The organism is Streptomyces sp. Ag109_O5-10, from assembly GCF_900105755.1.
Taxonomy (GTDB): domain Bacteria; phylum Actinomycetota; class Actinomycetes; order Streptomycetales; family Streptomycetaceae; genus Streptomyces.
Genome location: NZ_FNTQ01000001.1, coordinates 1,413,155 through 1,470,825, shown reverse-complemented (window position 1 = coordinate 1,470,825; position 57,671 = coordinate 1,413,155). Strand labels below are relative to the sequence as shown.

The following is a 57,671-nucleotide window of genomic DNA, read 5'->3' as shown; positions in this document are numbered from 1 at the left end:
CAGCATCCGAGCCGCGGCCGTAGGCGCCGTCACCATGTCTCTCGCCCTCGCGGCCACGGCCTGCGGTGGCGGTTCGTCCACCGGCGGCGGGTCCAACGACTCCCCGAAGACGCTCACCTACTGGGCCTCCAACCAGGGTGCCAGCATCGAGATCGACAAGAAGGTGCTCCAGCCGGAGCTCGACAAGTTCCAGAAGCAGACCGGCATCAAGGTCAAGCTGGAGGTCGTGCCCTGGTCGGACCTGCTCAACCGGATCCTGACCGCGACCACCTCGGGCCAGGGCCCCGACGTGCTGAACATCGGCAACACCTGGAGCGCCTCGCTGCAGGCGACCGGCGCGCTGCTGCCCTGGGACGCCAAGAACTTCGACAAGATCGGCGGCAAGGACCGCTTCGTCGACTCCGCGCTCGGCTCCACGGGCGCCGAGGGCAAGGACCCGGCCGCCGTGCCGCTGTACTCCATGGCGTACGCGCTCTACTACAACAAGAAGATCTTCGCCGACGCCGGCATCGCCAAGCCCCCGGCCACCTGGGACGAACTGATCGCCGACGGCAAGAAGATATCGGCGAAGGGCAAGTCGGTCCTCGGCGCCGAGGGCGGCAACGTCTCGGAGAACATCCACCACGTCTTCGTCTTCGCCAAGCAGCACGGCGCCGACTTCTTCACCGCCGACGGCAAGCCCAACTTCACCGACGACAACGTCGTGGCCGCGGTCAAGCAGTACGTCGACCTGATGGCCAAGGACAAGGTCATCCCGACCGGTGACGCCGAGTACGCGCAGAACCAGTCCGTCAGCGACTTCGCCAAGGGCAAGCAGGCCATGCTGCTGTGGCAGTCGGCCTCCTCCAACCTCAAGTCGCAGGGCATGAGCGACAGCGACTACGGTATCGCCCCGGTGCCCGTGCAGTCCGGCACCCCCGGCACCGGCACCCAGGTCAACTCGGCGGTCATGGGCATCAACATGGCCGTCTTCAAGAACACCAAGAACCTCGACGGCGCCACCAAGTTCGTGAAGTTCATGACCAGCGACGCCGAACAGAAGATCCTCAACACCGCCTACACCTCCATCCCGCCGGTCAAGTCCGTCCAGGCGGAAGCGACCTTCAGCACCCCGGCCAACGCCGTCCTGAAGGACACCCTCGCCACCAGCGCCGCGGCGCTGCCCCAGGTGGCGGCGGAGTCGCAGTTCGAGACCACCGTCGGTACGGCCGTGAAGAACCTGTTCGCCGACGCCGCCGCCGGCCGCACCATCACCACCGACACCGTCAAGGCCGAGCTGGAGAAGGCCCAGCAGCAGATGCCGGCGGCCTGAGCACCATGACGACCACCACCACCGCTGTGCAAGAACCGGCGCGGGTGAACTCCCCCGGGGCGGCGGGCGGCTCGGGCCGCCGCCCCGGGCGGATCCGCCGCATCGGACTGCCCTACCTGCTGCTCCTGCCCGCCCTGCTCCTCGAACTCCTCGTCCACCTCATCCCGATGGTCATCGGCGTCGTGATGAGCTTCAAGGAGCTCACCCAGTTCTACATCCGCGACTGGACCACCGCCCCTTGGGCCGGATTCGACAACTACAAGCTGTCGGTCGAGTTCAACGCCCCCATCGGCAAGGCCCTGCTGCACTCGTTCTTCGTCACCGTCGCCTTCACCCTGCTCTCCGTCGGCCTGTGCTGGCTGATCGGCACCGCGGCCGCGGTGTTCATGCAGGACACCTTCAAGGGCCGCGGCCTGCTGCGCGCCCTGTTCCTGGTGCCGTACGCGCTGCCCGTCTACGCGGCCGTCATCACCTGGGTGTTCATGTTCCAGCACGACAACGGCCTGGTGAACCACGTCCTGCACGACCAGCTGCACCTCACCGACCAGCCGTCCTTCTGGCTGATCGGCGACAACAGCTTCTACGCGCTGCTGATCGTGTCGGTGTGGAAGGGCTGGCCGTTCGCCTTCCTGATCGTGATGGCCGGCCTGCAGAACATCCCGCGCGAGCTGTACGAGGCGGCCGCCCTGGACGGCGCCGGCCTGTGGCAGCAGATCCGCCGCATCACCCTGCCGTCACTGCGCCCGGTCAACCAGGTGCTGGTCCTGGTCCTGTTCCTGTGGACGTTCAACGACTTCAACACGCCGTACGTGCTGTTCGGGAAGTCCGCGCCGGAGGCCGCCGACCTCATCTCGGTCCACATCTACCAGGCCTCCTTCGTCACCTGGAACTTCGGCACCGGCTCGGCGATGTCCGTGCTCCTGCTGCTATTCCTGCTGGTGGTGACCGGCGTGTACCTGGTGTTCACCTCGCGCGGACGGAGGACCTCGGATGTCTAGCTCGCCCATGGCCCCGCCGCGGTCCTTCCTCTGGTCCCGGCGGATCTTCCTCACGCTGCTCACCGGGTTCGTGCTGATCCCCGTGTACGTGATGATCTCCAGCTCGCTCAAGCCGCTCTCGGACGTCACCGGCAAGTTCCGCTGGCTGCCGAGCGGGCTGACGATCCGCCCGTACATCGACATCTGGTCGACGATCCCGCTCGCCCGGTACTTCGTGAACTCGCTGATCGTGTCGGTCGCGGCCACCGTCTGCTCGGTCGTCGTCGCGGTGTTCGCCGCCTACGCGGTGAGCCGTTACGAGTTCCGCGGCAAGCGCGTCTTCACGGTCACCGTGCTGTCCACGCAGATGTTCCCGGGCATCCTCTTCCTGCTGCCCCTGTTCCTGCTGTACGTCAACATCGGCAACGCCACCGGCATCGCCCTGTTCGGCTCCCGCGGCGGCCTGATCCTCACCTACCTGACGTTCTCGCTGCCGTTCTCGATCTGGATGCTGATCGGGTACTTCGACTCGGTCCCGCGGGACCTGGACGAGGCGGCCCTGGTGGACGGCTGCGGGCCGCTCGGCGCGCTGCTGCGGATCGTCGTACCCGCGGCGGTCCCCGGCATCGTCGCGGTCGCCGTCTACGCCTTCATGACCGCCTGGGGCGAGGTGCTGTTCGCGTCGGTGATGACCAACGACACCACCCGCACCCTGGCCGTCGGCCTCCAGGGCTACTCCACGCTCAACAACGTGTACTGGAACCAGATCATGGCCGCCTCGCTCGTGGTGAGCGTCCCCGTCGTGGCCGGCTTCCTGCTCCTCCAGCGCTACCTCGTCGCCGGGCTGACCGCGGGCGCCGTCAAGTGAACCCCCCTCATGACAAGGCCAGTTCCGAAGGGAATTTCGTGACCATCGACCTCGCCGCCCTCCCGCACGACTTCCTGTGGGGCACGGCAACCGCGGCGTACCAGATCGAGGGAGCCGTCGCCGAGGACGGCCGTGCACCCTCCATCTGGGACACCTTCTCGCACACCCCGGGGAAGATCGACAACGACGACAACGGCGACGTCGCGTGCGACCACTACCACCGCTGGCGCGAGGACATCGACCTGATGCGGCAACTGGGCGCCAACGCCTACCGGCTGTCGGTCGCCTGGCCGCGCGTGCGGCCCGGCGGCGACGGCCCGGTCAACGCCAAGGGCCTCGACTTCTACGACGAGCTGATCGACGCCCTGCTGGCGGCCGGCATCACCCCGTCGGTCACCCTCTACCACTGGGACCTGCCGCAGGCCCTCCAGGACCGGGGCGGCTGGCCCGAGCGGGCGACCGCCGAGCACTTCGCCGCGTACGCCTCCGTGGTCGCCGAACGCCTCGGTGACCGGGTCAAGCACTGGACCACCCTCAACGAGCCGTCCTGCTCCGCCTGGATCGGTCATCTGGAGGGCAAGATGGCCCCCGGCTGGACCGACCTCACGGCCGCCGTCCGGGCCTCCTACCACCTGCTCCTCGGCCACGGCCTGGCCGCCCAGGCGATCCGGGCCGCCGCGCCCGGCGCCGAGGTCGGCATCGTGAACAACCTCTCCACCGTGTTCGCCGCCTCGGACCGCCCCGAGGACGCGGCCGCCGTCCGCCGCCACGACGGGCACGTCAACCGCTGGTGGCTGGACCCGGTGCACGGCCGCGGCTTCCCGGCCGACATGGTCGAGACCTACGGCGTCGAACTCCCCGAGCGCCCCGGCGACCTGGCGACCATCGCCACCCCGCTCGACTGGCTGGGCCTGAACTACTACTTCCCGGCCTACATCGAGAACGACCCGGACGGCCCCGCGCCCTACGCCCGTTCGGTCTACCGTCCCGGCGTCCCGCGCACCGGCATGGACTGGGAGATCGACGCGAGCGGCATCGAGACGCTGCTGCTGCGCCTCACCGAGGAGTACGGCGCCCGCAAGATCTACGTGACCGAGAACGGCTCGGCCTACCCGGACGTGGTCCGCCCCGACGGCACGATCGACGACCCGGAGCGCCAGGAGTACCTGGTCGGCCACCTGGCGGCCTGCGCCTCGGCGGCCCGCAAGGGTGCCCCGCTGGCCGGCTACTTCGCCTGGTCGCTGCTGGACAACTTCGAGTGGGCGTACGGCTACGACAAGCGCTTCGGCCTGGTCCACGTCGACTACAAGACCCAGGTCCGCACCATCAAGGGCAGCGGCCACCGGTACGCGGACATCATCCGCGACCACCGGGGACAGGCCCGCCGGGCGGCCTGACACCCACCGCGGTGGGCGCGGACCAGGGGAGTGCCGCGCCCACCGCCCATACGACCCTCATGCGCACGAACAACAGGCACGGAGCTTGATCTGTCATGCCCACGACACAACCGAAGGAACCGTCAAGGCTCAGGAGACCCACATGCCGACCCGCATCCCCCGTACCGTCCTGGCCGCCCTCGCGGCAGCCGCCCTGCTGACCTCGGGCACGATCCTGGCCGCCCCGGCCTCCTCGGCCGCCACCGCCGTGACCTGGGACACCGACCGCGCGAACACCGCCTACGCCGCCAACCCGAACGCCGTCACCGCCTCCGGCTACGAGAACGCGGGCACCACCCCGGCCATGGCCTTCGACGGCAACGGCGCGACCCGCTGGTCCAGCAACTTCGCCGACACCGCGTGGATCGAGATCGACCTCGGCACCACGATCCGGATCGACAGCGTGGTCCTCGACTGGGAGGCCGCGTACGGCAAGAGGTACGTCCTGGAGGCCTCGAAGAACGGCACGGACTGGACGCCCTTCTACACCGAGACCGCGGGCACCGGCGGCTCGGTCACCGCGCACACCTACCCGCAGGAGGTCACCGGCCGCTACGTCCGGATGCGCGGCATCGAGCGCGCGACCCCCTACGGCTACTCGCTCTGGAACTTCAAGGTCTACGGCGGCGAACCGGCCCCCGCCTCCTCGACCGTCACCAACCTCGCCCTGAACCACCCCGCGTACTCCAACCTCTACCAGCACGCGGGCAACTCACCGGCGTTCGCCACCGACGGCGGCTGGCCTGCGGACCTGAAGGGCGACTCCACCCGCTGGTCCAGCGACTGGAACGCCGACCGCTGGATCTCCGTCGACCTGGGCGCCCGGTCCACGATCTCCTCCGTGGATCTCTACTGGGAGTCGGCGTACGCCGTCGACTACCTCCTCCAGGTCTCCGACGACAACACCAACTGGCGCACGGTGTACGAGCCGTCGGCCGCGGCCATCGCCTCCCGCCGCGCGAACGTCGCCGCTCCCGGGGACGCGGTGGGCCTGCACGACACCGTCACCCTCTCCTCGCCGGCCACCGGGCGCTACGTCCGCATGCTCGGCAAGGAGCGCCGCAGCTTCTACAACCCGGCTCCCTACACCGCGCAGTTCGGCTACTCCCTCTACGAGTTCCAGGTCTGGGGCACCGGCGGCAGCGCCTCGGCCGCCTATCCGGCCCTTCCCGGCGACCAGTCCGGCACCTACCAGACGACGTTCTTCGACGACTTCACCGGCTCCGCGCTCGACCGCTCCAAGTGGCGGGTCGTGCGCACCGGCACCGAGATGGGCTCGGTCAACGGCGAGGCCCAGGCGTACGTCGACTCGCCCGACAACATCCGGACCCAGAACGGCGAGCTGGTCCTCAAGGCGAAGTACTGCAAGGGCTGCACCCAGGCGGGTGGCGGCACCTACGACTTCACCTCGGGCCGCATCGACACCAACACCCACTTCGACTTCACCTACGGCAAGGTCAGCGCCCGCATGAAGCTCCCGGTGGGCGACGGCTTCTGGCCCGCCTTCTGGCTGCTCGGCAGCAACGTCGACGACCCGTCCGTCTCCTGGCCCGCCTCCGGCGAGACCGACATCATGGAGAACATCGGCTACCCGACTTGGACCAGCACCGCCCTGCACGGCCCCGGCTACTCCGCCGACGGCAACATCGGTGCCCGCCAGACCTTCCCCAACGGCGGCACCGTCGACCAGTGGCACACCTACGCGGTCGAGTGGACGCCGACGGCGATGCGCTTCTACGTCGATGACACCCTGGTCCAGGAGACGACCCGCAACGTCCTGGAGTCGACCCGCGGGCAGTGGGTCTACGACCACAACCAGTACGTCATCCTCAACCTCGCCCTCGGCGGCGCCTACCCCGCCGGCTGGAACCAGGCCACCACGCCCTACTGGGGCCTCCCGCAGTCCAGCGTGGACAAGATCGCGGCCGGCGGAGTGCAGGCGGAGGTGGACTGGGTGCGGGTGGAGCAGAAGAGGTAGCCGGCATTATGTGCGCTGCCGCCTAACGGTTGTCACCTGTAGCGCGGCGGCAGTCACCGGTTGTGGACATTGTGTGCGCGGGAGAACACCAGCAATTGGGGGACTGCATGGGCCTGTCGTCCAAGCCGCCAAGTCGACGCACCAGCCCCTCTGTCTCCTGGACGGCCGGCAGAGGCAGACGTCCCTCACATGGGTGTACGAACCGAAGTCCAAGGCCGGTGGCCGCCTCATTGATCCGCGCTTCGACGTGCGTACGGAGGAGTCCGGCAATCCGAACTTCGGTGCATGGATGCAGTGTCTGCCGCCAACCCCCGCGCGAGCAGCAGCATGCCGATGTCACGGCGCAGTTCGACGGCGTCCTCGCTCATGTCGCCGTCGGCGGACCGTATGACGTCGAGGACGCCGTGCAGCCCGGCCGGCGCCTCGGTCACCTGGCCGAGCTCACCCCGGCAACGGGCCGCTTGGGCCCGGCTGTCCCAATCGTCCTCGTCGCCGGGGCCGCCGACCCGTGCGTAGGCGGCGGCGAGCGCCTCGAACTCCGGCAGCGCGGCCCGGTGGTCCCAGGCTGGCCGCCGGCTTACGACAAGGCCGAGTCCAACCCGTACGACGCCTACCAGGACGCGGCTGCGGGTTCCGTGCGTCCGGCCGGGCCCGGGGCACCGGCCTGCAGACGCGCCAACTCGTCGCGCGGGACGCCCTGTTATTGGTGCAGACTTATTGACGCTGCTTACCGGCGATGATTCACTCCGTGGCTGAGAGCGCTCTCTCGCGGTTGGGGACCAGCCGCGTCCCGTTTGCCCACCACTTTCAGGGAGAGCCGTGTCCGTGATTCCCTCTCGCCGTGCCGTGCTCCGTGGGGCCGCGGCCGCTGCCGCAGCGGTGCCGCTGGCCGGCGCAACCGCAGGATCCGCCTTCGCGTCGTCCTCCGCCTCCGCCGGGGCGGGCGGCCACGGCGACGCCGGCCACGGTACGGCCGGTCTGGGACCCAACGTCCTGGTCTTCGACACCTCGATGGGCGACGCGGCGATCCAGGCGCAGATCGACGCCGTGTTCGCCGTCCAGCAGTCCAACCAGTTCGGCACCGAGCGGTACGCCCTGGCGTTCCAGCCGGGCACGTACAACGTCGAGATCAACGTCGGCTTCTACACCCACGTACTGGGGCTCGGCGCCAGCCCCGAGGACGTCGTCATCAACGGCCATGTCACCGTCGACGCCCAGTGGTTCGGCGGCAACGGCACCCAGGACTTCTGGCGGGCCGCCGAGAACCTGACCATCGTCCCGCCGGACGGGCTGGAGCGCTGGGCCGTCGCCCAGGCCGGCCCGATGCGCCGCGTCCACGTCAAGGGCAACATGATCCTCATGCCGAGCCCGCCCGGCAACGGCTGGTCCAGCGGCGGCTTCCTGGCCGACAGCGTGGTGGACGGCCAGATCAACTCCGGCTCGCAGCAGCAGTGGCTGTCCCGCAACGACACCATCGGCAGCTGGACCGGCGCCAACTGGAACATGGTCTTCGTCGGCGTCCAGGGCGCACCCGCCACGTCCTTCCCGACGCCGCCGTACACGACCGTCGACCGCACCCCGGTGGTCCGGGAGAAGCCGTTCCTGACCGTCGACCGACGCGGGGCCTACCACGTCTTCGTGCCCGCGCTGCGCCGCGACAGCACCGGCACCTCCTGGGCCGCCGGGCCGGCCGCCGGCCACAGCATCCCGCTGACCGAGTTCCACGTCGCCCGGCCGGGAGACTCCGCCGCGAGCATCAACGCGGCGCTCGCCCGTGGCAAGCACCTCCTGCTCACCCCGGGCATCTACCCGCTGTCCGCACCACTGCGGATCTCCCGGCCCGGCACCGTCGTGCTCGGCCTCGGCCTGCCCACCCTCCAGGCCGTCAAGGGCAACTCGCTCATCGAGGTCGCCGACATCGGTGACGTCTCCGTGGCCGGCGTGATCCTCGAGGCCGCCTCCGCCGATTCCCCCGTGCTGCTGCGCGTAGGCGACGGCCACAGCCGCAGGAACCACGCGCACCGCCCCACCGCGCTCTTCGACGTCTTCCCGCGCATCGGCGGCGCCGTCCCCGGCGGCACCCGGGTCAGCATCCAGATCGACAGCAACGACGTGATCGTCGACCACGTCTGGGCCTGGCGCGCCGACCACGGCCTCGACGGCACGGTGGGCTGGTCGGTCAACCCCGCGGGCGTCGGCTTCCTCGTCAACGGCGACCGGGTCACCACCTACGGTCTGTTCGTCGAGCACCACCAGAACTACGAGGTGCTCTGGAACGGCAACCACGGCCGCACCTACTTCTTCCAGAACGAGCACCCCTACGACGTCCCGACGCAGTCGGCCTGGAGACACGGCAACACCAACGGCTTCGCCGCCTACAAGGTCGGCGACCACGTCACCGAGCACCACGCCTGGGGCCTGGGCAGCTACGCCTACTTCGACCTCAACGCGAACATCTACACCGACCGCGCCTACGAAGTCCCCGACACCCCGGGCGTCGTCTTCACCTCGCTGATGACCGTCTGCCTCAACGGGGCGGGCGGCGGCGGCATCCTGCACTGCGTCAACAACGCCGGCGACCCCGTGGAGAACGGCTTCGGAACCTACAACATGAAGTCCTACTCGAACGGCGTCGGCCTGGTCTGACCTGCCCCGGAGGCAGTGACGCTCACAGGGCGCACTCCGCCCACACCGTCTTGCCGGGACCGCCGTCGGCACGGGGACTCCAGCCTCAGGGGTGGGCCAGGGCCTCGACGAGCAGGGGGCCGCGCCCGCGGTGACGTGTCCGTGGCGCACGGCGTTGGCACACAGCTCGGCCGCGACGAGCGTGACGACGTCGTGCGCGTCGCTGCCGTACGGGATGCCCCAGGTGTCGAGCCCCCCCGCACAGCAGGCCGAGGCCGTCGCACAGCAAAATCCGGGTCATGAGTGAACGGGGCGTCCATGTGCCCCGTACCACCCCACCGTGGGAGGATCGCTCACGATGAGTGCGTCGCCGGCGGTACGGAGCCTGCGGGCCGCGGTGTTCGCCGCGGTGTGCGTGCTGCTGGCTGCCGCCGGGCACGGCCTCGCCATGGGCGACCTGCCGCCGCTGTGGGCCGACGCGGCCGCCTTCGTGGCCGTGTTCACGCTCGGCCGGCCTCTCGCGGGGCGGGAGCGCGGACTGCCGGAGATCGGCGTCGGCATGCTGCTCACCCAGGCCGGTCTGCACTTCGGCTTCGACGCGGCCCGCGCTGTCACCCCGGCTGCTCCCACGACCGCCACGGCCATGTCCCCCATGAGCATGCACGGCCATGCCATGGCAGGTATGGCCGGCATGGCCGGCATGGCGGGCATGACCGGTACGGCCGGTGGGCGTGCGGTGGTGCAGCATCCGCACGTCCCCGTCCTGACCGCCCACGCCACCCTCGCCCACGTCGTCGCCGCGCTCGTCGCCTCCTGGTGGCTGTGGCGCGGCGAGGCCGCGCTGTGGTCGCTGCTGCGGCGGACCGCCGCGCTCGTCCCCGGTCTGACCGCATGGTGGCACGACGCCCCGCTGCCCGCCCCGGCCGGCGGCCCCCGCCTGGCCGCGGCCCGCCCGATACGGCCCCGCCCGCTGCTCGCGCTGCGGCACGCGGTGAGCCGCCGCGGGCCCCCGATCTCGATCCCGTACCCGGTCCGACACCCGTAAGACCCTCGAACAGACCTCACTCGTACGGAGATCGACTCACTCATGTCCAGCACCCGGCTCACCCTCCGCCGCGCCGCCACCGTCACCGCGCTGACCGCCGCCTCGGTCCTGGCCGCCGCCGGTATCGCCGCCGCGCACGTCACCGTCCACCCCGAGAGCTACGCCAAGGGCGCCACCGACGGCGTGCTGACCTTCCGCGTGCCCAACGAGGAGGACACCGCCTCCACCACCAAGGTCCAGGTCTACCTGCCCACCGACCACCCGGTCCTGGGCGTCCTCGTCACCCCGCACGACGGCTGGACCGCCAAGGTGACCACCACCAAGCTCAAGACGCCGGTGAAGACCGACGACGGCACCATCACCGAGGCCGCCTCGGAGATCACCTGGACCGGCGGCAAGATCGGCGCCGGCCAGTTCGAGGACTTCGACGTCGCCTTCGGGCAACTGCCCGAGGACACCGACCAGCTGGCCTTCAAGACCCTGCAGACGTACTCCGACGGCAAGGTCGTGCGCTGGATCGAGGAGGCGCAGAGCGGCGACGACGAGCCGGAGAACCCGGCGCCGACGCTCAAGCTCACCGCGGCGGGCGACGACTCCGCGGGCGACGACTCCGCCGCGTCGGCCGCACCGGCCGCCAAGACCGGCGGCACGGCGACCACCACGGCCGCTGACTCCAGCGACTCCACCGCCCGCGGCCTCGGCATCGCGGGCCTGATCGTCGGCGTCCTGGGCCTGGCGGCGGCCGCGTTCGCCGTCGTACGGACGCGGGGCGCGAAGTCGTAGGCCGACGCCCGCGGGCGGACGCGGAAGGGGCCCGGACCGGTGAACGGTCCGGGCCCCTTCCGCGTGCTGGGTTCAGCGCACCGCCAGTTCCAGGAGCTCCAGCTCCTCGGCGGAGTCCGGCACCCGCTCCGCCGCGGCCGCGGGCACCGCCATCAGGGAAGCCGGCCGCGCGTTGCGCCACAGCCACCGCACGTCCCGGCCGAAGGACCACACCAGGGAGCCGAGCGCCAGCAGCACCACGCCCAGGTCGGCCAGGTACGGCAGCAGGTCCGCGCCGGCAAGCAGCAGGCAGATGCCCTGCATCGCGGCGACCGTCTTGCGGGCCATGGAGTGCGGCAGCGGGGCGTTCAGCCAGGGCGCGAGCTTCGCCGCCGCGACGAACGCGTAGCGCATCCCGCCGATCAGCAGAACCCAGGGCCCGAGCCGCGTGGACACGTACACGCTCAGCACCAGGATCAGGAACGCGTCGACCTCCATGTCGAAGCGGGCGCCCAGCGCGGTCGACGTACCCGTCCTCCGGGCCACCTTGCCGTCCACGCCGTCGAGGATCAGGGCCACGGCCGTCAGGCCGACCAGCAGGGTGACCGGCGGGGAGCTCTCGAAGGAGTCGGCGACCAGGGCCGTCACGCCGCCGACCAGGATCGCGCGGCCGAGGGTCACCCGGTTGGCGGGGCCGAAGGAGCGCGGCCGGGTGCGGTGCAGGGCCCGGGAGAGCACCGCCCAGGTGGCTATCGCGAACGCGAGACCCGTAAGCCAGCCGGCCGGCCCCATGCCGATCGCCGTCCCGAGCAGGGCCAGCAACAGGACCTGTACGCCCGCTCCCACAGCGGTCTCCTGCTGGACCAGCCTGGCTTCGTAAGTGTTGTTCAGGGCCACCGCACGTCCTCCGGCCGAGTGACAGAGTCGATCAACGCCGCGTACTGTGCGCGGCCTGTGCACTTCTCGCTGTGCACAACTCCGTACGTGAACCACTTCCCGATCGTTCAGGAGGATGCCGATGAACTCCTCGGCCCGCGCGTTCTGGCTCCGCTCCCCGGGCCACGGAGAGCTGCGTGACGTCACCCTCGCGGAGCCCGGCGAGGGCGAGGTGCTGGTGCGCGCGCTGTACTCGGGAGTCAGCCGGGGCACGGAGACACTGGTGTTCCGTGGCGGGGTGCCGGAGAGCCAGCACGACGTGATGCGGGCGCCCTTCCAGGAGGGCGACTTCCCCGGCCCGGTGAAGTACGGCTACCTCAGCGTCGGCGTCGTGGAGCGGGGCCCCGGTGGGCTGGTCGGGCGTACGGTCTTCTGCCTGTATCCGCATCAGACGCGTTACGTCGTTCCGGTGAGCGCGGTGACGGTGGTACCGGAGCGGGTCCCCCCGGCACGCGCGGTCCTCGCGGGCACGGTCGAGACCGCCGTGAACGCCCTCTGGGACGCGGCGCCGCTGCTCGGGGACCGGATCGCGGTCATCGGCGGCGGCATGGTCGGCTGCTCGGTCGCCGCCCTGCTCGCCCGCTTCCCCGGCGTGCGGCTCCAGCTGGTCGACGCCGACCCGGCACGGGCCAAGACCGCCGAGGCCCTCGGCGTGGACTTCGCGGCCCCCGAGGACGCCCTCGGGGAGTGCGACCTGGTCGTGCACGCCAGCGCCACCGAGCAGGGCCTCACCCGCGCCCTGGAACTCCTCGCCCGGGAGGGCACGGTCCTCGACCTGAGCTGGTACGGCGACCGGCGGATCGCCCTTCCGCTCGGCGAGGCCTTCCACTCCCGCCGGCTCACCGTGCGCAGCAGCCAGGTCGGCACCGTCTCCCCGGCCGCCCGGGCCGGCCGCACCTACGCCGACCGGCTCACCCTGGCCCTGGACCTGCTGGCCGATCCGGCGCTGGACGCCCTCATCACGGGGGAAAGCGCGTTCGAGGAGTTGCCGGAGGTGCTTCCGAGGCTCGCCTCCGGGGAGCTTCCGGCCCTCTGTCACCGGGTCCGCTACGGCGACAACGGCTGACGGAGAGTCCAATAACGGCCGGTGCGGGCCGCCAAGAGGTCCTGACCTGAGAAAAGAGTGAGAGTGGACTGAACACGGGGAAGCCGAGAGCCGTACTAAGGGCATCCCCCCGGCAGGGATCAGCCGGGGGACCAGACGCGCCGCACCTGGAGGGTCGTCCGTTGTTCAGCATCACCGTCCGCGATCACATCATGATCGCCCACAGCTTCCGCGGCGAGGTGTTCGGGCCCGCGCAGCGACTGCACGGCGCCACGTTCCTGGTGGACGCCACCTTCCGCCGTGAGCAGCTGGACGACGACAACATCGTCGTCGACATCGGTCTTGCCACCCAGGAACTCGGCGCCGTGGTCAGCGAGCTGAACTACAGAAACCTGGACAACGAGCCCGACTTCGCCGGGATCAACACCTCCACGGAGTTCCTCGCGAAGGTCATCGCCGACCGGCTCGCCGAGCGCATCGAGAAGGGCGCGCTCGGCGAGGGCGCCCGGGGCCTCGCCGGACTGACCGTCACCCTCCACGAGTCGCACGTCGCCTGGGCGAGTTACGAGCGTGCCCTGTGACTGACATGGCCATCGGCCGCCCGTCGGCCCTCACCTACGTGCCCGCGCAGCGCGCAGGCACCACCGACAGCAAGGCTCCGGCGAGCATCGGGATCCTCCCCATGTCCCTGCGCAACGTGCACTTCGTCATGCCCGGCGGCGTCGACGACCAGGCCAACCCGAGCGGCGGCAACGCCTACGACCGGCGGGTCTGCCTCGACCTCCCCGGCTTCGGCTGGCAGGTCACCAGGCACGCGGTGCCCGGCTCCTGGCCGCGCCCCGGCACCGCCGACCGCGACGCGCTCGCGCGCACCCTGCGGGAACTGCCCGACGGCACGGTCGTCCTCCTGGACGGCCTGGTCGCCTGCGGGGTCCCGGAGGTCGTCGTACCCGAGACGGAACGGCTGCGGCTCGCCGTCCTCGTGCACCTCCCGCTCGGCGCCGAGACCGGGCTCGACGCGGCCGTCGCCGCCGACCTGGACGCCCGCGAGCGGACGGTGCTGCGCGCCGTACCGGCCGTGATCGCGACCAGCGACTGGGCGGTGCGGCGGCTGGTCTCGCACCACGGCCTGCCACCCGAACGGGTGCACGTGGCAGCACCGGGTGCCGACATCGCCCCGCTGGCCGGCGGCACCGACGGCGTCTCGCACCTGCTGTGCGTCGCCGCCGTCACCCCGCGCAAGGGCCAGCACCGGCTCATCGAGGCGCTCGCGGCCGTCCGGGACCTGCCGTGGACCTGCACCTGCGTCGGCGGTCTCGACACCGCTCCCGAGTACGTCGCCCACCTGCGGTCGCTGATCGCCGAGCACGGGCTGACGGACCGCCTGCACCTCGCGGGCCCGCGGGCCGGCGCCGACCTGGACGCCAGTTACGCGGCCGCCGACCTGATGGTGCTCACCTCGTACGCCGAGACCTACGGCATGGCCGTCACCGAGGCCCTCGCCCGTGGCATCCCGGTGCTCGCGACCGACGTCGGCGGCCTGCCGGAAGCGGTCGGCCGGGCCCCCGACGGCGGGGTACCCGGCATCCTCGTGCCGCCGGAGGACCCCGCCGCGCTCGCCGCCGAACTGCGCGGCTGGTTCGGCGAGGCGGACGTACGCCGCCGTCTCAAGGCCGCCGCCCGCGGCCGTCGGGCGGCGCTCGACGGCTGGGCGACCACCGCCCGCAGCCTCGCCGGAGTCCTGCTGCGGCTCCCTGACGAACCCCGGAGGGCGGCATGACCAGCGAGACCACGACCACTGCTCCGGTCGGCGCGATACCCGCGCAGCCGGGACCGACGGATGTTACGGATGCAGGTGTGGGACGAGAACGCGAACAGACGCCGTCCGAGGTGATACCCGGCGCCGGCCCCGCCGCCCGGCCGGGCGAGCGGGCCACCGTACGGCTGCGCGAGACCGGGCCCGAGGAACCGCCGCGGTACGCGCCCGAGTGGCTGGAGCTGCGGGAGAGCGCGGACGCGGCCGCCCGGGCGGACGACCTGCTGGACCCGCTGCGGATCCGGCTGGCCAACCTGCCCGGCAAGGCGGGCGGGATCGTCGTGCACGACCTGGGCTGCGGCACCGGCTCGATGGGCCGCTGGCTCGCCCCCCGCCTCGACGGCCCCCAGCACTGGATCCTGCACGACCGCGACCCCTACCTGCTGCACTTCGCCGCCGTCGCCTCGCCCCGCGCGGCCGCCGACGGCAGCCGGGTCACCGTGGAGACCCGGCGCGGCGACATCGGCCGGCTCACCCCCGACGCGCTGATCGGCGCCTCCCTGGTGACCGCCTCCGCGCTCCTCGACGTCCTCACCCGGGAGGAGGTCGACATCCTCGCCGAGGCCTGCACCGGGGCCGGCTGCCCCGCGCTGCTCACCCTCTCGGTCGCCGGGCGGGTCGAACTGGCCCCCGCCCACCCGCTGGACGCCGAGCTCGCCGACGCCTTCAACGCCCACCAGCGGCGCGGCGGCCTGCTCGGCCCGGACGCGGTCACCGCCGCCTGTGAGGCGTTCTCCGACCGGGGCGCCACCGTGAAGCTGCACCCCAGCGCGTGGCGGCTCGGTCCCGACGCGAAGGCGCTCACCGAGCAGTGGCTGCGCGGCTGGGTCGGCGCCGCGGTCGAGGAACGCCCCGAGCTGGCCGCGCGCGCCGACGCCTACCTGGCCGAGCGGCTCGCCGCCAACGCGGCCGGCGAACTGCGGGTCGTCGTGCACCACAGTGACCTGCTCGCGCTCGCCCGGCCGATCGGAGGCACCTCATGAGCACCCCGACCCTGGTCCGGGAGACCGCGCCCGTCGCCCCGCTCGCCGTGCCCCGGCGCCTCAACCTCCGCGCCGTCCGCACCCACCTGGGCACCGCCGCCGGAGCCGCCATCATCGCCGTGCTGCTGTGGCGGCTGGGCACCGGGGTCTTCCTCGAGGGACTGCGCCGGATCGACACCCCGACCCTGGTCGCCGGCCTGGTGATCGGCGCGGTCACGACCGTACTGAGCGCCTGGCGCTGGCAGTTGGTCGCCCGCAGCCTCGGCCTGCGGCTGCCGCTCGGCCCCGCCGTCGGCGACTACTACCGGGCCCTGTTCCTGAACGCGGCCCTGCCCGGCGGAGTCCTCGGCGACGTGCACCGGGCCGTCCGGCACGGGCAGAGCGAGGGCGACATCGGCCGCGGGGTGCGCGCCGTCGTCCTCGAACGCGCCGCCGGACAGATCGCGTTGACGGCGTTCGGCGCGACGGCGCTGCTGATCCTGCCCTCGCCGGTCCGCGACGAGGTGCGCAGCTTCGCCCCGCTGGCGGCGGCCGGGCTGGTCGGCGCCTGCGCGATCGTGCTCGCCGTCCGCATGAACAAGGCTCCGGGCAAGCGCGCCGGCGCCCTGCGGGCCACCCTCGGCGAGGCCCGCCGCGCGCTGCTGTCGCGGCGGAACGCGCCGGGCGTCGCGCTGTCCTCGGCGGTCATCCTCGCCGGGCACGTCGGGATGTTCGTGGTGGCCGCCCGGGTCGCCGGCTCGGCGGCCTCCGTGGCGGTCCTCGTCCCGATCTCCGTCCTCGCCCTGGTCGCGATGGGCCTGCCGCTGAACGTCGGCGGCTGGGGCCCCCGGGAGGGCGTCACCGCCTGGGCGTTCGCCGCGGCCGGCCTCGGCGCGGACAGCGGGCTCGCCACCGCCGTGGTCTACGGCGTCCTCAGCTTCGTGGCGGCCCTGCCCGGTCTGCTGGTCCTCGTCGTCCGCTGGTACGCCGGACTGCGCTACTCCCGCCCGGCGGTGAGCAGTTCGAAAAGCGTGCCGAAGGAATCCGCGAGGCTCGACAGGAGTTCCTTCCCCTTTTCCGCCGACCCCAGGGAAGGGCGGCCGATGACGCCCGACTCGGTATAGGCGGACATTCCCAGGGTGAGGAGATGACGACGGTCGTCAGCAGTGAAATCGGCAGACTCGTAACCAGGGCGGACCAATTCGGGATGAGCATGCAGCAGAATGGAGGTCTCGATTTCTCCGGCATGCATGTCGGAGAGCGCCGAGGTCTCCACCCGCGCCCGTGTGAGCGCCGTCTCCCAGTCCTCCACGGCCGGGTACAGCGCCAGCCGCTCGCCCCGCGCGGACGCCTCCTGCACGACGTTGCCCAGCACGTAGTTGCCGCCGTGGCCGTTGACCACGACCAGCGCCTCGACGCCCGAGCGGCGCAGCGAGCCGGCGATGTCGTTCACCACCGCGTGCAGGGTCACCGCGGAGATGCTGACGGTCCCCGGCCAGGCCGCGTGCTCGTGCGAGCAGGAGACCGTCACCGGTGGGAGGAGGTGCACCGGGTGCACGGCGGCGATCTCCCGGGCGACGGCACAGGCGACGAGGGTGTCCGTAGCGAGCGGAAGGTAGGGGCCGTGCTGTTCGAAGCTCCCCACCGGAAGGACGGCGACCTGTGTTGAAACGCCCGCCCCCCTGGTCCGTACCTCTTCCGTAGTGTCCGCCGGCAACAAGCCGTATGCCGCCGTACGCGCGCCCGAACCACTCATCTCTACACGGCCTTTCGTCTCTGCTTAGGAATCAGATCATGACAGAAAACATCGGCGTCCTCGGCAAGAAGTCCCCACGGCGTTCGGGCGTGGAACGCGTCGTGAATGCACCGCTGCCCACCGTCTACGGCAAATTCCAGGCGATCGGCTACCTGGACCACGACCGCGGCGACGAGCAAGTCGCCCTGGTCTACGGGGACATCGGCAGCGACCGGGTGCTGACCCGGCTGCACTCCGAGTGCCTGACCGGGGACGCGTTCGGCTCCCAGCACTGCGAGTGCGGCGACCAGCTGGCCGCCGCGCTGCGCGCGGTCGTCGCCGAAGGCAGCGGCATCGTCGTCTACTTGCGCGGCCACGAGGGCCGCGGCATCGGCCTGCTCGCCAAGCTGCGCGCGATGGCCCTCCAGGCGGAGGGCCTCGACACGGTCGAGGCGAACCTCGCGCTCGGTCTGCCCGTGGACGCACGCGACTACGGGGTCGCCGCCGGCATCCTGAGCGACCTCGGGGTGCGTTCGGTGCGTCTGATGTCCAACAACCCGCGCAAGCGCGAGTCCCTGGTGCGGCACGGCGTCGAGGTCGCCGAAACGGTCCCGCTGCTGATCGAGCCGTGCGAGAACAACATCACCTACCTGCGGACGAAGCGCGAGCGGCTCGACCACGTGCTGCCCCACCTGGACGCGGTGGCTCACTGGTCCTGAGGTACCGCGCGGCCTCCCGGGGAAGGATCGGGGGAGACCGACAGGAGGTACACGCGTGAATCTTCGGGCCCAGGTCGTGATCATCGGCGGCGGGGTGATGGGGACCAGCATCGCCTGCCACCTCGCGAGGGCGGGCGTCCGCGACGTCGTCCTCGTCGAACGTGACGAACTCGCCGCCGGATCCACCTCGAAGGCCGCGGGCGGGGTGCGCGCCCAGTTCTCCGACGAGCTCAACATCCAACTGGGTGCGCGCAGTTTGGAAGCCTTCGCCCGCTTCGGCGCGGAGACCGGGTACGACATCGGGCTGCACCGCGTCGGGTACCTCTTCCTCCTCTCCACCCCCGAGGAGGTCGCCTCCTTCGAGGCGGGCGTCCGGCTGCAGAACCACCTCGGGGTGCCCAGCCGGATGCTGACCCCGAAGGAGGCGGCCCGGCTCTCCCCGCTGATCACCACCGACGGACTGCTGGCCGCCGCCTACTCCCCGGACGACGGCCACTGCACCCCCGAGTCCGTCGTGCACGGCTACGCGGCCACCGCCCGCGCCCACGGCGCCCGCGTCCTGCGCCACACCGAGGTCACCGGCATCGAACGGGACGGCGCGCGCGTCACCGCCGTGCACACCAGCCTCGGCCGGATCGCCACCGAGACGGTGATCTGCGCGGCCGGTGCCTGGTCGCGGGCGGTCGGCGCGATGGCCGGCGTCGACTTACCGGTGCAGCCGCTGCGCCGCCAGATCGCGGTCACCGAGCCCGTCCGGGCGCTGCCGTCGACGCTCCCCATGACCATCGACTTCACCACCAGCCTGTACTTCCACGCCGAGGGCCCGGGACTGCTGCTCGGCATGTCCGACCCCGACGAGCGGCCGGGCTTCGCCACCGACACCCACGACCGCTGGATCCCGCGCCTGTACGCGGCGATGGAACGCCGCGCCCCGGCCCTGCTCGACCTGCGCCGCACCGGCGGCTGGGCGGGCCTGTACGAGAACACCCCGGACCACAACGCCCTGATCGGCGAGGCGCCCACGGTCTCCCGGTTCCTGTACGCCACCGGGTTCTCCGGTCACGGCTTCCTCCAGGCACCGGCCGTCGGCGAGGTGGTCCGCGACCTGTACCTGGGCCGCGCGCCCCTCGTGGACGTCGGCCCGCTCGGCGCGGGCCGGTTCGCGGCCGATGCCCCGCGCCCGGAGTCGAACCTCGTGTGAGCGGCACTCAGTCCTGGATCGCCTCATGGACCAGCCGGCGCAGGTCCGGGAAGATCTTCAGCGTCTTCGGCCGGACCTGCGTGTGGAACTGCACGGTCAGGTCGTGGGTGGGGTCGACCCAGAACGCGGTGGTGGCCGCGCCGGTCCAGCCGTAGGCGCCGGGGCTGCTCGGGGAGAGGGTGCGGTCCGGGGCGATCACCACGGAGACGCCGAGACCGAAGCCGAGCCCGTCGTTGCCGGGTTCCTGGTGGACCGGGGCGCCGTAGGTCCGCAGATCGGCCCCGCCGGGCAGGTGGTTGCTGGAGAGCAGCCCGACCGAGGCGGGGGAGAGCAGTCGGACGCCGTCCAGTTCGCCGCGCCGGCGCAGCATCTCCATGAACCGGTGGTAGTCGTACGCCGTCGCCGCGAGGCCGCCGCTGCCGGACAGGAAGCGGGGGCGGCCGCGCAACGGCAGTCCCGGGATCGCCTCGATGCCGCCGCCCTCGGTCTCGCCGTACAACTCCGAGAGCCGGTCGGCCTGTTCGGGCACGATGTGCAGGCCCGCGTCCGGCATGCCGAGCGGACGGAAGATCCGGTCCGCGAAAAACTCGTCGAGCCGTTGCCCGGAGGCCACCTCGACGACCCTGCTGAGCACGTTGAAGCCGACGGAGTAGTTCCACTGGGTGCCCGGCTCGAACTGGAGCGGCATCCGGGCGTACACCGCCATCGCCTCGGCGAGGTTTGCGCCCGACGGCACCGAGAACTCCAGGCCCGCCTCGCGGTAGCAGGCGTCCACGGGGTGGGTGTGGTAGAAGGCGAAGGTCAACCCGGCGGTGTGGGTGAGCAGATGGCGGATCCGGATCGGGCCGCCGGCCGGCCGGGTCACCATGTCGTCGCCCGAACCGGAGACATGGACCCGCGGGGCGGCGAACTCCGGCAGGAACCGGTCGACCGGGTCGTCCAGCGACAGCAGCCCGTCCTCCACCAGCAGCAGCACGGCGACCGCGGTGACCGGCTTGGTCATGGAGTAGATCCGCCAGATGGTGTCCGGCTCGACCGGCAGCCCGGCCGCGAGGTCGCGGTGGCCCTGGGCGGTGAGGTGGGCCACCCGGCCGCCGCGCGCCACGGCCACCAGGTAACCGGGCAGCCGCCCTTCGTCGACGTAGTGGGCGAAGTGCTGGTCGAGGCGGTCGAGCGCCTTCACGTCCAGCCCCACCTCACCGGGGTCGACTTCCTGTCGCAGCTGTGCCATCGCTCTCCTTGGGTCGTGTCGTCCGCGGTGCGGTCCGACCTCGCACCTCATCGTCGCGCAGGAACAGGGGAACGGTCCCGCTCATCCGCGTGTGGTGTGACGGACGCTATAGAAGAGGCATCGGGGAGCGGACGCGCCACCGCCACGCCGAGCGCCCCTGCCGCCCGTGCCGAAACCCGCGCCCGTCGGCCCGAACCCGTCGTACGGCGCGGCCGCGGCCGGGGCCGGAGTCGTACGGCGGGTGATGGCGGCTCATCAGTTCCAGTCTGCCCGCGAAGGCCCCCGTCGACTCCGGGCACACCCGGTCCGGCGCGGCGACTTGTCCGCCCGGCGCGGCCGCGACGGGGTCGGGCGGCCACCCTCCGCGCACGGCCGGCCGGGGGAGCCCCGGCGCGCGACCTGCCGGTGCGGGAATGCGCGACGGGCGCCGGTGGGTTCCACCTGACATGACCCAGGACGCTCTTCTGAAGCTGCTCGCCGAAGGACACGACGGGGTGCTGGTCACCCTCAAGAGCGACGGACGCCCCCAGCTGTCCAACGTCAACCACGCCTACTACCCCGACGAGCGGACCGTGCGCGTGTCGATCACCGACGACCGCGCCAAGACCCGCAACCTGCGCCGCGACCCCCGTGCCTCGTACCACGTCACCAGCCCCGACCGCTGGGCCTACACGGTCGCCGAGGGCACCGCGGAGCTGTCGCCGGTGGCCGAGGACCCGTACGACGCGACCGTCGAGGAGCTGATCCGCCTCTACCGCGACGTCCGCGGCGAACACCCCGACTGGGACGACTACCGGGCCGCGATGGTCCGGGACAGGCGGCTGGTACTGCGGCTGCGGGTGGAGCGGGCGTACGGGGTGCCGCGCGCCTGACGGGCCTAGGACCTGTGACGCGGGGCGTAGGGCCCGCGGCCCAGGGCGATCGGCCGATGTCGCGCGAGCGGCGGACACCTAGGCTGCCGAAGAGGAAACCGGCAGCTCAGGAAGAGGTCACGATGCCCGTCAACGGCCGTAGTCACATCCGGATCGCCCGGCCCTCCCGGGACCTGGCGGCGGCCGAGCGGTTCTGGGTGGGCGGGCTCGGGCTCGGTGTGGTGTGGCGGGCCGAGGGCGGTCCCGACCCCGGCGAGCACGACCTGCTGATGATGGGCCGGCCGGACGCCGGCTGGCATCTGGAGCTGGTGCACGAGCCCGCCCGGCCCGTGGCGCCCCGGCCCACCGAGGAGGACCTGCTCGTGATCTACGTCGACGGGCCGGTGCCGGAGGACCTGGTGGCCCGGCTGGAGGAGCACGGCGGCAAGCGGGTGTCTTCGCCGAACCCGTACTGGAACCGGTGGGGGGTCACCGTCGAGGACCCCGACGGATACCGGCTGGTGCTCTGCGAGCGGGGCTGGTCCAACGCGTGACGTGAGGTCCTTGCCGCCAGGCCCTCCCGGGACTAGCCTCCGCGCGTGATCAATGGCGCACATGTGGTGATCTACACGCGGGACGCCGAGGCGGACCGGGCCTTCCTCCGGGACGTGCTGGGCTGGCCGCACGTCGACGCCGGGCACGGCTGGCTGCTCTTCCGGCTGCCGCCGGCCGAGGTGGCGTGCCATCCGGCCGACGGCGAACCGTCGCACGAACTGATGCTGATGTGCGACGACCTGGACGAGACGGTCACCGAACTGACCGGCAAGGGAGTCGAGTTCAGCCGACCCGTCCAGGTCGCGGCCTGGGGCCGGGTGACGGGCTTCCGGCTGCCGGGCGGAGGCGAGGTCGCCTTGTACGAGCCGCGCCACCCGCGCGCCCAGGACCGGACTCCTCCCGGACCCAGGCCTCCAGCCACTGCGTGAACTCGGCCGCCTTGTCGGGCCAGTTGAAGTGGGTGAGGGCCGCCTCGCGGCCACGCAGGGCCGCGGTGTGACGCAGGACCGCGTCGGCGCTGAGTCTGCGGATCGCCTCCGCCGCCGCCCGCGGATCCTCGTACGGGACGACGATCCCGCAGCCGTGCCGCTCCACCATGTCCGCGGCCAGCGGGGTGGGCGTGGTGATCACGGGCACGCCGTGGGCCATGTACTCGACGACCTTGGTGGGCCGGGAATGGCGGTAGTTGGGCTGGTCGTGCAGGAGCGAGAGCCCGGCCAGGGCGCCCGGGAACAGGGCGAGGGCGCGGTCGTTGGGCAGGAAGCCGTGCCAGCGCAGGACGCCGTCCCGGTCGGCGGCCGCGAGCGCGTCGCGGACGTCGGGATCGGCCGCCCCGGCCACCTCGACGCGCAGGCCGGGGCCCAGGTGCCGGGCCGTCGCTATCAGGTCCAGCGCGCCGCGCGCCCGTGACAGGTGGCCGACGTAGACCACCCGTTCGGTGCCCGGCGGCTCCGGTGCCTCGACCGGGGCGGTGGTGAAGTTCGGCACCACCGGGTGGGTGCGGTGGAACCGCTCCTGGTAGGCGTCCTCGGCGAGCAGCAGCCGCAGATGGCGCTCCGCCAGCCGTTCGGCCGCGCGGACGCCGAACCGCAGCGGCGGCCGCAGTGGCCTCGGCACCCAGCGCTTCATGGTGAGCGCGGCCGCGGTGTCCTCGTGCACGTCCCAGACGACCACCGGACCGGTGCCGGACCGCCGCCAGCGGCGCAGGGTGCCGGGCAGGGCGAGCAGCAGTTCCGGGTCGTGGAGCAGGATCAGGTCCGCCTCGTGGCCGCGCCGGGCCAGCAGCTTCCGCGCCGAGCCGACGGCCGTGCGGCGGCTGCGGCCCACGGCCCGCGGCAGGTCGATGCCTTCGAGGTCCGGGCGGGGCCGTACCTCGCGGGCCGAGAACGGCGCCGCGTAGACGACATGGTGTCCGCGGTCCCGCAACGCGCTGATCTGCCGGTGCAGGATGCGCGCGTCCTCGGGGTGGTGGACGACGGTGACGACGAGTATCCGCATCTGAGCGCCTTTCGACTCCGCGGCCCGGAGCCCTTCGACTCCGTGCCGCGGAAGGGGAGTTGCCACACAGGCCGGCTACAGCACCTCGACGCCGGGCCGGAAGATCCGCCCCCGGGTGTCGAAGAGCAGGCGGGCCTCGTCGCCGAGGGCCGGGAGGTCGTACGCGGAGTGGTCCTGGAGCAGGATCGTCAGGTCGTGCGAGCGCACCGCGGCCATGACGTCGGTGACGCGTGGCACGGCCTCCCCGTCCACGAACCAGGCGGGTACGAACGGGTCGTGGAAGGCGATCTCGGCCTCCCGCTCCCGCAGCAGCCGGGCCACCGGCACCGCGGGCGCCTCGCGCTGGTCGGCGACGTCCGGCTTGTAGGTGACGCCGAGGAGCAGCACCCGGGAGCCGTGCAGGGCGCGGCCCTCATGGTTGAGCAGGTCCTGGGCGCGCCGGACGACGTACTCCGGCATGTGCGCGTTGATCTCCCGGGCGAGTTCCACGAACCGGAACTCGTAGCCGATCGAACGCACCTTGTAGGACAGGTAGTTCGGGTCGATCGGGATGCAGTGCCCGCCCACCCCGGCGCTCGGCCGGAAGGGCTGGAAACCGAACGGCTTGGTGCCCGCGCAGCGGATCGCGTCCCACACGTCGACGTGCAGCTCGCGGCAGAGGATGGCCAGTTCGTTGACCAGCGCGATGTTGACGTGCCGGTAGGTGTTCTCGAGCAGTTTGGCCATCTCGGCTTCCCGGGTGCCCTTGGCCTGCACGACGGTGTCGACGAGCTTGCCGTAGAAGGCGGCGGCCTTCGCCGCGCACGCCGGCGTGCAGCCGCCGACCACCTTGGGTGTCTCGCGCAGCCCGTGGGTGGTGTTGCCGGGGTCGATGCGCTCCGGTGAGAAGGCCAGCGCGAAGTCCTCGCCGGCCCGCAGCCCCGACTCCTCCAGGATGGGTCTGACGATCTCCTCGGTGGTGCCGGGATAGGTGGTCGACTCCAGGACGACGAGCCGTCCGGGGCGCAGCCGGCCCGCCACCGCCCGCGCGGCGGAGGTCACCGCGCTCAGATCGGGGCCACCGTCCTCGCTGAGCGGGGTCGGCACGCAGATCACGACGGTCTGCGCCCGGGCCAGCCACTTGTCGTCGGTGTACGCGGTGAACCCGGCCGCCCGCATCCGCGCGACGTCCTCGTCGGAGACGTCGTCGACATGGGAATGGCCGGCGTTGAGGCCCTCCACGACCCGTGGGTCGAGGTCGAGCCCGGCCACTCTCAGGCCGACCAGTGACGCCTCCCGCGCGAGCGGGAGCCCCACGTAGCCGAGCCCGATGACGGCCAGTTCGTAACTGTCGGTCTGTTCCTCATCCCCGAGCGATGCGCTCGATTCCCCGAGCGGTACGGCCTTTTCGACCTGCATAGGGATTCACTCCGCCCTCGACGGCAGCAACGGCAGATGCCGTACGGATCCGAAGGGCCCGGAAGGTGAGCGGTTCCGGGCGCGGGGTCTCAGACACATCCAAGAGCGCGGTACGCCTCTCGGGTCGTGGCAGCGACCCTTTTCCAGGTGCGTTCACGCGCCACCAGCGCGCGGGCGGATGCTCCCCATTCATGCCGCCTTTTTCGACTGTAAAGCAATACTTCGAGAGCTTCTGCCCAAGCCTGCGGAGATTCAGGCGGGATCAGCCGCCCGTTGACTTCGTCTTTCACCAGTTCCCGTAGGGCTGTGAGATCACTGGCCGCCACGGGGACACCGCTCGCCATCGCTTCGACCGGCTTGAGCGGGGTGACCAGACGGCAGACCCGTTCGTCGGTGCGCGGTACCGCGAAGACGTCCAGAACCGCGTGGTAGGCGCGCACTTGGCGGTGCGGCACGCGGCCGGTGAACAGGGCCGTGCCGTCGCCGAGACCGAGCCGCCGGGCCAGCGCCTGGAGGCTGCTGCGCTCGGGCCCGTCGCCGACGATCAGCAGCCGTAGCGGGACCCCCCGGCGGCGCAGTTCGGCACCCGCATGGAGCAATGTGCCGATTCCCTCGTGTGGAGTAAGGCTGCTCACGGTGCCCACCACGAAGTCGTCCGCGGCGATGCCGAGCCGGGTGCGCAGTTCCGCCCCGTCCGGCGGCGGGGCGAGGAAGGCGTCGTCCACCGCGTTGGGCACGATCAGGACCCGCTCCCCGGGCACCCCACGGGCCACGATCTCGGCCTTCATCGCCGCGCCCAGCGTGAGCACCAGGTCGGCCCCGCGCATGCAGTACGTCTCCAGAGCGCGCCGGGCCCGGTACGAGGGGTCGTCCGCACTGCGGCCGGGCGCCTGGGTCAGCCAGGTCTCCTCCAGGAATCCCCGCACCTCGTACACCACCGGCAGCCCGTAGGTCTCCCGCAGGGCCAGCGCCACCCGCCCGTTGCCGTGGTCGGTGGCCGCGTGCAGCACGGCGGGCCGCAGCCGCTCCACCAGCCGCCCGGCCAGCTCGGCGTTGCGGGCGAGGACCGCGCCCTGGCCGTAGGGCAGCCCGTACGGCAGCAGCCGGTGCTGCGGCACCCCGTTCACGGTCTGCGACGGACGGGCGTCCAGGACGCCCTGCGCCACCGGGAACCCGATCCGGGTCACCACGTGCGGGTCGAGCCCGGCGGCCCGCTGGGCCTCGGCGAGCGCCTGGGTGCGCACGGTGTAACCGGCGTGCTTGAACGGCAGCCCGTTGGTGACCAGATGGAGTACCCGGCCCGGCTCGGGCCGTACCGGCCGCCCGGCGGGCGCCGGCACCCGGGCGGCGGACGGGACGGCGGTGGGCCCGGCCGTACGGGCCCGGCCGGCGAGCTGCTTCTCGACGGGCCCGAGCCCGCGCCGCAGCCGCCCCGGCAGCAGCCGTACGCCGAGCAGCGCCGCCCGGGCGGGGTCGTGCCGCAACTCGCCCCAGGCGACGGATGCGGCCAAGCTGAGTGCACGGGGGAAGCGATGAACACCACGCGGCAGGTGCCGGGACGGACGTTGGGCCATGTCGCCAAGGTAGGCCGACAGAGCGGAGAACGTACGACATGAACGGCCGCGTACTCCATGTCGTAGGGACCAGGCCGAACTTCGTGAAGGCCGCGCCCGTGGTCGCCGCCCTGCGCGCGACCGGGCACGACCAGGTCCTGGTGCACACCGGTCAGCACTACGACGAACGGATGTCGCACATCTTCTTCCGGGAGCTGGGCCTGCCCGCCCCGGACACCGACCTGGGCGTCGGCTCCGGCAGCCACGCCCGGCAGACCGCCGACCTGCTGGTGGCCCTGGAGGGCGAGCTGCTCGCCCGCGCCCCGGCGCTGGTCGTCGTCTACGGGGACGTGAACTCCACCCTGGCCGCGGCCCTGGCCGCCGCCAAGCTCGGCATCCCCGTCGCCCATGTCGAGGCGGGGCTGCGCAGCTTCGACATGGCGATGCCGGAGGAGGTCAACCGGCGCCTGGTCGACCAGCTGGCCGAGCTGCTCTTCGTCACCAGCCCGGAGGCCGTCGGCCACCTCGCCCGCGAGGGCGTCGACCCGGGCCGGGTGCACCTCGTCGGCAACCCCATGATCGACACCCTGCTCACCCATCTGGAGCATTTCGACCCGGCCGCCGCCCGCACCGCCCACGCGCTGCCCGAGCGGTACGGCGTGGTCACCCTGCACCGCCCGGCCAACGTCGACGACCCCGAGGCCGCCGCGGCCGCCGCGCGCGCCCTCACCGAGGCCGCCGGCCATCTCGACCTCGCCGTGCCCCTGCACCCGCGCGGCCGGGAGGCGCTGCGCAGGGCCGGTCTCGCCGACGCGCCCGGCATCCACCTCCTCGAACCGCTCGGCTACGTCGAGTTCATGGGCCTGGTCCGCGGCGCCGCCGTGGTGATCACCGACTCGGGCGGTGTCCAGGAGGAGACCACCGTGCTCGGCGTGCCCTGCCTGACGCTGCGCACCACGACCGAACGCCCGGTCACCGTCACCCACGGCACCAACCGCCTGGTCCGGCACGGCGAACTGGTGCCCGCCCTGCGCAAGGTCCTCGACGGGCAGACGGCGGCCGACCCCGAGGGACCACCGCTGTGGGACGGCAAGGCAGGACCCCGGATCGCCCGCGTGCTCACCGGGTGGCTGGAACGCCATGACCACCGAGTGGCTGGAGCGCCATGACCGACGCCACCCGCACCTACACCGAAGCCCCTCTCACCTACTGGGACGCCCGGCACCGCGAACGCGACGACCTCGCCTCCGGCGGCCACATCGGCCTGGACCGGCCCGGCAACGAGATCTTCTACGCGATCCGGCTCGGCCAGCTCCTCACCCTGATCGGCGACCTGTCCAGTCCCGCCTCCCCGCTGTTCGTCCTCGACGCGGGCTGCGGCAAGGGGCACTTCGCCCGCTCGCTGGCCCGCTGCGGCCACCACGTCGACGCCTTCGACGCCAGCGAGGCGGCCGTCACGCACGCCCGTGCCGAGGGCAGCGGCCCCCGCTATGCCGTCGCGGGACTCGACGAGTGGCGCAGCCCGTGGCTCTACGACGTGGTGCTGTGCGTGGACGTCCTCTTCCACCTCCTGGACGACGCCCAGTGGGCGGCCGGACTGCGCAACCTCGCCTCACTCGTCCGGATCACCGGCCGGTTGATCGTCACCGACGAGAACACCGACGAACCCGTCCCGCGCGGCGACTACATCGTGCACCGGCCGCTCGCCGCCTACCGCGAGGAACTCGATCCCCTGGGCCTGAGCCACACCCTCTTCCGGCCCTACGGCTTCCGCGAGAACCGGGTCGGCTTCCACGTCTTCACGAGGACCCGCTGATGCGCCCGACCGATGCCTTCCCAAGGACCCGCTGATGCGCCTGACCGATCTGCTCCACCCGCACCTGGACGACGTGACCTCGGTCGTGGACGCGACGAGCGGCGGCCTGCGTCTGGACCCCTATCTGCACCTGCCGCCCGGCGTGGGGCTGCGGCGGCACCAGGAACCCGTCGGCGAGGGGGAGCTGATGCTCCTCTGCTACGGCCCCGACCTCGCCCTGCACGGTGCCGAGGCGGACTGCCTCGCCGCACTGGAACGGATGCGGCCCGGCGGCCGCGGCCTGATCGTCTTCGGCCACCCCGGCACCGACCTGCCCTATCACCGGCTCCTCGACTCCCTGGTGGCACACCGCTGCCAGGTGCTGCACGCGGCCTCGCTCGGCTACACCCACCTGCACTCCGGTGCGGTGTTCGCGTGCACCCAGGAACTCCTTCCGCCGCACGACTGGTTCGGGCACCCGCTGCCCGCCGACGGCTTCGCCACCGCCCTCAGGATCGCCGACGAGTACGTCCTCGCCGACTTCGTCTCCCGCTCCCAGCGGGCCCGCCTGATCGACCTGGAGCGCGCCGCCGAGGAGACCGCCCGCGCCCTGGCGGCCGCCCGCGAGGACGGCCTCGCCGAACGGTTCGCCGCCGCCGTCCGGGACAAGGACCAGCTCTCCACCGCGCTGCGCCGGGCCCGCGAGCGGACCGGCGTGCTGGAGGCGCGGGTGGCCATGCTGGAGGGCTCCACCGCGCTGCGGGTCGGCAAGGCCCTGGTGTCGGCGGCCCGGTCGCCGAAGCGCCGCGCGGCCCGGCTGCCGGGCGAGCTGTACGGGCTCTGGCGGCAGCGGAAGGCCAGGGGCGGCGGTTCCGCCGGCCCGCGGACCTCGGCCGTCGCCGCGGCGTCGGAGCAGCAGGCCGACGACCGCTTCCACCTCGCCCACCGCGCCCTGTCCGTGGCACCCCGCGACCGGCTGGTGATCACCGGCGTGCTCACCGACGGCACCGCCCGGGACTTCGCGGCGGACGCCGTGGTCAGCCGGGTGCTGCCGCACGACGGACGGCTGCTGGTCGAGCGCACCGAACCGGACGTCTTCCTCGTCCAGCTGAGCGCGTGCGCCGCCAACGAAGGTCCCTGGTCGCTCACCGGCACCGGACTCGCCCCCGACCTGGACCGGGGCCTCGCCGAACTGGTGTCCCAGGCCAGGGGGCTGGGCCGCACCGCGGTGCTGTGGCGGGACGGCCCGGCATCCTCCGCCCCCGGCCTGTCGCTGCTGCCCTGGGACACCGTCCTCGACGGCGACACCGGGACGGCACTGTGCCGACTCGACCCGGTCACCGACGGCCGGGACCGGCTCCGGGACGTCTTCCTCCAGGACAGCACCCGCGTCCGGCTGGCCCGGCTCGCCGCCCTCACCGGCGGCCCCGACCCGCTCGCCGAACGCCGGATCGCCGTCCTCGCCGCCCCTCGGGACGCCACCGACGTGGCCCGGCTGGTCGCCCAGACGCTCGGCCAGCTGCACCGGCCGGCCGAGGTGGTCGTCGCCGACCCGGCGGGCCTCGCCCTCGACGAACTCACCGCCGCCTCGGTCGCCGTGCACGCCGGGCCACCCACCGCACCCTGGGTCGCCGACTGGACGGACCTCACCGAGGACCGCCCTGACACCCTCCTCCTCGACCTGCTCTGCGCCCAGGAGTTCTCGGGCGCCGACGCGGTGGGCCACACGCCCGCCGCCGACGACTACGCCTTCGTACCGGCCCTGAAGCCGCTGCTCGTGCGCCGGTCCCTCCTCGACACCGGCACCCCGCCGGACACCTGGTCGCGGGCCGGGCACCGACTGTTCGCCGTGCGTGGAAAGGAACCGTCATGACCCGCACCCTGAGGGCGCTCGTCTACGGCGACGTGGACCTCAACCTCATCGACGGCTCCGCCGTCTGGGCCCAGTCGACGGTCCAGGCCCTGTCCCGCGCGGGCTGCCGGACCCGCCTCGTCCTCAAGTCCCCGGTCGAGACCGGCCGGCTGACCGACCCCCTCGCGGGCCTGCCCGGGGTCACCGTGGTCCGGCCGTACGAGGAACACCTGGTCCCCGGCCAGGGCGCGCACCCGCTCTCGCCCTTCCAGGCCTCGCAGCTGCTCGCCCGGCTGGACGCCGAGGAGCCCTGCGACCTGCTGGTGCTGCGGGGCCGGCGGCTGGTGAAGCAGATCGTCGGCGACGGCGCCTTCGACGGCCGGATCTGGGCCTACCTCACCGACATCCCGCAGTCCCCGGCCGACATGACCGAGGAGGCCCGCGCCGACCTCGCCCGCATCGCCGTCGCCTCCGCGCAACTCCTGTGCCAGACAGAGGAGTTGCGCTGCTTCCTGGAGGCCTGGGTACCGGAGGCCTGCGGCCGGTCCGTGCTCTGCCCGCCCGCGGTGCCCGAGTCCGGCTCCCCGGTCCCGGCCCGGGGCGGCCTGCACGATCCCGTACGCCTCGTCTACACCGGCAAGTTCGCGCCCCGCTGGAACACCCTGCCCATGACGCGGCTGCCCGCCATGCTCGCCGAACGCGGCATCAGGACCGAACTGCACGCCGTCGGCGACAAGATCCACAAGGATCCGGGCCATCCCGGCTTCGACACCGCCATGGCCGAGGCGCTGCGCACCACGCCCGAGGTCGTCCACCACGGCGGCGTACCGCGCGAGGAGGCGATGCGCCTGGCCGCCGACTGCGACCTCGGCCTCGGCTGGCGCGACGCCTCCCTCGACGCCAGCCTCGAACTCTCCACCAAGGTGCTGGAGTTCGGCTCCCTCGGCCTGCCCGTCGTACTCAACCGCACCCCCGCCCACGAGGCCCTGCTCGGCGCCGACTACCCCCTGTTCGTACCGGGCACGGCCACCCTCGCGGACGCGGCGGACGCCGTCTCCCTCGCCGTACGCGACACCGCCGCCCGGCACCTCGCCGCCGACCGGTGCGCCGCGGCCGCCCGGGAGTACACCATGGAGGCCGCGGCGGCCCGCTGGCGCGGCCACCTAGACCGTGCCTTCCCGGCCGCACCCGCCGCCGTCGCCGGCCGGGCCCGTCCGCTGCGGGTCGGCGTCGCCGGCCACGACCTGAAGTTCCTCACCCGCCTCCTCGACCACCTCGACGCGCTGCCCGGCATCGACGTGCGGATCGACGCCTGGCCCGCGCTCGCCCAGCACGACGCTGCCGCCAGCCGCGAACTCGCCGCCTGGGCCGACGTGGTGGTCGTCGAGTGGTGCGGCCCGGCGGCCGTCTGGTACAGCCGCCACAAACGGCGCGGCAGCCGGCTCGTCGTGCGCCTGCACCGTTTCGAACTCGACGCCGGATACCCGCGCCAGGTCGACATCGACGCCGTCGACCGGGTGGTGTGCGTCAGCCCCTACTACGCCCGCGCCACCCGGGAGCGCACCGGCTGGCCCGCCGCGAAGATCACCACGATCGGCAACTGGGTCGACGTCGACCAGCTCGACCGGCCCAAGGCACCCGGTGCCCGCCACCGCCTCGGCATGATCGGCATCGCGCCCAGCCGCAAACGCCTCGACCTCGGCCTCGACGTCCTCGAAGCGCTCCGGGCCCGCGACCGGCGCTGGCACCTCTCGGTCAAGTCCAAGCCGCCGTGGGAGTACTGGTGGATCTGGAACAAGCCCGAGGAACGCGCGCACTACGACGCGATCCTGCGCCGCATGCAGACCTCACCGCTCCTCGAAGGAGCCGTCGTCTTCGACCAGTTCGGCCCCGATGTCCCCAACTGGCTGCGCCGTATCGGCCATGTGCTCTCCACCAGCGACGACGAGAGCTTCCACCTCGCCCCGGCCGAGGGCATGGCCTCCGGCGCCGTACCCGCACTGCTGCCGTGGCCGGGCGCGGACGAGATCTACGACCGCCGCTGGATCCACGACACCCCGCAGACGATGGCCGACGCGATCGCCGGCCTCGCCGACCGGGACACCTGGCAGTCCGCCGGCGCGGCGGCCCGCGACCAGGTGCGGGAGGGGTTCTCGCTGGCGCGGGTGGCCGAGGAATGGACGGAGTTGCTGGTGTCCGGGTGACAGACGCGTCGGCCGAGGGCGTCAGGCCGCCGACTCCCGCGGGGACGGCGACGGTCCGCCCGGGCGAGGTCGGCCCGGACGGACGCGTGCCGGCTGCCGCGCCGGGGGCTCAGGCCGTCACGGTCTCCGGCCGGGACGCCTCGCGCAGGGTGCGGGACCCGAGGTCCTCCGTGGCCACCGCGTGGGTCTCGCGGGCGGACAGCGCGGCGATCACCGGCGGCACGCACAGCGCGGCCGTGAACAGCGCCACCGCCGACCAGTCGTCGCCGCCCGGTCCCGCGATCCGCGCCGCGAAGGTCACCGCGAAACCGGCCACCGCGAACCCGATCTGGGTGCCGATCGCCATGCCCGACAGCCGCACCCGGGTCGAGAACATCTCGCCGTAGAAGGACGGCCAGACACCGTTCGCCGCGCTGTAGACGACACCGAAGGCGACGATCCCGAGAAGCATGACCAGCGGGTACGAGCCGGTGGAGACCGCCCACAGGTAGCCGAACATCGCCACCGCGCTGCCCACCGCGCCGGCCAGGTACACGGGCCGCCGGCCGATCCGGTCCGACAGCGCGGCCCACGCCGGGATCGCGCCCAGCGCCACCAGGTTCGCGACCGCGCCCACCCACAGCATCGACGTCTTCGACATCCCGACCGAGTCGCTCGTCGCGTACGCCAGCGCCCACACCGTGAAGATCGTGCTCACCGAGGCGATCAGCGCACCCCCGATCACCCGCAGCACGTCCGCCCAGTGGTACCGCAGCAGCGTCACCAGCGGCAGCCGTACGACACCCTCGGCCGCCGCCTGTTCGGCGAAGGCCGGGGTCTCCTGGAGCCTGCGCCGGATGAACCAGCCGACCACGGCCACCAGGACACTCAGCCAGAACGGCACCCGCCAGCCCCACGACATCAGCTGGTGCTCGGGCAGTTGCGAGACCGCGATGAAGACCAGGGTGGCGATCAGCTGACCGCCCTGGGTGCCGCCGAGCGTGAAACTGGTGAAGAAGCCCCGCCGGTCCGGCGGCGCGTGTTCGAGGCTCATGGAACTGGCGCTGGCCTGCTCTCCGGCCGCCGATATGCCCTGCAGCACCCGGCACAGCACCAGCAGCACCGGCGCAAGCCCGCCCACCTGGGCGCGGGTCGGCAGGCAGCCGATCAGGAACGTCGACAGGCCCATCAGCAGCAGCGTGAAGACCATGATCTTCTTGCGGCCGATCCGGTCCCCGAAGTGCCCGAGGAACAGCGCGCCGACCGGGCGGGCCGCGTACGCCACCCCGAACGTGGCCAGCGACAGCAGGGTGGCGTCGGCCGGGTCCGACTCGTCGAAGAAGACCTTGGGGAAGATCAGCGCGGCCGCGCTGCCGTAGATGAAGAAGTCGTAGTACTCCAGGGCGCTGCCGATCCAGGCGGCCAGGGCGGCCTTCCTCGGCTGGCCACCGGGTGGTACGGCGGTGGCGGCGGGCTGGGCGGGGACGGACACGGCGGTGCTCCTTCGGGGAACTCCAACGCAGGCGGAGTGAGCGGCGGGGGAGAAGGCCGGTTCCCAGGGATGACGGGGGTCGGCGGGCCAGGGGCCGGGTGCTAATTAACCCACTGGATAGTTAGTCGCGATGGGTACGGATGTTGCGCTCGCGTTACCCCGGTGTCAAGAGGTCGCGCCGGTCCCGTACGGTCCCGCCCGGGTCCGCGTCGGGTGTCCGCCGCCCGGCGCGGTCAGTCCGCCGCGCGCTCCGCGGTCAGGTAGGCGATCACCATGTCGCCGAGCATGGCCCGGTAGTGCGCGCGCTGCGCCGGGTCCACCAGGTCGCGGCCGAAGAGGGCGCCGAAGGTCGCCCGGTTGGCCACCCGGAAGAAGCAGAACGAGCTGATCATCGCGTGCAGGTCGACGGCGTCCACGTCGGCGGTGAAAAGGCCGGACTCCTGCCCGGCGGCCAGGATCCGGCGGATCACCTCCAGGGCCGGCGAGCCGATCCTGCCGAGCTTCTCGGAGGCCGCGATGTGCTCGGCGCCATGGATGTTCTCGATGCTGACCAGGCGGATGAAGTCCGGGTGCTGCTCGTGGTGGTCGAAGGTCAGCTCGGCGAGCCGGCGGATCGCCGCGACCGGGTCCAGGTGCTCGACGTCAAGCTGCTGCTCGGCCTCGCGGATCACGCCGTACGCGCGCTCCAGGACCGCCGTGAACAGCTGCTCCTTGCCGCCGAAGTAGTAGTAGATCATCCGTTTCGTGGTGCGGGTGCGGGCCGCGATCTCGTCGACGCGGGCCCCGTCGTAGCCGGCCCGGGCGAACTCCTGGGTGGCCACGTCGAGGATCTCGGCCCGGGTGCGGACGGCGTCACGGAGCCGCCCGTTGGTCTGTGCCGGTTCGTCGACGCTGGTCATCGGGTTCCCTCGGGTTCCTGTCGGGCTCCTTCGCGGGGGGAGGCCGGTGCGGAGATTGTAGAAGCCCGGGACGGAGGCGGTGCCCCCGAGGTCTTCCCCCGCCGGGTTCTCCGGTGTTATAGCTAACGTACTAGTTCGTACATTAGCGTTCGCGATGCCGCTCTGGAGGGCCACGTGGCCAAGGACTCGTATCTCGTCGGACTGATCGGTTCCGGCATCGGCCCGTCGCTCAGCCCCGCCCTGCACCAGCGCGAGGCCGACCGGCAGGGACTGCGGTACCTGTACCGGCTGATCGACATCGACGTGGCCGGTGTTCCGCCGGAGGCCGTCGGGCGGCTGGTGCGGGCGGCCCGCGATCTCGGCTTCGACGGGCTGAACATCACGCACCCCTGCAAGCAGCTGGTCATCGAGCACCTGGACGCACTCTCCCCGCAGGCCGAGGCGCTCGGTGCCGTCAACACGGTGGTCTTCGAGGACGGCGGGCGGGCCGTCGGCCACAACACGGACGTGACCGGGTTCGCGGCGTCGTTCGCACGCGGCCTGCGGGACGCTCCGCTGGAGAGGGTCGTACAGCTCGGTGCCGGGGGCGCCGGGGCCGCCGTCGCGCATGCGACGCTCACGCTGGGGGCCGGGCGGGTCACGGTCGTGGACGCGGTGGCCGACCGGGCGGCAGGGCTGGCCCAGCAGCTGTGCGGGCAGTTCGGGGCGGGCCGCGCGGTGGCCGCGGGTCTGGAGCGGCTGCCGGAATTGCTGGCCGGCGCGGACGGGCTCGTCCACGCGACGCCCACCGGGATGGCTGCGCATCCGGGGCTGCCGGTGCCCACGGAGTTGCTGCGTCCCGGGTTGTGGGTGGCCGAGGTGGTGTACCGGCCGCTGGACACGGAGCTGCTGCGGACCGCTCGGGCGCTGGGGTGTGCGGTGCTGGACGGGGGCGGTATGGCTGCGTTCCAGGCGGCGGACGCGTTTCGGTTGTTCACGGGGCGGGAGCCGGACAGCGGTCGGATGCTCGCCGACATCGCGGAGCTGGGCGAGCGGCCGGCGGGGCAGGTTGTGTGACCGGCGCGGGCCGATTGCGGCTGGTCGCGCGGTTCCTCCCCCAGCCTTCGGCCGGGGGTACCCCCAGCGCCCCCGGGAGCGGGGGCGCTGCACATCCCCGAGGAAAAGGGTCATGCGTACTTCCATCGCTACTGTCTCACTCAGTGGGTCACTCACCGAAAAGCTCACCGCCGCCTCCCGGGCCGGGTTCGACGGCGTGGAGATCTTCGAGAACGATCTGCTGGCCAGTCCGCTGTCTCCCCGCGAGATACGGGCCCGGTGCGCCGATCTCGGACTGACCGTCGATCTCTACCAGCCCGTGCGGGACATCGAAGCCGTCCCCGACGGCGAGTTCGCACGCAATCTGCGCCGCGCCCGGCACAAGTTCGAGCTCATGCGGGAACTGGGCGCCGACACCGTCCTCGTCTGCTCCTCCGTCTCGCCGCTCACGATCGACGACGACGATCTCGCCGCCTCCCAGCTGGCTCGACTCGCCGACCTGGCACAGGACTTCGGCATCCGCGTCGCCTACGAGGCGCTCGCCTGGGGGCGGCACGTCAGCACGTACGACCACGCCTGGCGGATCGTCGAGGCGGCCGGCCACCCCGCCCTCGGCACCTGCCTCGACAGCTTCCACATCCTGTCCCGCGGATCCGATCCCCAGGGCATCGAGGACATCCCCGGTGCGAAGATCTTCTTCCTCCAGCTGGCCGATGCCCCGATGCTCGCGATGGACGTGCTCCAGTGGAGCCGGCACTACCGGTGCTTCCCCGGGCAGGGCGGGTTCGACGTCGCCGGGCTCGTGCGGCACGTGCTGCGCGCCGGGTACGACGGGCCGCTCTCCCTCGAAGTCTTCAACGACGTCTTCCGGCAGGCCAAGGCCGGGCCGGCCGCCGTCGACGCGCACCGTTCGCTGCTGGTGCTGCACGAGGCACTCGGGGTAGGGGAGTTGCCCGCGCCGGTCGTACCGACGGGGGTCGCCTTCGCCGAACTCGTCACGCCGGACGCCGAACCCGTCTCGGCGTTGCTCGGGGCTCTGGGCTTCGCCCGCACCGCACGTCATCGGAGCAAGCCCGTCGACCTCTGGGAGCAGGGCGAGGCCCGGATCCTGGTCAACACCGGTCCCGCCGCCCTCCCCCACTCTCGGCTTCGCTCGAGCGGGGGGACCCCCATCGACGGCACCGGCCTCGCCGCGATCGGCCTGGAGTCACCGGACCCGCGGGCCGCCGCCCGACGGGCCGAGGCCCTGCTCGCCCCCGTGCTGCCCCGCCGCCGCGCCCCCGAGGACGCCCCGCTCGACGCGGTCGCCGCACCCGACGGCACCGAGCTGTTCTTCTGCGCCACTGGCCACGACCCCGAACTCCCGCACTGGCGGGACGACTTCGCCGCGGTGCCGCACGGGCCGGGGTCGGCCGGGGCGCGCATCGACCACCTCGCGCTCACCCAGCCCTGGCACCAGTACGACGAGGCGGTCCTCTTCCACCGCGGCGTCCTCGGCCTGCACCCCCAGGAGAGCGTCGACGTCGCCGACCCCTACGGACTGCTGCGCTCCCGCGCCGTCAGCAACGCCGACGGCAGCGTCCGGATCGTCCTCGGGGTCGGCGCGGCCCCGGCCGACGACACCCTGCACGCCCAGCACATCGCCCTGGCCGTCCCGGACGTGGTCGCCGCCGCCCGTGCCTTCCGGGCGGCCGGCGGCGGTCTGCTGCCCATCCCCGCCAACTACCACGACGACCTCGCCGCCCGGTACGACCTCTCCGACGCCGAGCTGGACACGTACCGCGACCTCGGCATCCTCTACGACCGGGACGCGGGCGGCGTCTTCCGGCACTGCTACACGCGGACGGTCGGCCGGGTGTTCTTCGAACTGGTCGAGCGGGATCCCGGATACCGCGGATACGGCGCCCGGAACGCCCCGGTGCGCCTCGCCGCCCAGCACGCCGACCGATGAGAGACGGGCGCGGTTCGGGATTCTTACAGCCTCCATGACCGATACTCACGAACATCCTGGATGTTCCTTGACAACCCGGACGTGACGTTCGCCGGAGTCCGGTCGTCCTACAGGCCGTAGCACTCCGGGGCGTTCTGGAAGTCCTGGATACCGGGAGTCCTGGAGGCCGTCCGCGATGCCGAGCCCTGTCAGTGCCGAGCCGCTCGACCGTGTCGAGGAGCCGCCACCCCCTGCGCGCAGCCCTACCCGGCGCTACGAACGGCCGGTCCTCGCGGGCATCGCCGCCGTCGCCGCGCTGCTCGACTTCTGGGGCATCTGGCACAGCGCGTACCACACCTTCTACGCGAGCGCGGTCCGCAGCATGACCGACAACCCGGTCGCCTTCCTCTACGGCTCCTTCGACCCGGGCAACTCCATCACCCTGGACAAGCTGCCCGGCTTCCTGTGGCCGCAGGCCCTGTCGGCGCTGGTCCTCGGCTTCCACCCGTGGTCCCTGGTGGTCCCGCAGGCCCTGGAGGGCGTGGCCTCGGTGGTCCTGCTCCACACGGTGGTACGGCGCTGGGCCGGCGTACCGGCGGGGCTGCTGGCCGCCGCCTTCCTCACGCTCACCCCGGTGACCGTCGGCCTCGGCCGCTCGGTCACCGAGGACGCGCCCTTCGTCCTGCTGTTGCTGCTGGCCGCCGAGGCCACCCAGCGGGCCACCGTCCGGGCGTGGCTGCGCTCCCTCGTCCTGGCGGGTGTCTGGGTCGGGGCGGCCTTCCAGTGCAAGATGCTGGAGGCCTGGGCGGTGCTGCCCGCGCTGGCCGTGACCTATCTGGTGGCCGCCCCGACCACGCTGCGCCGCCGGATCCGGGACCTCGCCGTGTCCGGCGCGGCCATGCTGGCGGTGTCCCTGTCCTGGATGCTGGCCGCCGGCCTCACCCCGGCCGCCGCCCGCCCCTACCTGGACGGCACGACCGACAACTCGCCGGTCGCCCTGGTCGTCGGCTACAACTTCCTGAACCGCTTCCAGGCGCTGGGCGTCGACGCGGCCGGCACCGGGAGCGTCGTCGCCGGCCGGGCGCACGGCACGGCTTCTGTGGGGATGGGGGACAGCGTCTGGAAGATGTTCAGCCCCGGACTGGCCAGCCAGACGGGCTGGCTGTACCCGCTGGCGGCGCTGGGCCTGGCAGCCGGGCTGTACGGCCTGTGGCGCCGCCGCCCACCGCGCACCGATCCCTTCCTGGCCGGGTACCTGCTGTGGGGCGGCTGGCTGGTGACGTTCTTCCTGGTCTTCAGCTTCGGCAGCGTGACCGGGCACACCTACTACATGGGCGTGGTGGCGGTGGGGCTGTCGGCCCTGGCCGCGACGGCGGTGACCCGGGTGCGGCACCGGAGCGTGCTGTGCGCGGTCCTCGCCGTCAACGTCGGCTGGTGCGCGGCCCTCACCCTGTACTATCCGCGCTTCTTCCCCTGGTCGGTCGGTGCCGCCGCGGTCCTCGGCCTGCCGGCGCTCGTCCTCTTCGCCGTCGGCGGGTCACGCCCGCGCCGGACCGCCCTGGCCGTCGCCCTCGCCGCGGTCCTGGTCGTCCCCACGGTCTGGTCCGTGTCCGCGACCTCGCTGCGCTACAACCAGCCCGGCGGGTTCGGCCGGATCGGCCCCGGCAGCATCGCCACCCGCAACGGCGCCGCCGCCCTGGACCCGGCCCAGCGGCGCGTCCTCGCCTACCTCACCGCCCACCGAGACGGCGCCCGCTACCTGGCCGCCGTGCCCCGCTGGCAGATGGCGGCGCCGTACATCCTCTCGGACAACGCCGCCGTCCTCCCGCTCGGCGGCTTCACCGCCCACGTGCCCTACCCGGCACCCGGCACCTTCCACCACCTGATCGACACCGGACGGCTCCGCTACGTCCTGCTCTCCGCGGACGACCTCAGCCACCGCGCCCGGGGCGCGCGGACCCCGGGCCGGGCCCTGGTCCGCTGGGCCATCGGCCACTGCGCGCCGGTGCGCGTCGCGGCCTACACCCTGTACCGCTGCGGACCGGGCCACGGAGGGTGACCGCGCGCCGGATCAGCCGATGTCCGAGAACACGAAGGAGAACTCGGCAGGTTTGGCGTGAAGCCGGTACTGCGGCAGGACACCCGGCCCGCAGGACTGCGAGCCGATGCCGTGCTGGCCGTGGTCCAGGTTGACCCACACGGTGTCGCCGGGGGTGAGGTCGCTGCGGTGAGCGGCCGCGTCCAGCTCTTCGGTGGTCCAGCGGCGCGCCGTGAACCAGAACTCCGGGTCGCCCTCGACGCGCAGTCCGCCGAGCTCCGCCCAACGGACGTCCGCGCGGGCCCCGTTCTCCTGCGGACGCAGATACGGCGTCTGCATCTCGTCCACCGTCGACTGCCAACGGCCCACCGCCGAGGCCGCCCTGGTGTCCGGATACGCCTCGCCCGGGCCGCCGCCGAACCACCGCACCCGGTCCGCCGCCGCCAGCCCGAAGCGGACACCGAGCCGGGGCAGCGGCACCGTCCAGTCGCCGTCGGGGGTCACGGAGACGGTGAGCCGGAGGCGGCTGCCGTCGGTGCTCCAGCGGTACACGGTCCCCAGCCCGAACTCCCAGGCGGCGGGCGCCACCCGGGTGCGCACGGTCAGGGCGCCGGCGGACGGCTCCACCGCGTCCAGGCGGTGCCGCATCCGGTGCAGGCCGAACTTCCGCCACAGCGCGCCGTAGCGGATGTCGCTCCGCCAGGCGGCACCGTCGTCGTTGTCGGTCGTCGCCCGCCACACGTCCAGCCGCAGTCCGGTCACCGCCACCGAGCCGATGCTCCGCAACGCCCCGCTGCGGGCGTCGAAGACAGCCGGGCCGAGGCTGATCGACCCGTCGCCGGACACCACAGGTCCCGCGGAGGCGACGAACGACGGCGACTGCCGCCCCGAGACCGGGAACTGGCCCCAGGCGACCACGTGCCCCCGCGGCCCCCAGCCGGTGTCCGCCGCCAGCACCGCCCGCACCGTCCACCGCGTCTCGCCGCTCCCGGCGGCGACCGGCCGCTCCGGCAGCTTCACCTCCGCCGACTCACCGGCCGCCAGCGCCGGTACGGCCAACGAGCCCGACGCCACGCTCTCCCCGCCGACCTGGTACGACCACTCGAAGTCCAGCGCGGACAGATCGGCGAAGTCGTACCTGTTGGTGACGCGTACGGTCCCGCCCGCGCCGTCGCCCTCGAACCGGACGGGCTCGATCACCTTCTTGTACTCCACCAGCCCGGGAGAGGGCTCCCGGTCCGGGAAGACCAGTCCGTCGCAGACGAAGTTCCCGTCGTGCAGCTCCTCGCCGAAGTCGCCACCGTAGGCGTAGCCGTACCGCTCGTCCTCGACGCCGTGGTCGATCCACTCCCAGACGAAGCCGCCCTGGAGCCGGTCGTACGACTCGAAGATCCGCTGGTAGTCGGCGAGGCCACCGGGACCGTTGCCCATGGCGTGCCCGTACTCGCAGAGGATGAAGGGCAGTTGACGACGCCGACGGGTGCCGCCGTCCAGTTTGCGGCCGATCCGCTCGACCTCGCCGTGGTCGGCGTACATCCGTGAGTAGACGTCCGTGTCACGGCAGTCGATGTCACCCTCGTAGTGCACGAGCCGCGACGCGTCCCGGCCGTGGATCCACTCGGCCATCGCGGTCAGGCCCCGACCGGTGCCGGCCTCGTTGCCCAGGGACCAGATCACCACCGAGGGGTGGTTCTTGTCGCGCTCGACCGTCCGGGCCGCCCGGTCCAGCAGTGCCGGGGTCCAGCGGTCGTCGTCGACCGGGTTGTCCCGCCAGGCCTGCTCGGTGAAGCCGTGAGTCTCCAGGTCGCACTCGTCGATCACCCACAGGCCGTACTCGTCGCACAGGTCGAGGAAGGCCGGGTGCGGCGGGTAGTGGGAGGTGCGGACGGCGTTGATGTTGTGCCGCTTCATCAGCAGCACGTCCGCACGCATGGTCTCCAGGTCGAGGGCGCGGCCCGTCCGGGGGTGCCACTCGTGCCGGTTGACGCCCTTGAAGAGGACCGGCCTGCCGTTGACCTTGATCAGCCCGTCGGCGAGCCCGACCGTCCGGAAACCGATCCGCAGCGGCACCCGCTCGCCCTCGGTGGCCAGCACCCCGTCGTACAGCCGCGGGGTCTCGGCCGTCCACGCCTCGACCGGGACGGTGACCGGCTCGCCGGTGGCCACGTCGACGCCCAGCTCCGGGACGGTGACCCTGCCGGGCACCTCGGAGTCGACGCGCAGCGTGCCCGCGCCGCCGACGTGGTCGTAGGAGGCGTGCACGAAGAAGTCGCGGACGCCGCCCGCCGGGCGGTGCAGGAGGGTCACGTCCCGGAAGATGCCGGGCAGCCACCACTGGTCCTGGTCCTCCAGGTAGGAGCCCGCGGACCACTGGTGCACGCGGACGGCCAGCACGTTGCCGGCCGGCCTGAGCAGATGGCCGACCGCGAACTCGTGCGGCAGCCGGGAGCCCTTGAACTCGCCGATGCCGGTGCCGTTCAGCCACACCCGGGCGCAGGACTCGACGCCGTCGAAGCGCAGCACCGTCCCGCCGTCCGCCGGGTCCCAGTCGGCGGGCAGGTCGAAGAACCGCAGGTGGTCACCGGTGGGGTTCTCGGTCGGCACCCTCGGCGGGTCGACCGGGAACGGGTAGAGGTGGTTCGTGTAGATCGGCGCGCCGTGCCCCTGGAGCACCCAGTGGCCCGGGACCGACACCTCAGCCCAGCCGCCGGCGTCGTACCCCGGTGCGGCGAACGTGTCGTCCTCCGCGTCCGCCGTCGGCGACAGCCGGAAACGCCAACTGCCGTTCAGGGAGAGGGACGCGGCGTCCGACGTGGGGTACCAGGCGCGGGGCGGCAGGGCCCCGGAGCCCGGCGAGACGTCCTCGACGTAGCCGACAGCCGTGGCGGAGCGGAAAGACATCGGTCTCCAGGTCTTTCGAGGGTGTGTACGAGGTGTGGTTCCAGGGGTGGTTCGGGCCGGCTCAGCCCTTGATGCCGGTCTGCGCGATCCCCTGCACCAGCCAGCGCTGGAGGAAGAGGAAGACGAACACCAGGGGGAGGATGGAGACGGCGGTGGCCATGAAGATCAGGTGGAAGTTGACGGTCTGGTTGGTCATGAAGGAGGAGAGCGCGATCTGCACGGTCCAGGAGCTGGGGTCCTGACCGATGACCAGTGGCCACAGGAAGGAGTTCCAGGCGCTGATGAACGTGATCGTGGCGATCGCCGCGAAGAAGTTCAGCGAGTTGGGTACGACGATCCGCCAGTACGCGCCCCAGTAGCCGAGCCCGTCCACGCGTGCCGCCTCCTCCAGCTCCTTCGGGAATCCGAGGAAGTACTGCCGGAACAGGAAGCAGGTGAAACCACTGAACAGGCCCGGGATGATCAGACCGCGGTAGGTGTCCACCCAGCCGAGGGACGAGACCAGCACGAAGCTGGGCACGAAGGTGACGGCCGTGGGGACCATCAGGGTGGCCAGGACCGCGTAGAAGACCTTGTTGGCGTGCCGGTACGGGATGCGGGCCAGGCCGTAGCCGGCCAGCGAGCACACCAGGAGCGTGCCGGCCGTGGTCAGGACGGCGACGACCAGCGAGTTCACCATGGAACGGCCGAACTCGACCGTGGGATCGTCGAACAGCTCGGAGATGTTGCCCCACTGGAAGGAGGGCAGCAGCTTCCAGTTCTCGCCGGTGATCTCCAGGTCCGTGGAGAGGGCGTTGCGGACGATCAGGTAGAAGGGGATCAGAAAGAGCAGAGCGGCGATGCCGACGGCGACGTACAGCCCGGTGTTGCCGAGGACGCCCCCGCCTCTCCTGCGCCGCTTGCCGGCCTGCGGTGCGGTGGTGGTCACGTGGACTCGTCCCCCCTTCCGAATCCCATGAACTTGCCCTGGATCAGGGTGACGAGGCAGATGAGCAGCGACAGGACGACCGCGCCGGCGCTGCCCGCGCCGTAGTCCTGGCTGGTGCCGAGGGCGGTCTTGTAGAGCTCCATGAGCGGTGTCTGGGCCCAGGTCGCCTTCTGCCCGACGATGTTGAAGAACTCGTCGAACGCCTGGTAGGCGGCGATGAGCAGCAGCAGGATCACCGCGGTCGAGGTGGCGCGCAGCTGGGGCAGCGTGATGTACCGGAAGGTCTGCAGGCCCCGCTTGGCACCGTCGATGGCGGCGGCCTCGTAGAGCTCGGCCGGGATGTTCTGCAGCGCCGCCAGGAACAGGATCATGTAGAAGCCCGCCTGGATCCACAGCCGCAGCGTCACGATGACCAGCCAGTACCAGGGCGGCGTGGGGTTGGACATCCAGGCGACGGTGTCGACGCCGAACCACCCGATGACCGTGTTCGCGAGCCCGAAGCGGACACCGCTGAAGATGGACATCTTCCAGATCAGGGCGGCGGCCACGTACGAGACGGCGGTCGGCAGGAAGAACACCGACCGGAAGAACGCCCGCATGAACCGCAGCTGGTTCACGAGCAGGGCCAGCCCCAGGGAGAGCGCCCAGGTGGTCGGCACGATGAACGCGGCGAACACGGTGAACGTCAGCAGCGAGTCGGGGAAGCCGCTGTTGGTCAGGATCTGCTTGTAGTTGTCGAAGCCGATGAAATGGCTCGGCGTGACGGTGTAGCGGGCGTCGAAGAAGCTGAGCCAGACGCTCCAGCCGATCGGCACGACGACGAAGATCGCCAGGCCGAGGAGGAAGGGCCCGGTGAAGAGCCAGAAGTTCACGGTCGGGTTGCCCCGCAGGCCTCGCCGTGGCCGGGCCGCGGCGGCCTTGGCCGGGGCGGGCTGGGCGACCCCGCGTGTGGTGGTGGTCGACATGTCGTGGTCTTCCCGGAGGCCTATCCGAACAGCTTCTTGAGCTCGACGTCGACCTTCTTGTCACAGGCGTCGAGCGCCGCCTCCGGGTCGCCGTCCTTGCGGACGGAGGACGCGATCACGTCGGCGAACGCGGTCTGCATGGTCTGGTCGTAGGCGATGTTGTCGAAGTGGCCGTAGTCGGTGAAGAGCTTCACGCCCTCGGCGGCCAGGCCGGACTTGAGCTTGGTGGCCCCGCCGGCGATCGAGGTGCGCGGTGGGATGTGGAAGCCGTACGAGGTGGCCCAGTCCTCCTGGTACTGCTTCTGGTCGATCCACAGCCACTTGACGTACTCCTTGGCCGCGTCGACGTTCCTGCCCTTGGCGTTGACGAAGATCGACCAGCCGCCGTTGTAGACGGACAGCTTGCCCGCGCTGCCGATCTTCGGGAACGGGAAGATGCCGAGGTCGTCACCGAGGGCCTGCTGCATGGCGGGCATGGACCACATGCCGCCCCACTGGATCGCGCACAGACCCTGGTTGAGCGAGGACGGGTCCCAGAAGTCGGTCGGGGCGTCCAGGAGCACGTTGCCGCTGGTGAACAGCTTGCGAAGCTGCTTGAGGCCGCCGACGACGCCGTCCGTGTGGTAGGCGATCTCGTGCTTGTCGTTGATGGTGTCGGCGCCGGCGGACCAGATGATGGGGTTCTGGATCGCGCTGAAGTCGTTGCCGAGGAAGACGCCCTTGACCTTGCTGGTGGTCAGCTTGGCGGCGGCCTCTATCAGCTCCTCGAGGGTGGTCGGGACCTCCACCTTCGCCTTCTCCAGCATCGACTTGCGGTAGTAGAAGAACTGCGGGTCGTCGATCATCCGGATCCCGTAGATCTTCCCGTCGACCGTGTGGGAGTTGATGTCGTTCGGGTTGAAGTCGTCCTTGACCGGGTCGATGATGTCGCTCAGGTCCGCCACCTGGCCGCTCTTGACGAGTTGCAGCTGCGGGTGGAACTCGAAGACGTCGGGCGCCTTCTTGGTGAGCAGGGCCGCGAACAGCGCGGACTCGAAGTTGTTGCCCGTGATCCAGTTGGTGCTCACGTCGGCCTTCTTGTACGCCGCCGCGTAGCGCTTGAGGGCCTGCTCCGTCCCCGCCTCGCCGTAGGCGTGGAAGTACTGGGTGAGCTGCGTGCCCGACCCGCTCCCCCCGCCTCTGCCGTTGTTGCCGCCGCACGCGGCCAGCGTGCCGGCGGCGGCCATGCCCGCCGCCGCGCGGAAGAGGGACCGGCGGGACCAGTTGCTGTTGCTGAGTGCCGACATGCTGACGTCCTTGTCTGTCGAGTGCGGCGGTGCCCCTACGGCCCGTGGGACCTCGGAAACCAGATGGCTGAAAATGCGTCGCGGAGCGGGACGTTAACCTTCGGCTAATACTTCGGCAAGAGGTTGGACGAAGTCTGCGTGAAACGTTGCACCCGGTTCGGGATGACGAACAGGGCCGGATGATGGGCGAGTTGAGGGCCGCGGATCAGGGAGAAGTGCTGGAGGTCTGTGCACATCAGGGGTCCGGCCACGGCCAGGGCGGCCGCGGCCGTCAGGAGGGCCGATCTCTTGCGGTGCGGGTGTGACCCGCGCATCCCTTCCGTCGTCATGAAGGTGGTGTGGTACGGCTTCTTGCGGGATCGGCGGTGCGCTTCGGGGTCCGCCGTGGCGACCGTGGCGACGCCCAGCCCGGTGGCGGTCGCCAGTGTCTGCCGGGGGGTGGGGAGCGGGCGATGATCTGGCGCAGCACCTCGTAGCGGTTCGCGGTGCGGATGTCGCGCGATGTGCGCTTCACGCGGCTGCCCCTCCCGTGCCGTGACGGCCGGGCCGTGGCGTACGGCGGCGCCGGTGCGGCGACAGGCTATGGGCTTCGCGAAACTTTCAACAAGGAGTTAGGAAAGGGGCCGTAGAAACAAGGGGCCGTAGAAACAAGGGGCCGTAGAAGCAGGCGCACGGCTACCGGTGGCCAATACGCCGAAACGGCCCGTCGGTTGTCACTGACGGGCCGTCGCGAAAGGTCCTACGGCTGCTTGTTCCACTCGGTGATCACGGGCCACCCGTGCTCGGTGGAGAGCCGGCTGACCGTCCCGGTCGCCAGCTGGAACAGCCGGCCCTCGGCGGGCGGCAGCCCCAGGCGGCGGGCGGTCAGCACCCGCAGGAAGTGGGCGTGGGCCACCAGGACCACGTCACCCGTGCCGCTGTCGAGCGCAGTCTCGATCTTCCTGAGCACCCGGTCGGCCCGCTCGCCGACCTGCTCCGGGGACTCGCCGGGGCGGCCTTCCGGGCCCGGCGGGACGCCGTCGGTCCACAGGTACCAGTCGGGACGGGTCCGGTGGATCTCCGCCGTGGTGACGCCCTCGTAGCCGCCGTAGTCCCATTCGTGCAGGTCGGGGTCTGGTACGACCCCGGTCAGGCCGGCCAGTTCGGCCGTGCGTATCGCGCGGTCCAGCGGGCTGGACAGCACCCGTGCGTAGGTACGCCCGGCGAGAAGCGGGGCGAGGGACTTGGCCTGTTCCTCGCCGTGCTGGGTGAGGGGCAGGTCGGTCCAGCTGGTGTGCTGGCCCGACACGCTCCACTCCGTCTCACCGTGGCGGACCAGGAGGAGGTCCCCCACGGCACACCTACTTCGACTCGACGGCGTGGCCGCCGAACTGGTTGCGCAGCGCCGCGACCATCTTCATCTGCGGGGAGTCGTCCTGGCGGGACGCGAACCGGGCGAAGAGGGAGGCCGTGATCGCCGGCAGCGGCACCGCGTTGTCGATCGCCGCCTCGACGGTCCAGCGGCCCTCGCCGGAGTCCTGCGCGAAGCCCTTCAGCTTGTCCAGGTGCTCGTCGTCGTCCAGCGCGTTGACCGCGAGGTCGAGCAGCCAGGAGCGGATGACGGTGCCCTCCTGCCAGGAGCGGAAGACCTCGCGGACGTTGTCCACGGACTTCACCTTCTCCAGGAGCTCCCAGCCCTCGGCGTACGCCTGCATCATGGCGTACTCGATGCCGTTGTGGACCATCTTGGAGAAGTGCCCGGCGCCGACCTTGCCGGCGTGGACGTAGCCGTAGGGGCCCTCCGGCTTGAGCGCCTCGAAGATCGGGTGGAGGCGTTCGACGTACTGCTTGTCGCCGCCGACCATCAGGGCGTAGCCGTTCTGCAGGCCCCACACGCCGCCGGAGACGCCGGCGTCGACGAAGCCGATGCCCTTGATGCCGAGTTCGGCGGCGTGCTTCTCGTCGTCCGTCCAGCGGGAGTTGCCGCCGTCGACCACCGTGTCACCCTCGGACAGCAGGTCCTTGAGCTCGTCGACGACGGACTGGGTGGCGTGGCCGGCCGGGACCATCACCCACACCGTGCGCGGGGCGTCGAGCTTCTCGACCAGTTCTTCGAGGGACTTGACGTCGGAGACGTCCGGGTTGCGGTCGTAGCCGATGACGGTGTGGCCGGCGCGGCGGATCCGCTCGCGCATGTTGCCGCCCATCTTGCCGAGGCCGATCAGTCCGAGCTGCATGTCATTCACTTCCTAAGCGTTCGGTACGTCGAGACGAGGGCGGTGGTGGACGGGTCGAGGCCGGGGACGTCCGCGCCCTCCGTCAGGGCGGGCTCGATGCGCTTGGCGAGCACCTTGCCCAGCTCCACGCCCCACTGGTCGAAGGAGTCGATGTTCCAGATCGCGCCCTGCACGAAGACCTTGTGCTCGTAGAGGGCGACGAGCTGGCCGAGGACCGACGGGGTCAGTTCGCGGGCCAGGATCGTGGTGGTCGGGTGGTTGCCCTTGAAGGTGCGGTGCGCCACCTGCTCCTCGGCCACGCCCTCGGCGCGGACCTCGTCGGCCGTCTTGCCGAAGGCCAGCGCCTGGGTCTGGGCGAAGAAGTTCGCCATCAGCAGGTCGTGCTGGGCCCTGAGTTCACCGCTCAGCTCGGCGACCGGCTCGGCGAAGCCGATGAAGTCCGCCGGGATCAGCTTGGTGCCCTGGTGGATCAACTGGTAGTACGCGTGCTGCCCGTTGGTGCCCGGCGTGCCCCACACCACCGGACCGGTCTGCCACTGCACCGGCCGGCCGTCGCGGTCCACCGACTTGCCGTTGGACTCCATGTCGAGCTGCTGGAGGTAGGCGGTGAACTTGGAGAGGTAGTGGCTGTACGGCAGCACCGCGTGCGACTGGGCGTCGTGGAAGTTGCCGTACCAGATGCCCAACAGGCCAAGAAGCAAAGGTGCGTTGGCCTCGGCGGGGGCGGTGCGGAAGTGCTCGTCGACCAGGTGGAAGCCGTCCAGCATCTCGCGGAAGCGGTCCGGGCCGATGGCGATCATCAGCGAGAGGCCGATCGCCGAGTCGAAGGAGTAGCGGCCGCCGACCCAGTCCCAGAACTCGAACATGTTGTCCGGGTCGATGCCGAACTCCGTCACCTTGCCGGCGTTCGTCGACAGGGCCACGAAGTGCCTGGCCACCGCCTTCTCGTCGCCGCCCAGTCCGTCGAGGAGCCAGGCGCGGGCCGAGGTCGCGTTGGTGATCGTCTCGATCGTGGTGAACGTCTTCGAGGCGACGATGAAGAGCGTCTCCGCCGGGTCCAGGTCGCGGGTCGCCTCGTGCAGGTCGGCGCCGTCGACGTTGGACACGAAACGGAACGTCAACTCGCGTGCGGTGAAGGCTCGCAGCGCCTCGTAGGCCATCGCGGGGCCCAGGTCCGAGCCGCCGATGCCGATGTTGACCACGTTGCGGATGCGCTTTCCGGTGTGGCCGGTCCACTCGCCCGAGCGGACCCGCTCGGCGAAGCCGCTCATCTTGTCGAGCACCGCGTGCACGCCGGGGACGACGTTCACCCCGTCCACCTCGACCGCCGCGTCACGCGGAGCGCGCAGCGCGGTGTGCAGGACCGCCCGCCGCTCGGTGATGTTGATCTTCTCACCGCGGAACATGGCGTCCCGCAGCCCGAACACGTCGGTGGCGGCGGCCAGTTCCTGGAGCAGGGCGAGGGTCTCGTCCGTGATCAGGTGCTTGCTGTAGTCGATGTACAGGTCGCCGACCCGTACGACGTACCGCTCGGCGCGCGCCGGGTCGGCCGCGAACAGCTCACGCAGGACGGGCTGTCCCTCGGCCCGGTGGTCCTCCAGGGCGGCCCACTCGGGCCGCCGGGTGAGCTCGGGGGTGTCAGGCATGGGAGACGGTCTCCTTGGTGCCCTCGCCCCGCAGGGCGACGGCGTACATCTCGTCGGCGTCGAGGCGGCGGAGCTCCTCGGCGATCAGTTCGGAGGTGGGGCGGACCTTCAGGGCGAGGGTCCGCGGCGGCTGGCCCGGCAGGGTCAGGCTCGCCAGGGGGCCCTCGGGGCGGTCGATGACGATCTCGCCCGCGGCGGTGCCGAGCCGTACCTTCGTGACGACCGGGCCGGGGGAGACCACGCGGTCCACCTTGACCTTGAGGCGCGCCTCCAGCCAGCGGGCGAGGAGTTCGGCGCTGGGGTTGTCCGCCTCGGCCTCGACGGCCGCCGAGGTCACGTCGACCCGGGCCTGGTCGAGGGCGGCGGCCAGCATGGACCGCCACAGGGTGAGCCGGGTCCAGGCGAGGTCGGTGTCGCCGGGCGCGTAGTTGCGGGCGCGGGTCTCCAGGACCTGCATCGGCCGCTCGACCGCGTACATGTCGGTGATCCGGCGCTGGGCGAGCGCGCCGAGAGGGTCCTTGGACGGCGTGTCCGGGGCCTCCACCGGCCACCACACGACCACCGGGGCGTCCGGCAGCAGCAGCGGCAGCACCACCGAGTCGGCGTGGTCGGAGACCTCGCCGTACGTCCGCAGCACCACGGTCTCACCGGTGCCGGCCTCGGAGCCGACCCGGACCTCCGCGTCCAGCCGGGAGGCGGTGCGGTCGCGCAGGGTGCGGGCGTGCCGCTTGATGACGACCAGGGTGCGCGAGGGGTGCTCGTGCGAGGCCTCCTCGGCCGCCTTGATCGAGTCGTAGGCGTTCTCCTCGTCCGTGACGATCACCATCGTCAGGACCATGCCCACGGCGGGCGTGCCGATGGCGCGGCGGCCTTGCACCAGCGCCTTGTTGATCTTGCTTGCCGTGGTGTCGGTCAGGTCGATCTTCATGGCCTGCGCCAGCTCCGTCCGTCTCGTGCGAGCATCTCGTCGGCTTCCTTCGGTCCCCAGCTGCCCGACGGGTACTGTGCGGGCTTACCATGCTTTGCCCAGTACGTCTCGATCGGGTCGAGGATCTTCCAGGACTCTTCCACTTCCTGGTGACGGGGGAACAGATTGGCGTCGCCGAGCAGCACGTCCAGGATGAGCCGCTCGTACGCCTCGGGGCTGGACTCCGTGAACGACTCGCCGTACGCGAAGTCCATCGTCACGTCCCGGATCTCCATCGAGGTGCCCGGCACCTTGGAGCCGAACCGGACGGTCATGCCCTCGTCGGGCTGGACGCGGATGACGATCGCGTTCGCGCCGAGCTCCTCGGTGGCCGTGGAGTCGAAGGGGGAGTGCGGGGCCCGCTTGAACACCACCGCGATCTCGGTGACCCGGCGGCCCAGCCGCTTGCCGGTGCGCAGGTAGAAGGGGACGCCCGCCCAGCGGCGGTTGTCGATGCCCAGCTTGACGGCCGCGTAGGTGTCGGTCTTCGAGTTCGGGTCGATCCCCTCCTCCTGGAGGTAGCCGATCACCTTCTCGCCGCCCTGCCAGCCCTCGGCGTACTGCCCGCGCACGGTGTGCAGCCCCAGGTCCTCCGGCAGCCGCACCGACTTCAGGACCTTCAGCTTCTCGGTGAGCAGCGCGTCCGCGTCGAACGCGATCGGCTCCTCCATCGTGGTGAGGGCCATCAGCTGGAGCAGGTGGTTCTGGATGACGTCACGGGCCGAGCCGATGCCGTCGTAGTACCCCGCTCGGCCGCCGATGCCGATGTCCTCGGCCATGGTGATCTGCACGTGGTCGACGTACGACCGGTTCCAGATCGGCTCGTACATCTGGTTGGCGAAGCGCAGCGCCAGGATGTTCTGGACGGTCTCCTTGCCCAGGTAGTGGTCGATGCGGAACACCTGGTCCGGATCGAACACGTCGTGCACCACCGCGTTCAGCTCCTGCGCCGACGCCAGGTCGTGGCCGAACGGCTTCTCGATGACCGCCCGCCGCCAGGACCCGGCCGGCGGGGTCGCCAGGCCGACCTTCTTCAGCTGCCGCACGACCTTCGGGAAGAACTTCGGCGGCACGGAGAGGTAGAACGCGAAGTTGCCGCCGGTGCCCCGGGAGCCGTCCAGCTCGTCGACGGCCGCCTTCAGCTGCTTGAACGCCGTGTCGTCGTCGAAGTCACCGGGGATGAACCGCATGCCCTCGGCCAGCTGCTGCCAGACCTCCTCTTGGAACGGGGTCCGGGCGTGCTCGCGCACCGCGTCGTGGACGACCTGGGCGAAGTCCTGGTCCTCCCAGTCCCGGCGGGCGAAGCCGACGAGCGAGAAGCCCGGCGGCAGCAGTCCGCGGTTGGCCAGGTCGTAGACGGCCGGCATCAGCTTCTTGCGGGACAGGTCGCCGGTCACCCCGAAGATGACCAGGCCCGACGGGCCCGCGACCCTGGGCAGTCGCCGGTCGCGCGGGTCGCGCAACGGGTTGTCCCAGTCGGCGGCGGGCACCACCGGCACCCGCACCTCCTTGGCGGTCTCGCTCATTACGCCTCAACTCCCTTGTTGTCCAGGGACTTCGTGACGGCGTCCAGCAGCTCCTGCCAGGCCACCTCGAACTTGGCGACGCCCTCGTCCTCCAGCTTGCCCACCACCTCGTCGTAGGAGATGCCGAGCCGCTCCACCGCTTCCAGGTCGGCACGGGCCTGCGCATAGCCGCCGGTCACCGAGTCGCCGTGGATGTCACCGTGGTCGGCGGTCGCGTTCAGCGTCGCCTCCGGCATGGTGTTGACGGTGCCGGGGGCCACCAGCTCGTCGACGTAGAGGGTGTCCTTGTACGCCGGGTCCTTGACACCGGTGGAGGCCCACAGGGGGCGCTGCTTGTGGGCACCCGCCGCCGACAGGGCCGCCCATCGCTCGCCGGCGAAGACCTGCTCGTACGCCTCGTAGGCGAGCCGCGCGTTGGCCAGCGCCGCCCGTCCCTTCAGCGCGAGCGCCTCTTCGGTGCCGATGACCGTCAGCCGCTTGTCGATCTCGCTGTCGACGCGGGAGACGAAGAAGGAGGCCACGGAGTGGATCGTGGAGAGGTCCAGGCCCTTGGCCGCGGCCTGCTCCAGGCCGGCCAGGTAGGCGGCCATGACCTCGCGGTAGCGCTCCAGGGAGAAGATCAGCGTGACGTTGACGCTGATGCCCTCCGCGACGACCGCGGTGATCGCCGGGAGACCGGCCTTCGTCGCCGGGATCTTGATCATCACGTTGGGGCGGTCGACCAGCCAGAAGAGCTGCTTGGCCTCGGCGACGGTGGCGGCGGTGCGGTGGGCGAGGCGGGGGTCGACCTCGATGGAGACCCGGCCGTCGGCGCCATGTGACACGTCGTACGCAGAACGCAGGATGTCGGCCGCGGCCCGCACGTCCTGCGTCGTCATCATCCGCACGGCCTCCTCGACCGTGACGCCGCGCACGGCCAGGTCGGCCAGCTGCTCCTCGTACCCCTCGCCTGAGCCGATGGCGGCCTGGAAGATCGACGGGTTCGTGGTCACGCCCACGACGTTCTTCTCCGCGACGAGCTCGGCGAGGTTGCCGGTACTGATCCGCTTGCGCGACAGGTCGTCCAGCCAGATCGAGACGCCCTCGTCGGTCAGGCGCTTGAGTGCTCCCGCGGTGGCGGTTGCTTCGGTCACAGTGATCATCTTCCTCTACTGAACGGTTTCTGGCTGGCGGATCAGGCGGTACGGGCGGCGGCGAGCGACTCGCGGGCCGCGGCCGCCACGTTCTCGGGGGTGAAGCCGAACTCGGCGAACAGGGTCTTGGCGTCGGCGGAGGCGCCGAAGTGCTCCAGGGAGACGATCCGGCCGGCGTCGCCCACGAAGCGGTACCAGGTCAGGCCGATCCCGGCCTCCACGGCGACCCGTGCCTTCACGGCCGGCGGCAGGACGCTCTCGCGGTACTCGCGGGGCTGCTCCTCGAACCACTCCACGGACGGCATCGACACGACGCGGGTGCCGGTCCCCTCGGCCTCCAGGAGGTCGCGGGCCTCGACGGCGAGGTGTACCTCGGAACCGGTGGCGATCAGGACCACCTCCGGGGTCTCGGTCGACGACTCGCGCAGCACGTAGCCGCCCTTGGCCGCGTCCGGGTTCGGCGCGTACGTCGGCACGCCCTGGCGGGTCAGCGCGAGCCCGTGCGGGGCCGGGTGCGTGGCGTGCCTCTTCAGGATCTCGGCCCAGGCCGCCGCGGTCTCGTTGGCGTCCGCCGGGCGGACGACGTTCAGGCCCGGGATGGCGCGCAGCGCGGCCAGGTGCTCGACCGGCTGGTGGGTCGGGCCGTCCTCGCCGAGGCCGATGGAGTCGTGTGTCCAGACGTACGTCACCGGGAGCTGCATGAGCGCCGACATGCGGACGGCGTTGCGCATGTAGTCGGAGAACACCAGGAAGGTGCCGCCGTAGATGCGGGTGTTGCCGTGCAGGGCGATGCCGTTCATCTCGGCGGCCATCGAGAACTCGCGGATGCCGAAGTGGACCGTACGGCCGTACGGGTCGGCCTCGGGCAGCGGGTTGCCCTTCGGCAGGAAGGAGGACGCCTTGTCGATGGTGGTGTTGTTCGAGCCCGCGAGGTCGGCCGAGCCGCCCCACAGCTCGGGCAGGACCGGGCCGAGCGCCTGGAGGACCTTGCCGGAGGCGGCGCGGGTGGCGACCGCCTTGCCCTCCTCGAAGACGGGGAGCTCGGACTCCCAGCCCTCGGGGAGCCGGCCGGCCACGACCCGGTCGAAGAGCCGCGCGTGCTCCGCGTTCCCCGACCGCCACTCGGCGATGCGCTTGTCCCAGGCCGCGTGGGCCTCGGCGCCCCGGTCCAGGGCGCGGTGGGTGTGGGCCAGGACGTCGGCGTCGACCTGGAAGCTCCGCTCCGGGTCGAAGCCGAGGACGCGCTTGGTGGCGGCGACCTCGTCGGCGCCGAGCGCGGAGCCGTGGGCGGCCTCGGTGTTGCGGGCGTTCGGGGCCGGCCACGCGATGATCGTGCGCATGGCGATGATGGACGGCCGCCCGGTCTCGGCCTGGGCCGCCTTCAGGGCCGCGTACAGGGCGTGCACGTCGACGTCGCCCTCGTCGGTCGGCTCGATGCGCTGGGTGTGCCAGCCGTAGGCCTCGTACCGCTTGAGGACGTCCTCGGAGAACGCGGTCGCGGTGTCGCCCTCGATGGAGATGTGGTTGTCGTCGTAGACGAAGACCAGGTTGCCGAGCCTCTGGTGGCCGGCCATCGAGGAGGCCTCGGCGGAGACGCCCTCCTGCAGGTCGCCGTCGGAGACGATCGCCCAGATGGTGTGGTCGAAGGGGGAGGTGCCCTCGGCGGCCTCGGGGTCGAACAGACCGCGCTCGTAGCGGGCGGCCATCGCCATGCCGACGGCGTTGGCGACGCCCTGGCCGAGCGGGCCGGTGGTGGTCTCGACGCCGGCCGTGTGGCCGTACTCCGGGTGACCCGGCGTCTTCGAACCGTGGGTCCGGAAGGCCTTCAGGTCCTCCAGTTCGACCTCGTACCCGGCGAGGAAGAGCTGGGTGTAGAGGGTGAGCGAGGTGTGCCCGGGGGAGAGGACGAACCGGTCCCGGCCGGTCCACTCCGGGTCGGCCGGGTCGTGGCGCATCACCTTCTGAAAGAGCGTGTACGCGGCCGGGGCCAGGCTCATCGCGGTGCCGGGGTGCCCGTTGCCGACCTGCTGCACCGCGTCGGCCGCGAGGAGGCGTGCCGTGTCCACGGCACGCCGGTCGAGGTCGGTCCACTCGAAGCCGTCGTCGACGCCCACCGATGTCTGCGTGCTCATCTTCAAGAAGTCCTCGTTAGAAGCGTTCTGGCTGGCCTGACGCGTTCAAAAGTAAAAGTCTGACTTTTGGGAGGGAAGGTCGGGGTGTGTCAGCCTGTGGTGAAAGTGGGACACGGATCTTCGACAGGGACGGCACGAGAAGGACATGGCGGACAGAACGCCCAATGGGGCAGGCGACGGTGACGGAATCAGAACCTTCCCCTTCCCGGTGGATCTGAGTGTCGGCGGCGTCGGCATCCAGGTCGGCCCGATGGGGACCGAACGCCTGTGGCACGCCGACGCCCCGCTGGAGCGCGTCCACCGCATCGACTTCCACGTGGTCATGCTCTTCACCGAGGGCCCGGTCCGCCACATGATCGACTTCGCGGAGTACGAGGCCCGGGCCGGCGACCTGCTCTGGATCCGCCCCGGCCAGGTACACCGTTTCTCGCGGACCTGCGAGTACCGCGGAACCGTCCTGACCATGCAGCCCGGATTCCTGCCGCGGGCCACCGTCGAGGCGACCGGCCTCTACCGCTACGACCTGCCGCCCCTGCTCCGCCCCGACGCCCCGCAGCTCGCCGCGCTCCAGGCGTCGCTCGCCCACCTGCAACGCGAGTACGAGGACACCGAAACCCTCCCCCTGAGCCTGCACACCTCGGTGCTACGGCACTCCCTGACGGCGTTTCTCCTGCGCCTCGCCCATCTCGCGGCCACCTCGGCGGAGGCGGCCCGCAGCCAGGCCGACACGACCTTCACCCTGTTCAGGGACGCGGTGGAGAAGGACTTCGCCACCAACCACAGTGTCAGCGCCTACGCCGACGCACTCGGTTACTCCCGCCGCACCCTGGTCCGCGCGGTCCGCGCCGCGACGGGGGAGACCCCCAAGGGCTTCATCGACAAGCGGGTCGTCCTGGAGGCCAAGCGCCTCCTCGCCCACACCGACCTCCCGATCGGCCGGGTCGGCGCGGCGGTCGGCTTCCCGGACGCGGCGAACTTCTCCAAGTTCTTCCACCTGCACACCGGGCAGACACCGGTGGCGTTCCGGGCGGAGCTGCGCTGACACGGCGACGGCGCCGGAGGGAGGCCCCTCCGGCGCCGTGTGGACCGGCAGGTCGTCAGTGCCCGAAGTCGAACCAGTTCACGTTCACGAAGTCCGCCGACTGGCCGCTGCTGAAGGTCAGATAGACGTCGTGGGTGCCCGTCACCGAGCTGATGTTGGCCGGGACGGTCGTCCAGGTCTGCCAGCCGCCGGTGTTGGCGACCGAGAAGCTGCCGATGGGGGAGTTGGAGGGGCTGTCGAGCCGGACCTGGACCTGGCCGCTCACCCCGGCGGCCGCGCCGCTCGCCACCCGCGCGTAGAACTGGGTGGCGGCCGTGGAACCGAAGGTGACGCCCTTGTACAGTGCCCAGTCGCCGTTGGCGACGTACCCGATGTCCTGGCCGCCGCCGGTGTCGGTGGTGGTCTCCGTGCTGACGCCGGACTGGCTGTCGTACGACTCGGCCTGGATGGCGCTGTAGGCGTCACGGTTGCCGGTCGGCGGTGTCGTGGTACCGCTCCCGCCGGCCGACAGCACCTGGACGTAGTCCACGAGCATCGGGTGGCCGGACTCGGTGGCGGAGGTCGGGCCGCCGCCGAACGCGGCCGGGAAGCCACCGCCCATCGCCACGTTCAGGATGACGAAGAAGCCGTGGTTCGTGGCGTTGGCCCAGGTGGTGGCGTCCACCTGGTTCGCCGTCACGGTCTGGTAGTTGACGCCGTCGACGTAGAAGCGGATCGCCTCGGGGCTGACCGAGCGGTCCCACTCCATCGTGTAGGTGTGGAAGCCGGACTGGCAGGTGGTGTTGGGGCACGCGGTCGAATTGCCGAGCCCCGTCGTCTCGTTGCACGGGCCGCCCGAGCCCGTGCCGCAGTGCATGGTCGCCCATGTCTTGTTGATGCCGTTGACGTTCTCCATGATGTCCAGCTCGCCGACGCTCGGCCAGTTCTGGTAGTTGCCCCGGTAGGGGGCGCCCAGCATCCAGAAGGCCGGCCAGTAGCCGAGGGCCGCGTTGCCCGTGACGTTCGGCATCTGGATGCGCGCCTCGACGCGCAGCTTGCCGCCGGCCGGCGGCTGGAAGTCGGTGCGGTTGGTCTCGATGCGGCCCGATGTCCAGTTGCCGGCCGAGTCGCGCAGTGGGGTGATCTTCAGGTCGCCGTTGCCGTCGAGGGCGACGTTGCTGGTGCTGTTGGTCATCGTCTCGACCTCGCCGGTGCCCCAGTTGG

44 protein-coding genes and 3 pseudogenes (2 of these 47 running past the window's edge) are annotated in these 57,671 nt (G+C 71.6%); 26 read left to right on the top strand and 21 right to left on the bottom strand.

The window, feature by feature from the left end:
- The 8 genes from BLW82_RS06830 to BLW82_RS06780 form a co-directional block, all read left to right on the top strand.
- Positions 1 to 1,312 carry the 3' portion of an ABC transporter substrate-binding protein gene (locus BLW82_RS06830; RefSeq protein WP_093497962.1) on the top strand. It extends 5 nt beyond the left edge of the window, so the window shows 1,312 of its 1,317 coding nt (coding positions 6–1,317); its start codon lies off the left edge, out of view; it ends in the stop codon at positions 1,310 to 1,312.
- 5 nt (positions 1,313 to 1,317) lie between these two features.
- The gene (locus BLW82_RS06825; protein WP_093497961.1) at positions 1,318 to 2,310 is read left to right on the top strand and encodes a carbohydrate ABC transporter permease; all 993 of its coding nucleotides are present in this window, start codon (positions 1,318 to 1,320) and stop codon (positions 2,308 to 2,310) included.
- 7 nt (positions 2,311 to 2,317) lie between these two features.
- Positions 2,318 to 3,157: a carbohydrate ABC transporter permease gene (locus BLW82_RS06820; RefSeq protein ID WP_093497960.1), complete on the top strand. Its 840-nt coding sequence runs from the start codon at positions 2,318 to 2,320 to the stop codon at positions 3,155 to 3,157.
- 38 nt (positions 3,158 to 3,195) lie between these two features.
- Entirely contained in the window at positions 3,196 to 4,554 is a 1,359-nt protein-coding gene (locus tag BLW82_RS06815) for a GH1 family beta-glucosidase (RefSeq protein ID WP_093497959.1), read from the top strand.
- Between the two features lie 142 nt (positions 4,555 to 4,696).
- Positions 4,697 to 6,571 (top strand): discoidin domain-containing protein, encoded by a 1,875-nt coding sequence (locus tag BLW82_RS06810; RefSeq protein ID WP_093497958.1) that lies wholly within the window; start codon positions 4,697 to 4,699, stop codon positions 6,569 to 6,571.
- A gap of 825 nt (positions 6,572 to 7,396) precedes the next feature.
- The gene (locus BLW82_RS06795; RefSeq protein WP_256215675.1) at positions 7,397 to 9,217 is read left to right on the top strand and encodes an adenylyl cyclase; all 1,821 of its coding nucleotides are present in this window, start codon (positions 7,397 to 7,399) and stop codon (positions 9,215 to 9,217) included.
- Positions 9,218 to 9,554: 337 nt separating this feature from the next.
- Positions 9,555 to 10,241: a hypothetical protein gene (locus BLW82_RS06785; protein ID WP_093497955.1), complete on the top strand. Its 687-nt coding sequence runs from the start codon at positions 9,555 to 9,557 to the stop codon at positions 10,239 to 10,241.
- A 42-nt stretch (positions 10,242 to 10,283) separates the two neighbouring features.
- The gene (locus BLW82_RS06780; RefSeq protein ID WP_093497954.1) at positions 10,284 to 11,024 is read left to right on the top strand and encodes a YcnI family protein; all 741 of its coding nucleotides are present in this window, start codon (positions 10,284 to 10,286) and stop codon (positions 11,022 to 11,024) included.
- A 72-nt stretch (positions 11,025 to 11,096) separates the two neighbouring features.
- On the opposite strand, the gene BLW82_RS06775 is transcribed toward BLW82_RS06780, so the two are convergent.
- On the bottom strand, positions 11,097 to 11,900 hold the full coding sequence (locus tag BLW82_RS06775; protein ID WP_093497953.1) for a CDP-alcohol phosphatidyltransferase family protein: 804 nt from the start codon (positions 11,898 to 11,900) through the stop codon (positions 11,097 to 11,099).
- Positions 11,901 to 12,021: 121 nt separating this feature from the next.
- On the opposite strand from BLW82_RS06775, the gene BLW82_RS06770 reads away from it, so the two are divergent.
- From BLW82_RS06770 to BLW82_RS06750, 5 genes and pseudogenes are all read left to right on the top strand, one after another.
- Complete coding sequence (locus tag BLW82_RS06770) at positions 12,022 to 13,005, top strand: zinc-dependent alcohol dehydrogenase (RefSeq protein ID WP_093497952.1); 984 nt, start codon at positions 12,022 to 12,024, stop codon at positions 13,003 to 13,005.
- A gap of 161 nt (positions 13,006 to 13,166) precedes the next feature.
- Positions 13,167 to 13,565: a 6-pyruvoyl trahydropterin synthase family protein gene (locus BLW82_RS06765; RefSeq protein ID WP_093497951.1), complete on the top strand. Its 399-nt coding sequence runs from the start codon at positions 13,167 to 13,169 to the stop codon at positions 13,563 to 13,565.
- 5 nt (positions 13,566 to 13,570) lie between these two features.
- Positions 13,571 to 14,764 (top strand): glycosyltransferase family 4 protein, encoded by a 1,194-nt coding sequence (locus tag BLW82_RS06760; protein WP_371131477.1) that lies wholly within the window; start codon positions 13,571 to 13,573, stop codon positions 14,762 to 14,764.
- Complete coding sequence (locus tag BLW82_RS06755; RefSeq protein WP_093497949.1) at positions 14,761 to 15,783, top strand: trans-aconitate methyltransferase; 1,023 nt, start codon at positions 14,761 to 14,763, stop codon at positions 15,781 to 15,783. The genes BLW82_RS06760 and BLW82_RS06755 overlap by 4 nt, the downstream gene beginning before the upstream one ends.
- A pseudogene (locus tag BLW82_RS06750) lies at positions 15,780 to 16,661 on the top strand (YbhN family protein); the annotation flags it as partial. The gene BLW82_RS06755 and the pseudogene BLW82_RS06750, both read left to right, overlap by 4 nt.
- A 98-nt stretch (positions 16,662 to 16,759) precedes the next feature.
- On the opposite strand, the gene BLW82_RS06745 reads toward BLW82_RS06750, so the two are convergent.
- Entirely contained in the window at positions 16,760 to 17,518 is a 759-nt protein-coding gene (locus BLW82_RS06745; RefSeq protein ID WP_093497948.1) for a creatininase family protein, read from the bottom strand.
- Positions 17,519 to 17,556: 38 nt separating this feature from the next.
- Here BLW82_RS06745 and ribA point away from each other — a divergent pair, with 38 nt between their 5' ends.
- Complete coding sequence (gene ribA / locus BLW82_RS06740) at positions 17,557 to 18,216, top strand: GTP cyclohydrolase II (RefSeq protein WP_093497947.1); 660 nt, start codon at positions 17,557 to 17,559, stop codon at positions 18,214 to 18,216.
- A 55-nt stretch (positions 18,217 to 18,271) separates the two neighbouring features.
- A complete protein-coding gene (locus BLW82_RS06735; protein WP_093497946.1) occupies positions 18,272 to 19,417 on the top strand; it encodes an NAD(P)/FAD-dependent oxidoreductase in 1,146 nt (381 codons plus the stop codon).
- Positions 19,418 to 19,424: 7 nt separating this feature from the next.
- Here BLW82_RS06735 and BLW82_RS06730 read toward each other — a convergent pair whose 3' ends face one another.
- Positions 19,425 to 20,648: a serine hydrolase domain-containing protein gene (locus BLW82_RS06730; protein WP_093497945.1), complete on the bottom strand. Its 1,224-nt coding sequence runs from the start codon at positions 20,646 to 20,648 to the stop codon at positions 19,425 to 19,427.
- 446 nt (positions 20,649 to 21,094) lie between these two features.
- Here BLW82_RS06730 and BLW82_RS06725 point away from each other — a divergent pair, with 446 nt between their 5' ends.
- From BLW82_RS06725 to BLW82_RS45185, 3 genes and pseudogenes are all read left to right on the top strand, one after another.
- Positions 21,095 to 21,520 carry a PPOX class F420-dependent oxidoreductase gene (locus tag BLW82_RS06725; RefSeq protein ID WP_093497944.1) on the top strand — a complete coding sequence of 142 codons (426 nt, stop codon included), beginning with the start codon at positions 21,095 to 21,097 and terminating at the stop codon, positions 21,518 to 21,520.
- 122 nt (positions 21,521 to 21,642) lie between these two features.
- On the top strand, positions 21,643 to 22,053 hold the full coding sequence (locus BLW82_RS06720) for a VOC family protein (protein ID WP_093497943.1): 411 nt from the start codon (positions 21,643 to 21,645) through the stop codon (positions 22,051 to 22,053).
- A 45-nt stretch (positions 22,054 to 22,098) separates the two neighbouring features.
- Positions 22,099 to 22,338, top strand: a pseudogene (locus tag BLW82_RS45185) (VOC family protein); the annotation flags it as partial.
- Here BLW82_RS45185 and BLW82_RS06710 read toward each other — a convergent pair.
- From BLW82_RS06710 to BLW82_RS06700, 3 genes are all read right to left on the bottom strand, one after another.
- Entirely contained in the window at positions 22,337 to 23,551 is a 1,215-nt protein-coding gene (locus BLW82_RS06710; protein ID WP_093497942.1) for a glycosyltransferase, read from the bottom strand. The pseudogene BLW82_RS45185 and the gene BLW82_RS06710 overlap by 2 nt on opposite strands.
- 75 nt (positions 23,552 to 23,626) lie before the next feature.
- On the bottom strand, positions 23,627 to 24,949 hold the full coding sequence (locus tag BLW82_RS06705) for a nucleotide sugar dehydrogenase (RefSeq protein ID WP_093497941.1): 1,323 nt from the start codon (positions 24,947 to 24,949) through the stop codon (positions 23,627 to 23,629).
- 89 nt (positions 24,950 to 25,038) lie between these two features.
- Positions 25,039 to 26,460 carry a glycosyltransferase family 4 protein gene (locus BLW82_RS06700; RefSeq protein WP_256215673.1) on the bottom strand — a complete coding sequence of 474 codons (1,422 nt, stop codon included), beginning with the start codon at positions 26,458 to 26,460 and terminating at the stop codon, positions 25,039 to 25,041.
- 101 nt (positions 26,461 to 26,561) lie between these two features.
- Between BLW82_RS06700 and wecB the strand changes: the two genes are divergently transcribed.
- Genes wecB through BLW82_RS06680 form a run of 4 tightly spaced genes read left to right on the top strand, consistent with a single transcriptional unit; the run spans position 26,562 to position 32,353 of the window.
- The gene (gene wecB, locus BLW82_RS06695; protein ID WP_093497939.1) at positions 26,562 to 27,671 is read left to right on the top strand and encodes a non-hydrolyzing UDP-N-acetylglucosamine 2-epimerase; all 1,110 of its coding nucleotides are present in this window, start codon (positions 26,562 to 26,564) and stop codon (positions 27,669 to 27,671) included.
- Positions 27,668 to 28,318, top strand: a complete 651-nt coding sequence (locus BLW82_RS06690) for a class I SAM-dependent methyltransferase (protein WP_093497938.1) — start codon at positions 27,668 to 27,670, stop codon at positions 28,316 to 28,318. The genes wecB and BLW82_RS06690 overlap by 4 nt, the downstream gene beginning before the upstream one ends.
- A gap of 34 nt (positions 28,319 to 28,352) precedes the next feature.
- Positions 28,353 to 30,170, top strand: coding sequence for a hypothetical protein (locus tag BLW82_RS06685; protein WP_093497937.1), 1,818 nt, complete (start codon positions 28,353 to 28,355; stop codon positions 30,168 to 30,170).
- Positions 30,167 to 32,353, top strand: a complete 2,187-nt coding sequence (locus BLW82_RS06680; RefSeq protein ID WP_093497936.1) for a glycosyltransferase — start codon at positions 30,167 to 30,169, stop codon at positions 32,351 to 32,353. The genes BLW82_RS06685 and BLW82_RS06680 overlap by 4 nt, the downstream gene beginning before the upstream one ends.
- Before the next feature lie 109 nt (positions 32,354 to 32,462).
- Here the strand turns inward: BLW82_RS06680 and BLW82_RS06675 are convergent, their stop codons facing one another.
- Together BLW82_RS06675 and BLW82_RS06670 are read right to left on the bottom strand one after the other, a co-directional pair.
- Positions 32,463 to 33,824, bottom strand: a complete 1,362-nt coding sequence (locus BLW82_RS06675) for an MFS transporter (protein ID WP_093497935.1) — start codon at positions 33,822 to 33,824, stop codon at positions 32,463 to 32,465.
- Between the two features lie 233 nt (positions 33,825 to 34,057).
- Positions 34,058 to 34,723, bottom strand: coding sequence for a TetR/AcrR family transcriptional regulator (locus tag BLW82_RS06670; RefSeq protein WP_093497934.1), 666 nt, complete (start codon positions 34,721 to 34,723; stop codon positions 34,058 to 34,060).
- Positions 34,724 to 34,897: 174 nt separating this feature from the next.
- On the opposite strand from BLW82_RS06670, the gene BLW82_RS06665 reads away from it, so the two are divergent.
- The 3 genes from BLW82_RS06665 to BLW82_RS06655 all read left to right on the top strand — a co-directional run bounded on the left by BLW82_RS06665 (position 34,898) and on the right by BLW82_RS06655 (position 39,747).
- The gene (locus BLW82_RS06665; protein ID WP_093497933.1) at positions 34,898 to 35,779 is read left to right on the top strand and encodes a shikimate dehydrogenase; all 882 of its coding nucleotides are present in this window, start codon (positions 34,898 to 34,900) and stop codon (positions 35,777 to 35,779) included.
- Positions 35,780 to 35,891: 112 nt separating this feature from the next.
- On the top strand, positions 35,892 to 37,709 hold the full coding sequence (locus BLW82_RS06660; RefSeq protein WP_093497932.1) for a bifunctional sugar phosphate isomerase/epimerase/4-hydroxyphenylpyruvate dioxygenase family protein: 1,818 nt from the start codon (positions 35,892 to 35,894) through the stop codon (positions 37,707 to 37,709).
- A gap of 175 nt (positions 37,710 to 37,884) precedes the next feature.
- On the top strand, positions 37,885 to 39,747 hold the full coding sequence (locus tag BLW82_RS06655; RefSeq protein ID WP_093497931.1) for a glycosyltransferase family 39 protein: 1,863 nt from the start codon (positions 37,885 to 37,887) through the stop codon (positions 39,745 to 39,747).
- A 12-nt stretch (positions 39,748 to 39,759) separates the two neighbouring features.
- Here the strand turns inward: BLW82_RS06655 and BLW82_RS06650 are convergent, their stop codons facing one another.
- The 12 genes and pseudogenes from BLW82_RS06650 to tkt form a co-directional block, all read right to left on the bottom strand.
- Entirely contained in the window at positions 39,760 to 42,627 is a 2,868-nt protein-coding gene (locus BLW82_RS06650; RefSeq protein WP_093497930.1) for a glycoside hydrolase family 2 TIM barrel-domain containing protein, read from the bottom strand.
- A gap of 61 nt (positions 42,628 to 42,688) precedes the next feature.
- Positions 42,689 to 43,555 carry a carbohydrate ABC transporter permease gene (locus BLW82_RS06645; RefSeq protein WP_093497929.1) on the bottom strand — a complete coding sequence of 289 codons (867 nt, stop codon included), beginning with the start codon at positions 43,553 to 43,555 and terminating at the stop codon, positions 42,689 to 42,691.
- Complete coding sequence (locus BLW82_RS06640; RefSeq protein WP_093497928.1) at positions 43,552 to 44,520, bottom strand: carbohydrate ABC transporter permease; 969 nt, start codon at positions 44,518 to 44,520, stop codon at positions 43,552 to 43,554. The genes BLW82_RS06645 and BLW82_RS06640 overlap by 4 nt, the downstream gene beginning before the upstream one ends.
- Positions 44,521 to 44,540: 20 nt before the next feature.
- A complete protein-coding gene (locus tag BLW82_RS06635; protein WP_093497927.1) occupies positions 44,541 to 45,806 on the bottom strand; it encodes an ABC transporter substrate-binding protein in 1,266 nt (421 codons plus the stop codon).
- 383 nt (positions 45,807 to 46,189) lie between these two features.
- Positions 46,190 to 46,320 (bottom strand): annotated as a pseudogene (locus BLW82_RS45180) (transcriptional regulator); the annotation flags it as partial.
- Between the two features lie 225 nt (positions 46,321 to 46,545).
- Entirely contained in the window at positions 46,546 to 47,139 is a 594-nt protein-coding gene (locus BLW82_RS06630; protein WP_093497926.1) for a histidine phosphatase family protein, read from the bottom strand.
- Between the two features lie 7 nt (positions 47,140 to 47,146).
- Complete coding sequence (gnd, locus tag BLW82_RS06625; RefSeq protein ID WP_093497925.1) at positions 47,147 to 48,022, bottom strand: phosphogluconate dehydrogenase (NAD(+)-dependent, decarboxylating); 876 nt, start codon at positions 48,020 to 48,022, stop codon at positions 47,147 to 47,149.
- 5 nt (positions 48,023 to 48,027) lie between these two features.
- Complete coding sequence (gene pgi, locus BLW82_RS06620; protein ID WP_093497924.1) at positions 48,028 to 49,668, bottom strand: glucose-6-phosphate isomerase; 1,641 nt, start codon at positions 49,666 to 49,668, stop codon at positions 48,028 to 48,030.
- Positions 49,661 to 50,596: a glucose-6-phosphate dehydrogenase assembly protein OpcA gene (gene opcA / locus BLW82_RS06615; protein ID WP_093497923.1), complete on the bottom strand. Its 936-nt coding sequence runs from the start codon at positions 50,594 to 50,596 to the stop codon at positions 49,661 to 49,663. The genes pgi and opcA overlap by 8 nt, the downstream gene beginning before the upstream one ends.
- Positions 50,593 to 52,161: a glucose-6-phosphate dehydrogenase gene (gene zwf, locus BLW82_RS06610; protein WP_093497922.1), complete on the bottom strand. Its 1,569-nt coding sequence runs from the start codon at positions 52,159 to 52,161 to the stop codon at positions 50,593 to 50,595. Before zwf ends, opcA begins: the two co-directional genes overlap by 4 nt.
- Positions 52,161 to 53,303, bottom strand: a complete 1,143-nt coding sequence (tal, locus tag BLW82_RS06605; protein ID WP_093497921.1) for a transaldolase — start codon at positions 53,301 to 53,303, stop codon at positions 52,161 to 52,163. Before tal ends, zwf begins: the two co-directional genes overlap by 1 nt.
- Positions 53,304 to 53,335: 32 nt before the next feature.
- The gene (tkt, locus tag BLW82_RS06600) at positions 53,336 to 55,426 is read right to left on the bottom strand and encodes a transketolase (protein ID WP_093497920.1); all 2,091 of its coding nucleotides are present in this window, start codon (positions 55,424 to 55,426) and stop codon (positions 53,336 to 53,338) included.
- 145 nt (positions 55,427 to 55,571) lie between these two features.
- On the opposite strand from tkt, the gene BLW82_RS06595 reads away from it, so the two are divergent.
- On the top strand, positions 55,572 to 56,468 hold the full coding sequence (locus tag BLW82_RS06595; protein ID WP_093497919.1) for a helix-turn-helix domain-containing protein: 897 nt from the start codon (positions 55,572 to 55,574) through the stop codon (positions 56,466 to 56,468).
- Between the two features lie 55 nt (positions 56,469 to 56,523).
- Here the strand turns inward: BLW82_RS06595 and BLW82_RS06590 are convergent, their stop codons facing one another.
- A protein-coding gene (locus BLW82_RS06590; protein ID WP_093497918.1) for a glycoside hydrolase family 16 protein crosses the window boundary here: on the bottom strand, positions 56,524 to 57,671 show its 3' portion. Its footprint extends 262 nt past the window's final position; 1,148 of the gene's 1,410 nt are visible here — the last part of the coding sequence; its start codon lies beyond the right edge, outside the window — the gene reads right to left on this strand; its stop codon occupies positions 56,524 to 56,526.

What these genes read in the sequence shown, in the direction of transcription:
- pgi (WP_093497924.1), bottom strand. Translation starts at nt 49,668, where the DNA reads ATGCCTGACACCCCCGAGCTCACCCGGCGGCCCGAGTGGGCCGCCCTG.
- BLW82_RS06655 (WP_093497931.1), top strand. Translation starts at nt 37,885, where the DNA reads ATGCCGAGCCCTGTCAGTGCCGAGCCGCTCGACCGTGTCGAGGAGCCG.
- tkt (WP_093497920.1), bottom strand. Translation starts at nt 55,426, where the DNA reads ATGAGCACGCAGACATCGGTGGGCGTCGACGACGGCTTCGAGTGGACC.
- zwf (WP_093497922.1), bottom strand. Translation starts at nt 52,161, where the DNA reads ATGAGCGAGACCGCCAAGGAGGTGCGGGTGCCGGTGGTGCCCGCCGCC.
- BLW82_RS06670 (WP_093497934.1), bottom strand. Translation starts at nt 34,723, where the DNA reads ATGACCAGCGTCGACGAACCGGCACAGACCAACGGGCGGCTCCGTGAC.
- BLW82_RS06785 (WP_093497955.1), top strand. Translation starts at nt 9,555, where the DNA reads ATGAGTGCGTCGCCGGCGGTACGGAGCCTGCGGGCCGCGGTGTTCGCC.
- BLW82_RS06745 (WP_093497948.1), bottom strand. Translation starts at nt 17,518, where the DNA reads ATGAGTGGTTCGGGCGCGCGTACGGCGGCATACGGCTTGTTGCCGGCG.
- opcA (WP_093497923.1), bottom strand. Translation starts at nt 50,596, where the DNA reads ATGAAGATCGACCTGACCGACACCACGGCAAGCAAGATCAACAAGGCG.
- BLW82_RS06685 (WP_093497937.1), top strand. Translation starts at nt 28,353, where the DNA reads ATGCGCCTGACCGATCTGCTCCACCCGCACCTGGACGACGTGACCTCG.
- tal (WP_093497921.1), bottom strand. Translation starts at nt 53,303, where the DNA reads ATGATCACTGTGACCGAAGCAACCGCCACCGCGGGAGCACTCAAGCGC.
- BLW82_RS06730 (WP_093497945.1), bottom strand. Translation starts at nt 20,648, where the DNA reads ATGGCACAGCTGCGACAGGAAGTCGACCCCGGTGAGGTGGGGCTGGAC.
- BLW82_RS06640 (WP_093497928.1), bottom strand. Translation starts at nt 44,520, where the DNA reads ATGTCGACCACCACCACACGCGGGGTCGCCCAGCCCGCCCCGGCCAAG.
- ribA (WP_093497947.1), top strand. Translation starts at nt 17,557, where the DNA reads ATGACAGAAAACATCGGCGTCCTCGGCAAGAAGTCCCCACGGCGTTCG.
- BLW82_RS06595 (WP_093497919.1), top strand. Translation starts at nt 55,572, where the DNA reads ATGGCGGACAGAACGCCCAATGGGGCAGGCGACGGTGACGGAATCAGA.
- BLW82_RS06690 (WP_093497938.1), top strand. Translation starts at nt 27,668, where the DNA reads ATGACCGACGCCACCCGCACCTACACCGAAGCCCCTCTCACCTACTGG.
- BLW82_RS06635 (WP_093497927.1), bottom strand. Translation starts at nt 45,806, where the DNA reads ATGTCGGCACTCAGCAACAGCAACTGGTCCCGCCGGTCCCTCTTCCGC.
- BLW82_RS06825 (WP_093497961.1), top strand. Translation starts at nt 1,318, where the DNA reads ATGACGACCACCACCACCGCTGTGCAAGAACCGGCGCGGGTGAACTCC.
- BLW82_RS06660 (WP_093497932.1), top strand. Translation starts at nt 35,892, where the DNA reads ATGCGTACTTCCATCGCTACTGTCTCACTCAGTGGGTCACTCACCGAA.
- BLW82_RS06705 (WP_093497941.1), bottom strand. Translation starts at nt 24,949, where the DNA reads ATGCAGGTCGAAAAGGCCGTACCGCTCGGGGAATCGAGCGCATCGCTC.
- BLW82_RS06720 (WP_093497943.1), top strand. Translation starts at nt 21,643, where the DNA reads ATGCCCGTCAACGGCCGTAGTCACATCCGGATCGCCCGGCCCTCCCGG.
- BLW82_RS06680 (WP_093497936.1), top strand. Translation starts at nt 30,167, where the DNA reads ATGACCCGCACCCTGAGGGCGCTCGTCTACGGCGACGTGGACCTCAAC.
- BLW82_RS06760 (WP_371131477.1), top strand. Translation starts at nt 13,571, where the DNA reads ATGGCCATCGGCCGCCCGTCGGCCCTCACCTACGTGCCCGCGCAGCGC.
- BLW82_RS06710 (WP_093497942.1), bottom strand. Translation starts at nt 23,551, where the DNA reads ATGCGGATACTCGTCGTCACCGTCGTCCACCACCCCGAGGACGCGCGC.
- BLW82_RS06810 (WP_093497958.1), top strand. Translation starts at nt 4,697, where the DNA reads ATGCCGACCCGCATCCCCCGTACCGTCCTGGCCGCCCTCGCGGCAGCC.
- BLW82_RS06770 (WP_093497952.1), top strand. Translation starts at nt 12,022, where the DNA reads ATGAACTCCTCGGCCCGCGCGTTCTGGCTCCGCTCCCCGGGCCACGGA.
- gnd (WP_093497925.1), bottom strand. Translation starts at nt 48,022, where the DNA reads ATGCAGCTCGGACTGATCGGCCTCGGCAAGATGGGCGGCAACATGCGC.
- BLW82_RS06780 (WP_093497954.1), top strand. Translation starts at nt 10,284, where the DNA reads ATGTCCAGCACCCGGCTCACCCTCCGCCGCGCCGCCACCGTCACCGCG.
- BLW82_RS06650 (WP_093497930.1), bottom strand. Translation starts at nt 42,627, where the DNA reads ATGTCTTTCCGCTCCGCCACGGCTGTCGGCTACGTCGAGGACGTCTCG.
- BLW82_RS06725 (WP_093497944.1), top strand. Translation starts at nt 21,095, where the DNA reads ATGACCCAGGACGCTCTTCTGAAGCTGCTCGCCGAAGGACACGACGGG.
- wecB (WP_093497939.1), top strand. Translation starts at nt 26,562, where the DNA reads ATGAACGGCCGCGTACTCCATGTCGTAGGGACCAGGCCGAACTTCGTG.
- BLW82_RS06755 (WP_093497949.1), top strand. Translation starts at nt 14,761, where the DNA reads ATGACCAGCGAGACCACGACCACTGCTCCGGTCGGCGCGATACCCGCG.
- BLW82_RS06820 (WP_093497960.1), top strand. Translation starts at nt 2,318, where the DNA reads ATGGCCCCGCCGCGGTCCTTCCTCTGGTCCCGGCGGATCTTCCTCACG.